Origin of the sequence: Vallitalea sp., from assembly GCF_025211055.1 — a bacterium.
Lineage (GTDB): Bacteria > Bacillota > Clostridia > Lachnospirales > Vallitaleaceae > Vallitalea.
Map to the genome: position 1 here is coordinate 1 of NZ_JAOARO010000072.1, position 57671 is coordinate 57671.

The window sequence follows — 57671 nt, forward strand, 5'->3', positions numbered from 1 at the left end:
AAAATTAGCTAATGTATACGGCGTGGATACTGATTATCTTCTTTCAGAAGACAAGGACGTTAAGAAAGTTTCTCAAAATAGCTTTAGCAATGAAAAGAAAGCTATGTTAGAAGCCTATGATAAATTATCACCTAAAATGCAAAAGAAGATATTAGCAATGATTAATGCTTTTGTAGAGGAGAAATGAAGAACACTCTAAAGAAAATCAGATATTTATGGGTAATATGTACAACAAAAACTATATTAACAATTTTAGTGTTTTTAATAATGGGGATATAATGACAGATTCATATGTAACTAAAAGATTTAATAAGGACATTAAAAAATTGGACTTGCCTTTAATTAGATTTCATGATTTGAGACATAGTTGTGCTTCTTGGTTACTATACAATGGTGTGGATCTAAAAACAGTACAAGAAATATTAGAACATGCTGAATATAGCACTACTGCAAATATATACGCTCATGTCGCAAAGGAAAAGAAAAAACAAGCACTTGAGAAATTAGAGTTTTGATTTTTTTGTATGCCATGTGCACGGTGTGTGCACTATTCATATTTTCCAAATCAATCAATCTCTCAAACCCTTGTATTTGCTAGCGTTCCCGGCGGGATTCGAACCCACGGCCTACCGCTTAGGAGGCGGTCGCTCTATCCTACTGAGCTACGGAAACATAATAATTATAATATATAAAATATATTATAATCTATTTGTTAATCAAATAAAATAATAAAACAATCTGCAACATATATTTTATCATGTTTTAACTGTAAGTCAAGAACTATTCCTATTTAAGTTTCTACATTGTTATTTTAATATTTATTGTTGCTGATAATGTGATACATTTAGAAGAAAAAGGATAATATAAAATATTAATCCTTTTTCATAAAAACATCTACATTAGATCTTCAAGTTTTATATCTTTTGTTTGTTCATAAATAATATCAGCTTTTTTAAGAACCTTACTATCTCCTATACCAACAGCGAACATACCTGCTGATTTAATAGCTTCTATTCCTGCTTCTGCATCTTCAACACCTATACATTCTGGTATATCTACTCCCATGTGTTCTGCTGCTTTTAGAAAAATATCTGGTGCTGGTTTACCTCTTTTAACTTCAGCTGGGTTAACAATATAATCAACATCAGCTTCAATTCCTAATAACCTTACTAAAGTAGGTGCATTCTTAGAAGCACTTCCTATGGCAATCTTGATGTTTCTCTTTTTAAGCTCAGCAAATAGGTCTTTTACGCCTTCAAAAAGGTTTTCCTCTGTGAACTTAAGTATCATTTCTTTATAATTTTCATTTTTTCTTGTTGCTAATTCTAACTTGTCATCCTCTGTAAAATCATTAGTTTTATTAGCATATTCAAGTATTCTTTCAAGAGATTCTATTCTTGAAACACCTTTTAGCTTTTCGTTAAATTTTCTATCAATTTCTATGCCTATCTCCTTAGCAAGCTGTTTCCATGCTTGATAATGTTGTTCACTTGTCTCAGTAATAACACCATCCATATCAAATATAAATAATTTGTATTTATTATTCATTTAGTCAACCACCTTTACGTAATTATCTTTGAATACTGGAACAGGTATAGCCCATTAGAATATTAAAATAGAACTTTGCTATAGTAGTGTAAAGTATACACTATATACTCAAAACATTCAATATTTTATATATATATTGATAATCCATTATTTTCTCTATCCATTTTTTACCCATAATTAAATACTTATTTTCAAATTATATGTTCAATTAAAATCCACATATTTATTAAATTCACATATAATACTAAAAATTATTGTTGGTATTATCATTACTTTCATTTGCTTAAAATTACATATTTACAGTATGAAATGAAAGAATTAAACTAAACTTATTAAAACAAAAAATTAATGAAAGGATTAATTACTATGGATAAAATTTTTATTGCAAGATTATTTGACGAACTAGAACCATGTTACCCTGACACAATAGTTTCTCAAGGAAATATAAACTACTGTACTTCAGGTGCAAACGGATCATATGCAGGTGTTAACATTCTAATAAGTGGCATTACTCCTGGTATACCTATAACAATAAAAGTTAATGGTCCACATACAGGTTATAAGCTATTTAATATGATACCTGTACCTGTTGAAGTTAATACAGGAGCTAAACAGCGAAGTGAGTATCTTAAAAATGATTATAATGAACATGTTATAAGAAGAGCACCTTTTATGGTATACGATGCATTAGAGCCCATTAATAGTATTATAATGCCTACTACTACAACTTGTGGTATTAATTTTAAGGCTATTATTGAATATGTTAAAGAAAACAATAGACAAGAGTGGGAATTCATTATTACTCATGGACAAAACATAATCAAGCTTAATTACCAAGTTGATGTATACAAAGTAACAGTACCCAAGACTACTAAGCAAACATTCAAGTATATTAACTGGATTAACTATAATAATATTGCTTCATATCACAATATACAAAAATGGTCTCCTGAATATGAATTAATGTTAGAAAAATATTTTAGAACTGCTGTTTATTCAAGACAAAACATGCTAAATCTACCTTTAGAAGAATTTTTTGATATCACTAATAATAGTTTAACTTTAAATATTAAACGACTAAAAAAAGTAATTTCTATTGCAAGAAAATCTGGTATACAATGGTTTCATGGTACAGCTTTATGTTATCGTTCTGAAGGACTTGAGGACAATGATGACTTTTATAATTCACTTAATCATGAATTATTGAAACATACAGATCAAGTTGCAGAGGCATATAAAAAAGGTGCGTTTGACGCCTTTGATAACGGAAAATATGCTAAAACTATTATTACTGCACAACTAATACCTTCAGAAGAAGGAGATAATACTCTTAGGCAGATAACTAGCCAAATAAATGATTTTATAGAAGAGAATAATCTTACGGATTACTATATGCAATGTGCTCTTGATGAACCTAATGATGCTTTAGCTGATACTTATAAACATATTACTAATATCATAAAAGAAGAAATGCCCAATATTTCTATCTTAGAACCAGTTTTACCAACCAATAAAATAGAAGATTCTCTTGATATATGGTGTCCTTCTATTGATGTATATGAACAAAATAAAACTTTTTATGATGAACAAGTTAAAAAAGGTAATGAGCTTTTTACATATACATGTCTAACTCCTGGAGGAAATTATATAAACAGATTACTTGATATGGAGAGAATACGAATAGTTTGGATAGGTTGGGCTCCTGCCAAATATACTAATATTAAAGGCTTTCTTCATTGGGGTGCTAATCAATATGTTGGAGGTATAGACCCCTATAAACGCCAAGCCGTAATGTTTTCTGAGCAAGTACTAGAATTTCATCCAAAACGGGCTAACTTCTTGCCAGCAGGAGATTATTGTATATTTTACCCAGGATTTAATGAACCATTAATATCTATTAGAAGCGAAGCACATAGAATAGGCTTTGAAGATTTGTGTTTACTACAACAACTAGAAGCAATTGATAATAATAAAAAAAATAGCATATTATTACAAGTTTTTAGAAATTACTCAGATTATGAAAAATCAATAGAAAAATACCGTCAAGCAAAAAAAGAATTGCTTGAAAGCTTAGTTTAGATTTATTTGTCTTAAACTATACACTTGGCATTATCAGCCTGTGTTCAGGGCTTTAACCTGTGAGACTGTCCCCATGCTGGGTGCACATAATACAAGAACCCTTCGTACAGAAGGGTTCTTAAATAATAATTTTTTATTCCCAGAAGAATAAGTCTCCTTTTCCTCCTCCTAATTCAAACTGATAGGTATAAACTGTTCCAGAAATGTTTGTAAGTGTTACGTCAACAACATTACCTGTACTTCTATCAACTTTTTTCAAGCTATTTGGATTACGATTTCCAATATCCATTGTTAAAGTAATTCGTTGTTTTGAATTACTACATAATCCTTTATCTTTTTCTATTGAATTCAATCCATCATTATTAACCAATCCATTAGTAATCATAAAATACTTAGGATTATCAGAAGTAATTACTCCTGCCTTTTGAGCATCAGTTAACCCAGGTAATAATTCAAAATATCCAACCATAACATCTCCAGCTAATCCAAAGTTAACATCACCCATATTTTCAACTTTTATGTCTGTAATATACTCATCTACAGAAGAATTCCAAGCTCCTACTAATATTGGTAATGGATTATCATAATCATGTAAACCATCCTTATGTTTTCCTGGTACCATGTATATTTTAGAACTATTTAATCTTACAAGATGTGGTCCTATATTTGTAATTTCTTTTGCCATTCCTGCATAATGATAAAATGGTTCTGTTTTATTTCCATCTCTATCATATATTAAACAAAAATCCATATCTGGTGCCCATCTAAAATAATTAATCCATTTTCCACCCATAGTAACTGTTGTAAATGGAATTAAGTTTATTTGTGATTCACTAATTACATAATTTCCTGATTGAAATCCCATTTTTCCTGTTTTGAATCCTGTTAGATATTGACCAAATGCAATTGGGCTTTGGCCTGTACCATCATAACCTTCTAGTGCTAGTTTTCTATACACTCTTGTGTTATTTGCACAGCTTGACATAAATATATATCCACCAGTTTCTGTTTCGTCAAAATAGTAAGTATCATATGTTAATAAATCTGGTTTTGCTGTTTGTATATAATGTCTCAAGCTTCCTTCACTCCACTGTCCTGCCCATTGATTATTATGAACTAAAGCTTTAGGATATAAGGATTTACTAAGGTCATACCATGCTTTCAATTTATTAACAAGACCAATACTATAACCTTCTTCATCTCCAAAACACATAGTTACTAAATTATCAATATTTGCTCTCTGTTCATCTGTTAAAAAATGATTGTTATTAGTAGGTCCAGAGGATAAATGTGTTCCATATGGAGCTTGAGCAATAGACCATAAAGAATTTGGTCTTGCACTATGGAAATCAGAGTTATACAAATCAGGTTCATAATATGTTGGAGCTGTGAAATTAATAGCATCCCAATCTTCAGGGCTTAAAACATAACGATTAGTTTCATCAGTTGTAACCCATGCTTGCACCTGTATCCCTTTATCAATTAAAACCTTACTTGCATTTGATAGATTAGGAGTAGGTGGAACATAAGGAACACCTGCTAATGATGCAATTGTTTGTGCTGATAATGCATTACTATATATTTTTAATTCATCTAATTGTCCATACAAAGAACCATTATCTGCTTTTCCTTTACCTATTATTCCCATTGGACAATCCATTGAAGTGTTTTGTAATGCAGTGTATTGTCCATTTACATATAATTTAACACAATCACTTGTCCCTACAAAGGCTAGATGTACCCATTCTCCTTTATTCATACTATAGTTAAAAGTATAGTCTCCTACACCATATTTAGTAAAACCTACTTTTGCTGTATCATCCCATTGCTCAACTTTTATTGCATTATTCTCTGAACCAATAATTACTGCATCATTAGTAGAATCATTATCATATTTTACCCATGTCGCAACTGTCCATGGAGTTAACAAATCTGTCTTACCAACATTAATATAATCATTTCCATCAAATTCAATCGCTCCATTTTTTTTACCATCATTATTCCATGTTGCTCCATGAACATCACCGTTATTTTCTCCCCAAGAATCAGCCGCTACAGTTCCACTTCCTTCATCAAATTTCCAGTATGCCACTTGTGAAGCCATCTGTGCTACTTCATCATTATCTAAAGCTTTACTATATATTTTTATTTCATCTAATAATCCTATAAAATAACCACTTTGCTCTTTACCTTTACCTATTAAACCCATTGGACAATCTACAGTAGCAGCATATGTCTGTTTATATTCACCATTTACATATAATTTAACAGAGCCATTTGTTCCTACATAAGTTAGATGTACCCACTTACCTGATTGCAAACTATAATCAAAAGCATAATCTTCAATACCGTATTGTGTATAACCAACTTTTGCTGTATCCTCCCACTGTTCTGCTTTTATGGCATAATTATCTGAACTAATAATTGCTGCATTACTGCTTAAATTATTATCATACTTTACCCACGCTGCAAATGTCCATGTTCCTGATAAATCAGATTTTCCTATCTCAATATAATCATCACCGTCAAATTTTAACGCTTTATTTAATTTTCCCTCATCAACATAAGTTGCCCCATGAATAACACCGTTATTTTGTCCCCAAGAATCATTAACTGTATCTCCAGAACCTTCGTCAAAATTCCAATAAGCTATTTCATTAGATTCTGTAGCATAGCTATTAAAACAAAAACCATAAAACAACATACTAATAATAAATAACATACATAATATAATATTGCCTTTATTACTCCTATTTTTTCCTACAAAATACATATTAACTCCTCCTTAATATTCGTTATTTTTTGCTCCATTCATCAAGTGCTTTTTGATAAATATCTTTCAATTCATCTATTTTCATTTTCTTTAATTGTTTTTGGAAATCATCCCACTGTTCATCAATACCACCTTGCATAATCCATTCAGCTTCTTTATTTTTACAGAACTGTGAAATATCAGTATAATATGTAGCTATAAAATCTTCTTGCTCATTATTAAATTGTAGTGGAATATTTCCTGTTCTCTTACTATCAAGAACGTATTGATCTCCAATAGGTTTAACAACTTCTATGACGTCGGTTTTTAACTGATCTCCTTTAATAAAAACTACATTATTGTTATACCATTCACTATAAACACCCATAATTGGTAATCTGAATGCATAATCAGAGCTAAGTTCTTCAACTCCTTGTATAAACTCAATTTTACCTTCAGCATTTCTTTCCCAGAATATTCCTTCAGGACCATTATTCCATATAAATGATGTCTCTGAATCTGCAATACCATCTATCCATCTCATTATTTCTTTTGGATATTTTGTATCTGCACTCATATAATTATTAGTAAAGATACCAGCACCCACTGGTACAAAATGATGTTTTCCTTTTGGTCCTTCTAATGGTTTAACCATAGTATATATAGAATCTTCTAAATCTCTATCTCCTGGATTAATAGGTGCATATCCATTGGAAGCTCCTACGATAATAGTTTCTCTTTCTACAGTTGCTGATACTTTTGCTTGATATTTATCATGATCTTGTGTAAATGATTCTTGGTCAAGTAATCCCTCTTTGAATAATTTATGGAAATATTTAATAGCATCTTTGTATTCTGGTTGCATAACAGATACTATTATTTCTTTTTGGTCTTTTGCAAAAAGTGGGCCAAATGTTGAACTTGTTACTCCCCAGGGTCCAAACAATGAACATATTCCATATAAGTCATTATCCCATAATAGTGATAAAGGAATTTCATCTTTTTTTCCATTACCATTAGGATCACCATCTTTGAAAGCTTTTAAAACTTCATAAAACTCATCAACATTAGTTGGCATCTCTAGATTAAGTTTTTCTAACCATTCCCTATTAATGTATGTATTTCCTCTTAGCATTTCTCCTGGTGACATAAACATACTAGGAATTATGTACATATTCCCATCAATTGCTGTACATAATTTTTTGGCAATTGGTTCTTTATCTAGCATTTTCTGAACATTAGGTGCATAATCTTTAATTAAATCTTGTACTGCTAATAATTGACCATCTTTCCCTAACTCATTTATTTTATCATAGTCTAAAAATAAGAATAAATCAGGTAAATTATCTACTCCTGCAAATATTAAGTTTAATTGTTCGGGAGAAGTAATATGTTGCCATTCTACATGAATATTAGTTATTTCTTCGTATTCTTTTGGGGTTTGTAATGTAGCATAGTTTTCTGAATTCCACCAATCAATGGCTGCAACTTTAATTGTAATTGGTTCTTTTACTATTGGAAAACCTTCAAGATACATATTGCCTTCCATAGCTCTGTCTTCTCCATTATTTACATTCTCACTAACATCTGTATTTTCCTTGTTGTCTGTACTAGGTAATGATTCAGTGGTGGGTTTCTGTTTCTCTCCACATCCAATTAAGCTAAACATCATTACGATTGTTAATAGTAAACATAAAACTTTTTTCAAAACTATAACCTCCTCTTTTTTCTTTAGAATTTAATAGTCTTAGTAATATAATTCTAAACTACATATAATTCTATTTTATGATTAACCTTTATAAAGGAATAATCCGCAATTATATTAACCTTTTACTGACCCTATCATTACTCCTTGAACAAAATATTTTTGTACAAACGGATAAATCATTAATATAGGAAGAGAGGCAACAATAATTACTCCGTATTTTAAAGATTGAGCTATTTTTTGCTGTTCTTCTATTGCTTCTCTAGAATTCTGTGGCATAAGAGCAATTATTGCATTTGTTTTTAGAAGAATCTTTTTTAGCACTAATTGCAATGGAAATAATTCTTGATTTTGTAAGAATATAAGTGCATTAAAATATGAATTCCAATGCCCTACAGCATAGAATAGACCTATTACTGCTATAATAGCTTTAGATACTGGTAAAATAACTGAAATGAAACACCTAGTTTCATTACAACCATCAATCTTAGCTGCATCTATAATCTCTTGTGATACTGTTGTTTGAAAAAACGTCTTAGCAATTATAAGATTATATACTGACAAAGCACTAATTAATATCATTACCCAAAAAGTATCATATAAATGAAGTTTCCTCACCAATAAATAAGTAGGAACTAACCCACCTCTAAAAAACATTGTTAATGTGAACATAAGCATTATTATTTTTCTTCCAATTAGATTTTTTCTAGATAATGCATATGCTGCTGGTAATGTAATAATAAGATTAACAACTGTACCAATTCCCATATATACTAGTGAGTTTCTATATCCTGTCCATATCATCCTGCTCTTTAATATTGTTTTATATCCTATAATATTAAAACCTTTTATTCTCATTATTACTTCACCATTATTAATAGCATTAGGTTCACTTACAGAGGCAATTATAACAAAATATAATGGATAAGCTACTAATATAAATACTATAATTAATAATATATAACTTATTACATAGTAGATTTTATCTTGTATTATCATGTTAGATTTTTTCTTTTTAGAACTATTCATACATATCCCCCTTCTAGAATAATGATGCATCTGTATATTTTCTTGATATCTTATTCACAGAAATAAGTAATATACAATTTATAATTCCATTGAATAAATCAACTGCAGTTCCAAGTTCAAAATTCGATTTGAGAATACCTATTCTATACACATATGTACTAATAATCTCTGATATATGTATATTAGAACTATTTTGCATAAGATATACTTTTTCAAATCCAATGCTTAGTGTTTGTCCTACAGCAAGAATTAAAAGTATAATTGCTGTTGGCATAATACTTGGTAAATCAATATATCGTATTCTTTGAAAAAGTGTTGCTCCATCAACAATAGCTGCCTCATAATAAGTTGGATCAACACTTGAAAGTGCCGCTATATAAATAACACTACTCCAACCAAGAGTCTGCCACACATCTGACCAAACATAAATATGTCTAAAATATTCTGGTTTCCCCATAAAAAACACTGATTCTTTACCTAATGAAGTTAATATCACATTAAGAATACCTGTATCTGGTGCTAGTAATATATTAATCATTCCTATTATAACAACTGTAGAAATAAAATAGGGTGCATATGTAGCCATTTGTACGACTTTTTTGAACTTTTTACTTGGTAGATGATGTAATAATATAGCTAATATTATTGGCAATGGAAATCCAGCAATTATCTTATATATACTTAATATTAGTGTGTTTTTTATAATTAACTTAGATGAATAGCTGTTAAAGAATATTCTAAAATTCTTGAGACCTACCCATTCACTATGTAATATTCCAATTCTTGGCTTATAATCTTTGAATGCAACTAATATTCCATACATAGGTGCATATAAAAAAACTATTACATATATGATTGCTGGAAGCAAAAACAAATACAACTGATATTGTTTTAGCATTTGTCTTAACTTATCATTTTTTTTCTTATTTTTATTTTTTATCTTTTTCTTATAACTTATATCTTTATTTATTAATGTAGTTTCGTTCATATCCCATCTCCTGTCAATTGTTATTTGTTTATACACTTATGACTTTTTTAAAATGTATATACCGTTAAATTCATTTTAATACTTTATTACATGATGTAAATATGTATATTTTAGACATAATCTTAACTATTAATTTTTATGTATTGTGCAATATATTAATATGCTAATTATTATTAATTGGTCATTTTTTATTTTTTATATATTATATATATTTTTATAATTAAATATATTTTTGTATTGTATTTTTTTACTATTAAATAATATTTTATAGATTAATTAGTAGTATAATTATATAATATTTTGTTTAAAATATTTATTTACTTAATTAATTATGATATAATAGGTAAAACTACTATAATAATTATATACATGTACAACATACTAATTATTATTCATTAAGTATACCTAGATAGACACAAATGTTTAATTACTATTGAGGAGATTAATTATGTACAAAAAACATAGATTATTTCAATTTTATCTACGCTTTATATTACCTTATGTCGTACTCCTGCTCCCAATTTCTATAATCAGTTACATAAATTATATAAATTATAAAGACATATTAAATAATGAAATTAATACAAATCATATAAATAATCTTAATATGATAAAATCCCAAGTAGATACTGAACTTATCACAATTAGAAATACTATTTATCAGATGTCATCTAACACACATCTAAAAGATTACCTTATAAACTATAACAATCTTGACCGTTTCAAGATTATATCAGTATTAAATAGTTATCATTATAATTCATTTGTTTCTGAGATAATTCTTTATAAAAGAAACTCTGATAAACTTCTTAGTACTGATTGTGAATATACTATAGATGAATTCATTAATACCTATTATAGATATAATGAATGGACAGAATATGAATTCAAACAATATATTAATAACTTAGAAAAAGACTCTATACGATCTCCTGAATATATAACATCATATAAATCAAGCAAAAAAAAATACACTACGCTTTCATATAGTTTTCCAAAGTTTACAAAAGATTTTTCTTCTACTATATTCTTACTTATAGAAGAATCTAGTTTTCACAGTCTTTTCAACAAATTCAAATATCTAAATAATGAAACAATAATTGTTATGAATAACAATAAAAAAATAATTAGTTCATACAAAAATAATATATCTTATAATAATCTAGATTTAATTTATGATTATTGTTTAGAAAACAACTCATTTACATATATTATAGACAACAAAAAATATCATATTAATTCAATTAAATCAGCTTCAACTAATCTAACTTATATTTCATTATGTCCTACGTCTAATTATATGAAAAAAATCAAATATATTAGGCATAGACTTATATATACAATAATTATAATACTGCTTATTGGTAGTATATTATTAGTATTGTTTATGAAAACAAATTATACTCCTATATTGAATATACATAAATTAATTAATACTTCTTCAAATTCTTCAAATTATTTACACGCCATTGAAAAAGCAATAACATCATTATCACATGAAAATATCAAACTAAATAATACTCTGTCACAACAAACTATATTAGTAAAAGATAACTATTTAAATCAGGTATTAGGGGGATATTATAATACTATAGAAGAGTTTAATGATCTTACAAAAGATTATTCAATTAATTTTTCTTATGACAAGTTATTTGTTTTTATAATACAGCTAGATGATATTAATAATAATATTATAAATAATGAAATGATAAATTCCTTAGAGCTATTTATCCAAAATAGAATAAATGCTTATTTTATAAGAAATAATTTTGATATAAAAAGCTTAATATTTATTTCTTCATATAAAGATGAATCATCATTAGAAACTTATTTTAAAGAGATCAAAGATTATATTAATGAAGTATTTAAAGTTAATTGTACTATAGGTATTGGAAATACTGTTACTACACCTAATAAACTTAAAGCATCTTTAATAGAGGCTAAAACTTCATGTCAATATTGCTATGTTAAAGCCAATAACGAAATAATATATTATAAAAAAATTAACTATACGAATAACAATATTGATTTTTATCCTATTAAATTATTTGAGAACATTAGTAATGCAATTCACTTAAAAGATATTAATGAAGTTCATAGAAACATAGATATTCTATGCAACAATATTAAAGCAAGCAATCAACCTTTGTATATACTAAAATTTTTATCATATGAATTAATTAGTATAGTTATTAAACAAACTTACGAACTTAATATATATGATCAACTAGTTCAACATAATGTGTTCAATATAACTTCTCTTTTTGAATGTAATGATATAGATGAATTAATAATATCAATAAAAAAAGCTTGCAATTATATATGTCAATATATGAAGCAAGCAACAGACTATAAAAACAACAATACTACAAATAAGTTTATAAATTATATCCATGAGAATTGTTTTTTATATGATTTTTCAATTAATAAAATGTCAACCTTTTTTAATATTTCACAGTCCTCACTAAGTCAGCAATTTAAGCATTATACAGGAAATACAATTTCTCATTATGTAGATAATCTTAGAATAGAAAAAGCAAAGTTATTATTAAAAACTACACAGTTACCTATCAAAGATATTATTGTTCAAATAGGATACTGCGATAGCTCAAGTTTCACAAGAAAATTTAAGCAAATGGTAGGAATGACTCCAGGAAAATATAGAGCATTATATAAAAAGTAGTTATTATTGCATCTTATCGTTATACTAATTAGTTATTAGTATTAATTGAAATTTCTTCTAATATTTATAAAATTAAGAAATACGGACTAAATCCTTTCAACTACAACACATTTTTGTTATAATAATAGATAACGCAAATTTACTCAAGAATGGGCTAATATAATAATTGGAATTCGTTATAAGTAGGTGAAATTTATGATTCAATTTTCTCTTGATGATATACGTAGATTATGTAATGATAAGACTTTCATGAAGGGTGTAAAATATTACAATAAGGGTCATGTAGAGGATATTAACTTTTATACTGATTTCTTTGACATAAAAGTCAATGGAACTGACTTATATAATGTTCTGTTAGAATTTGACCATAATAACGGTAAGCTCAATTATATGGAATGTAATTGTAAAGCATTCCAAAAATATTATGGTGCCTGTAAACATATAATAGCTGCTCTATTAACTATTTTATACAGACAGGATGAATTCAATAAGAATTATATAAATAATTCTTATGACAATGTAATTGAAAATTTTTCGAAAGCCATCATTGGCAGGACAAGCAAGGCTATTAAAAAAACACCTGTAAATATTGAAATCACCTTTTTTCCAGTAAGTATCTATAATAACTATTATTCATCATCTTATAATCTTAGAATTGGAGATAAAAGACTATATACTCTTAAGAATTTCAATGAATTATACAAAAAACACAAGACCGGGGGAAGTATCACATATGGAAAAGAATTTGTTTTTGACACTAATAATCATTACTTCAATGATTGTGATGACAAGTTCATAAATACCATAGGTGACTATTATGAAACTAAAAAATTCATTAATAAAGATACAGGGTATAGAAGTAGTTTCACTGGCTATAAAAATAATATAGCTCTACCTGAAACCTACATAAAAAAAACTCTATCCATATTGGAAAATAGAAATTTTAACATTAATTATAATGATATTATATATAGAAATTGCAAAATACTAACTGATATAAATATGAAATTTCACGTAAAAAAATCCTCTAATATTATTATTATCGCTATTAAGAATAATCAAAACTTCTTTAGATTAACCAAAGATTGTAAATATGTTTTTTATGACAATAATGTCTATAAGTTATCACAAGAAAAACAGCAGCTATTTCATGTTATCGATAAAACCTTCAATAATAAAACAAAATCAATAGAACTTAGTATCAATTATAAACACAAATTTGTATCAACCATATTACCAGTCCTAAAAGAGCTAGGAACTGTTCATATGGACTCAGAAATATCAGACAAACTATACACTGGTGAGTTTTTATGTGAAATCTATCTTGATAAATACTTTGATACTATAAAAGGTACTATCAACTTTAATTATGGCGATTACAAGATAGGTATTATACCTGAACACAAGCCAGATATACAGGGAGATATGATATTAGTTAGGGATATTAAGAAGGAAGCACTCATATTATCACTTTTGAATGAAGCTTCCTGTGTGAAATCAGAAGAAGATGATTTTTTTACTATAGAAGATGAAAGTAACTTATACGATTTCATCTATTACTATTTGCCAAAATTACAGCAATTGGCTACAATATACTACTCTGAGAATTTTAAAAATATTCATATCAGAGAAGAACACCACATGCAAGGTGGAATTAGATTAAGTGAAGAATCTAACATGCTTGAAATATCTTTTAGTATTGAGGGTATAGAACAAGATGAACTTGCTTCTATAATGAAATCCCTAAAAGAAAAGAAACGATATTATAAATTAAAAAATGGTGGATTCCTACCCTTAGAAAATCAGGAAGCTATAAATTTATCTACAGTTATTAATGGACTTAATCTATCTTCAAAAGATTTTAAAAATACAATTATCCAGATACCTAAATACCGAGCTTTTTATCTTGATAATCTGTTAAAAGAAAAAAAGATTAGAATTTTTAATCGTAATAAAGGTTTTAATAAACTAATAAAAGATATAACAGATCCAATAGATATGGAATTCGCTCCACCTAGTACCCTGAAAAACATACTTAGAGATTACCAAAAATTTGGATTTATGTGGCTAAGCTCCTTAGCCTATTATGGTTTTGGTGGAATCCTGGCTGATGATATGGGACTTGGTAAAACTATACAATCAATTGCACTAATCAAATCAACTGAGACCAAAAATCCTTCATTAGTTATAGCCCCTACATCTCTGGTATACAACTGGGCAGATGAAATAAAAAAATTCGCACCTGATTTAAATGTTTTAATACTAACTGGAACCAGAAAAGACAGACAAGAATATTTTAAAGAAATTAATGATAATGACGTTATTATAACCTCCTACGGCTTATTAAAAAGAGATATAGAAGATTACACTAATTATTTATTCGAGTATTGTTTTATTGATGAAGCACAACATATAAAGAATCCTAACTCATTGAATGCAAAAGCTGTAAAATTAATACCTTCAAACGTTAGGTTTGCCCTAACAGGTACACCTATAGAAAACTCTTTAATGGAATTATGGTCAATTTTTGATTTTATTTTACCTGGTTATCTATTGAGCAACAGGAAATTCATATCCAATTATGAACGACCAATCATTAAGAATAATGATGAAGAAGCTCTTAACCAATTGAACAATCAGATAAAACCATTTATCCTTAGACGACTAAAAACAGATGTATTGACTGAATTACCCCCTAAAATAGAAACAAAAATATCTACTGATTTAACTGAAAATCAGAAAAAAATATACTTAGCATATTTACAGAAAACAAAAAAAGAAATAGCCCAAGAAATTACTGCCAAAGGTTTTAATAAGAGCAAAATGAAGATATTAGCAGCCCTCACAAGGCTAAGACAAATATGTTGCCACCCATCTACCTTCATAGAAGATTATAAAGGTGATAGCGGTAAATTACAATTATTATTAGAGCTAGTGACCGATGCCGTTGATAGCGGTCATAGAATACTTATATTCTCTAGTTTTACAAGTATGCTTAGTATAATAAAAGATTCATTAGATAACCACCAAATCTCTAGTTACTACTTAGACGGCTCAACAAAATCCGAAGAACGTAGAGATATGGTAAATGATTTTAATGATGGGGATACCAGCGTTTTCCTTATATCATTAAAAGCTGGTGGAACAGGACTTAACTTGACCGGAGCTGATATGGTTATCCATTATGACCCTTGGTGGAATCCAGCTGTAGAAGATCAAGCAACTGATAGAGCCTATAGGATAGGGCAAGATAAATCTGTCCAAGTCTTCAAATTAATAACCACAGGAACAATCGAAGAGCGTATATATCAATTACAGCAAAAGAAAAAATCTATAATTGATTCAATTATAAAACCAGGTGAAACAATGTTGACTAAGTTAAGTGAAGACGAGATAAAATCATTATTTGACTTATGATATGATTCATCTTTTATCTACTGTTCAAAAGGGCTTCCTCCATGGCACTTATACTCTAATATGAGAAAGCCCTATAATAACTATCAAATTATATATTTAATTTCACTATGTGAGAAATATGATCCTAACTGCTCATTAAAAAAATCTTTCATTTCTAATAACTGTTCCTTATTATAAACATATTTACCGTAACCAAATTGACCATATTTAAATGTTCTTTCTTCATCTGTCATTGGTAGAGTTGTCTCTGGAAATATCTCAGTAATCCTATTTTTAGCTTTAGTAGTATATCTATGAGAAATGATTTCAAAACTAATATTTTTATGTTTATCCACAGCTAACTTATTATTTAAATCTTTTATTAACATTCTATACTCATTTTTCCACCTATCATATATGAATACAGGGGCAATTATAAAACCAATGGGATAATCCGCTTCTAGAACTTTGTATGCTGCTTCTATCCTGCTTCTTGCATTAGGTGTTCTATGCTCATAACGCTTAATGACTTTATCAGTATTTATACTGAATCTAACTGTTGTATGTCCATTGTGCTTAGCATTTATTATATCCTCTACATTAGTGAATTTTGTAACGAAACGAAATCTTCCTTGTTCTTCTTTTGCAAAAAATTCTATAGCCTTATTAAGGGCATGAGTATAAGGCTCTACTGGTAGAGGATCGGATGTTGCTGCACCTTCAAATATTGTAATTTCACCATTTCTTTCATTGATATATTTCTTAGCCTTACCAAGTATTTCATCTATATTAACATACATCCTTGTATATGGTTTATCCCCTAACTGAGTATTAAGGTAACAATACTCACACTGTCCCATACAACCTGTTACAAGGGGTAATTGATAATGGGCAGAGGGTTTACACGTTTGAAAGGTTAAACTCTTCTTTACCCCAACTACAAGAGTATTTTTACCATGTCCATATTTTTCAATCTTAGTTGTACCTGGTATACCCTTTGTTCTAGTAGTTTCAAGTATAATAAGCTCAATATCCATATTTTGAAATTGTTTATATAGTCTTTCTCCTAATGGGTAATTTAAGGCATCCTTTTCAATTAAAACTCTCTTTGGCTTAAACACACTTATCACCTCTACAATTAAAATATCTATACAGTATTATTATTCTTATTAAGCATTTTTTTATACTAAAAATAAGCCCAAAAAAAGTGTACAATAACTGCACACTTTTTTGATAATAAATTCTTAACTAAATTCTACATGTCCTTGTACATAACATATTCCTTTATATCTCATACCTACTGAAGGAATCCCAATCAAATCTTTTTTGTTAATACACACTTGTATTTTGAAGTTCAAACACATTATATCCATAATATATACTTCTTCTTTTGTAAAGGAGTTAGTCTTAATACAAAAATCTTCTATTGTTCCTAATATTGAATACTCTGCATCATTAAGTCCATATGGTATGAAATATCCTTCTAGTATAGTCAGTAGGTCTTCATGCTTTGTACGGACTTTAAAAAGCTCAGCTGACTGTTCTGCATCAATCTCCAACAATTGAATTGCTTCTTCGTCGCCTTCTCTAGCCAATTCTAGCAAATTGGCTCTCCATTGTTCTTCTTCTTGTTCAAGGTTCTTGTCCACTTCATCTTTATTGATAGGGAATATTACTGTTCCCTCAGTTGATAATGCTATTAATCTTATGTTTTCCACATATGCTTCTTCGTCTTCATCAATATCTAAATAATCAACTACATTTTGAAGAAAAAAAGTTATTGGATTCCCTGTTTTAATATCTTCAAAATATACATAATAATCATCTTTGCTATTATTTGAATATATTATATCAACTTCATCAATATCCATAGTCAAGTTACCTTTTTTATATGGAATAATAGAAGAAATCTTTAATTCTTCATTTTCATCTAATTCGCCTCTAACTATTATACCTAGTTCATCACTATATGCTTTTAATAGCTCAACTTTTATCTTATCCTCACCATAGTTAGAAATATATTTCTCTGTAGGGTTATTTATTATCTGCTGTATTACATCTTTCATCTGTTTGGTTTCTTGGAATTTCTTAAACCCAACTGCACTCAAATATTGCTCCATAATTATTCACCACTCTTCTACATACTATACTCATAATTTATAATTATATGTAGAATTATAGTAACATTACATATAATAATTGTCTAGCTATAAATTCTTATATAAAAATTATATTTGTTCTAGTGCATTAGCAAGGTCATCAATAATATCATCAATATTTTCTAGTCCTACTGAAAATCTTACCAAATCAGGTTTAACACCTGAAGCTATTTGTTCTTCTTCTGATAATTGTCTATGAGTAGTACTTGCTGGATGCAATACACAAGATCTAGTATCTGCTACATGGACAACCAATGCTATCAGGTTCAAGTTATCAATAAATTTCTCTCCTGCTTCTCTTCCACCTTTTACACCAAAAGTTAAAACCCCACTGGAACCATCTGGTAAATATTTCTTAGCAAGGTAGTGGGTTGGGTGACTATCAAGCCCTGGATAAACAACCCATTCAATTTTATCATTTTCTTCTAACCATTTTGCTACAGCTAATGCATTCTGGCTATGACGTTCCATTCTAAGAGGTAATGTCTCTAATCCTAAATTCATTAAAAACGCATTAAATGGACTCATTGTTGCTCCAATATCTCTTAACAATTGAACTCTAGCTTTTGTAATATAAGCTGCTTCTTTGAAATCTCTTACATATACAACACCATGATAGCTCTCATCAGGAGTTGTCATCTCTGGGAATTTACCATTATCCCAATTGAATTTACCACTATCAATAATCATACCACCTACACTTGTAGCATGTCCATCTGTATATTTAGTACATGAATGTACTACAATATCTGCTCCATACTCAATAGGTCTGCATAAATATGGTGTTGGAAAAGTATTATCAACGATTAATGGAATATCATTATCATGTGCCAATGTTGAAAACTTATCAAAATCTAGAATGTTAAGACCAGGATTACCTATTGTTTCAGCAAAAACAACTTTTGTATTAGACTTTATGTAAGTCTTTAATTCTTCTAGACTAAGTTCTGGATTAACAAATGTAACTTCTATACCGAATTTCTTAAATGTTGTTTTTAGTAATGAAAAAGAACCACCATATAAAGTACTAGCTGCTAATAAATGATCTCCTGCTGTACATATAGTCATAATAGATATCATTGTAGCTGCTTGTCCAGATGAAGTTGCCATAGCACCAATGCCACCTTCAAGCATAGCCATCTTTTTCTCCAAAGCCTCAACTGTTGGATTACTGATTCTTGTATACATATGCCCTGCCGCCTCTAAATCAAATAATTTGGCTACTTCTTGGCAAGTATCATATTTATATGTGGTACTCTGATATATAGGTAAAACTCTAGGTTCAGAGTTACCAGGATCATATCCACCTTGCACAGCCGCTGTTTCTATTTTCCATTTTTTCTCCATTCTTTGACCTCCCGTCTAAATATTGTTTATATTATAGAATATATATCACAAAAATTCAATATAGTAATTTACCAAAGTGCTTTTATTTGCTAAAATTCTTCATGGTAATTTTGGGCACTCTAGTAAGTACTATTATATTTTAAACCAATTAAACTATTTTTCATACCACATATAACAAACTTCATCTTATACATAACTTCTAAAGCTTAAATAATGAACTTATTATACATGATTAATTATACAATTCTGTAGAAATTAATACATTTTTCAATCTATATATTTACACAAATAACTATATTTGCTAAAATAATATATATGATTAAATTAAAAAAGATAAGGGCAGGACTTAATGGGGGGATTTTTTTATTATGAAAGATATAAATAAATATTATGAAGCAGCTGAAATATTAAAGGTACTAGGTCATCCTACAAGATTGTGCATTGTTAATGGTTTAATTAGAAATCAAGGTTGTAACGTCTCTTTTATGCAGAGTTGTTTAAACATACCCCAATCAACTGTGTCACAACATATTTCTAAATTAAAATCAGCTGGAATTATTGTTGGTGAACGTAAAGGACTAGAAATTACTTATAAAGTAGTTAATCAAATAGCAATTGACCTTGTTAATTCCCTTTTTGAAGATTAATTTTATGATGCTCAATACAAAATACTACAGGACTGACTCTTAATACATTATTGACAGCTATAAGCTACTATAATATATAAGAGACAGTTCTGTTTTATATTTAGTCTATTATTGAATTTTTTCTAAACCACCCATATAGTTTCCTAGGACTTCTGGAATAACAACACTTCCATCTTCTTGTTGGAAGTTCTCAAGTATTGCAGCAGTTGCTCTACCTGCAGCTACACCACTTCCATTAAGAGTATGAATGAATTTTGCTTTATCTTTTACATTATCTTTATATTTAATATTAGCTCTTCTAGATTGGAAAGTTTCAAAGTTACTACAGCTTGAAATTTCTACATATCTATTATAACTTGGCATCCATACTTCGATATCATATTTCATAGCTGCTGTGAATCCTAAGTCACCCATACATATCTTTACTACTCTATAAGGAATATTTAATAATTGTAGAACTTCTTCTGCATCTTTTGTCAACTTTTCAAGTTCATTATAAGATTCTTCTGGCTTAACAAATTTTACTAATTCAACTTTATTGAACTGGTGTTGTCTTATCAATCCTCTAGTATCTCTCCCTGCTGAACCTGCTTCCGCTCTAAAACATGCTGTATATGCACAATGTTTAATAGGTAGTTTAGCGCCATCAAGTATTTGTTCTCTATACATATTAGTTACTGGTACTTCAGCTGTTGGAACTAAGAAATAATCTGTTCCTTCAACCTTGAATGCATCTTCTTCAAACTTAGGTAATTGTCCAGTTCCTACCATACTTTTTCTATGAACCATAAAAGGTGGGAAAACTTCTGTATAATCATGTTTATCTACATGTAAGTCTAACATAAAGTTAATTAAAGCTCTTTCTAATCTTGCTCCCCTGCCTTTGTATACTGTAAATCTAGCTCCTGTTATCTTACCTGCTGATTCTGGATCAAGAATATCAAGGTCTTTACCGATATCCCAATGTGCTTTTGGTTGGAATCCAAAATTTCTAACATCTCCCCAACGTCTGATTTCAACGTTATCCTCGTCTGTATCACCTGCTGGAACTGATTCATTAGGTATATTCGGTATAGTTAACATAAAGTTATATAAATCACTATCAACTTTTTTTACTTCACTATCTATTTCTTTAATCTTATTAGATAGCTCTTTCATCTGGACTAATACTTCTTTTACATCTTTACCTTCTTTTTTCATAGCAGGTATTTGTTTTGATACCACGTTCTGCTTATTCTTCAATTGCTCTACTTCTTGTAATAATTGTCTTCTTTTAGTATCAAGCTCCACAAAAGAATCAAGGTCAAAATCCTCTTTTCTGTTTGATAAAGCTTCTTTTACTTGGTCAAAATTATTTCTTAACATTTTAATATCTAACATCTTATTCACTCCTTCTATTTTTCTTTTCTATACAATTAATAAGTGCCTTAGCACTTAAGAGATTTCTTAATATTCCATATCTCTTCACATTATTATCCAAAGACTACATATTGATTATTATAATAAAACAATAAAAAAACCCTTCGCCCTAATGGGACGAAAGGATATCCGCGTTGCCACCCAATTTATTACAATAAAAATTGTAATCTCTTGATTAGTACTATAAAGGATACTAACCTCTAACTCATCGCTAGGTACTCCGGAAGTGGAGAGATTATTTCGTTATGCCAGTTCTCACCATCTCTGACTCTCTTAAAAAACTACCTTAATCTTAGCTTCCATCACAGCACAAAAACTATTTTTAATAATTATAATATATATTATGTTTCTTTTCAACCTAAAATATTATTATTTATATTTCATAAGTATCTACAATAAAAAGTTTTTTATTCTCCATTAAATCAATCTCCACCCACTTATCACATTTTCCATTTTCATCTTCCAAAATTCTTATGATAGGTCTTGAAGGGAATCCATTATTCTGTTTTAGAACAATACCTTTAGCTCCTTCATTAGTTATAATTCCCATACCTGATGGATATACCGCTATATATTTAATAAACTCATCCACAAGTTCTTCATCAAATAATCGCCCTTTATTAGCAATAAGAAATTCTATTACTTCATATATTTTATAAGCTTCTCTATAAGGTTTTTTTGTAACCATAGAATCAAAAACATTACATATAGAAATAATTTTTGTCGCACTATTAATTTTATTACCACTCCAACCGAAAGGATATCCAGAACCGTCAACATTTTCATGATGAGTTAATATTATGACTTTAGATATAGAACTTATCCATGATGCTTCGCTTATGGCTTCATAACCATAGATTACATGCTGCTTAACTATTCCATATTCTTTTTCAGTTAACTTACCAGGCTTATTGAGGATTTCTTCTGGAATAATAACTTTACCTAGATCATGTAATAAAGCACCTATAGCTATGTCTTTAACTCTATTTTTGTTATAACCTAACTTTATAGATAATAAAACTGCTAAAGCACATACATTGACAGAATGGGCATATGTATATTCATCTTTTCTCCTAATATCAACCAGATTAACAATAATATTACGTTGGGTCAATACATCCTCAACAATATTCTGAGCAGCTGATACAATATTAGTTAATTCTAAATGTCCTTGGGTACTATAATTCTCCAATACTTTTTTAACTTCTTTTTTACAGTTTTCTCTTGTCTTTTCTTCAATAAAATCTTTTAATTCAACACCTTCAGATAATTCATCTTCTATATAGATGTAATCTACACCTAGCTCCCTTAAACGAACAATATAAGATTTCTTAATATGAATTCCTTTTGATAAAAGAAAGCTTCCATTTAATGAATAAACTGGTCGTGCCACTCTCTCATTACCTTTTAAATTGTCTATTAGTACTCTTCTCATTAAATCCCACCTATAGAACGGCTAAAAAATCTCTATTAACTACTACTTATTTAATGAATAATCAAATCAAATATTATTAATCAAGTTTCTAAAGATAATTATTTTGTTCTTTATCATTATTCGTTAATATATATATTAAACTTAAACATCATTTCAATAAGTTCAATATATTTCCCTTGATTTTATAATTTGAATAGAACTAAATAATTGCTCCTCTATAAAATTAATTAATTCTACTTATAAAAAAATCTCTTTACAGTTGATATAATCATATCATTTTTTTATAGTATCTTCAATTAAAATTGAAATAAATGAATAAAAAGACTTATTATGGTAATCATTATTAATGTACCATTTATTTACAATGTTTTATTTATGAGGATTTTGGTTTAGGAAATAAGCCTCAATAATATGGTACATCATCTAATACCCCCCTCAACCTGCGTTTTATTCCCCCCCTGAAACGCAGGTTATTTTTTATGTACTACTTAATTAACTTATTAAAGTTTTATACATAATTTATTGTTATAAATTTAACTAATTTTAATTATATTTAATACTACAACTTGTCTAGGTAAGAACTATTATTAAATATCTATAGTGTTTTTTTATATATAATAACTATAATTAAATCTTATTTATGTTAATAATGCTGTCATGTATACAGTATTTATAGTTATATTGTATATTTTAAATTGTAGATTTTTATTTTAGTAATTGACAAAATTTTATCAATTTGCTATTATATCAATGTAATATTTTTTTGATAATAATTGTTAATAATTTAACGTTATTTATGTATTGAAATCAATTTATAATGCGACTACATGTAGCATTATAATTACAAAATAGAAAAAAACTAATAATAAAAATATCTAGGAGGTATATAATTATGGCAAACACAAAAGTCACTAAAACTAATGATAAACCGAATATTGATGTGCCAAAAATGATTGACGAATTAGTATCAAAGGCTACAAAGGCATTAGATGAATATTTACAACTTAACCAAGAACAAGTAGATAATATTGTTAAAGAAATGTCACTTGCAGGATTGGACAAACATATGTATTTAGCTAAACTAGCTGTTAATGAAACTGGTAGAGGTGTATATGAAGATAAAATAACTAAAAATATGTTTGCGACTGAATATATCTATCATAGTATCAAATATGAAAAAACAGTAGGAATTACTAATATAAATAAAGAAGAAGACTACATGGAAGTTGCAGAACCTGTTGGTGTTGTTGCTGGTGTAACTCCTGTTACTAACCCAACTTCAACAACATTATTCAAATCAATAATTTCAGCAAAAGCTAGAAACCCAATCATCTTTGCATTCCATCCATCAGCTCAAAAGTGTTCTGCTGAAGCAGCTAAAATTGTTAGAGATGCAGCCATTAAAGCTGGTGCTCCAGAAAATTGTATTCAATGGATAGAACTTCCTTCATTAGAAGCTACTAATACATTAATGAATCATCCAGGTGTTGCTCTAGTACTTGCTACAGGTGGATCTGGAATGGTTAAATCAGCTTATTCAACAGGAAAACCTGCTCTTGGTGTTGGACCTGGTAACGTACCTTGCTTCATAGAAAAAACTGCTGATGTCGAAAGAGCTGCAACAGATTTAATCTTATCAAAAGCATTTGATAATGGAATGATCTGTGCATCTGAACAAGGAGCAATTATCGAAGAACCTATATATAAACAAGTAACAGATTACATGAAAAAACAAAACTGTTACTTCACAACAAAAGAAGAAACTAAACGCTTAGAAGGCGTTGTTATGAACCTTGAAAAAGGTGCGGTTAATCCAGCTATAGTAGGTAAATCTCCTGTAGAAATCGCTAGATTAGCTAATATAAACGTATCTGAAGATACAAAAGTTTTATGTTGTGAAATTGATGGTGTTGGTCACGAATATCCATTATCAAAAGAAAAATTATCTCCTGTATTAGCAATTATAAAAGCTAAAAATGCTAAAGAAGGTATTGATTTATGTGACAAGATGGTTGAAATCGGTGGTCTTGGACATTCATCAGTTATTCATTCCAAAGATGATGAAGTAATCAAACAATTCTCATCAAGATTAAAAACTGGTCGTATCATAATTAACTCTCCTTCTACTCATGGAGCAATTGGAGATATATATAACACAAACATGCCATCTCTTACACTTGGTTGTGGTTCTTACGGAAGAAACTCAACAACATCAAATGTAACAGCTGTTAATCTAATAAATAAGAAAAGAGTGGCGAATAGAAGAGTGAATATGCAATGGTTTAAAATTCCAGAAAAAATATACTTTGAACCAGGTTCAGTACAATACCTAAGTAAAATGCCTAACATCAAAAAAGCATTTATCGTTACTGACCCATTTATGGTAAAATTTGGCTATGTTGATAAAATACTTTATCATTTAAGAAACAGAAATGATAGTATTCATTGTGAATTATTTACTGACGTTGAACCTGATCCATCTATAGAAACAGTTAAAAAAGGTGCAGAAATGATGCAAAAATTTAATCCTGATGTTATTATCGCATTAGGTGGTGGTTCAGCTATGGATGCTGCAAAAGGAATGTGGTTATTCTATGAACATCCAGAAGCTAGATTCAGTGATATGGCTCTCAAATTCATGGATATTAGAAAACGTGTTTATAAATTCCCAACTATGGGTAATAAATCAAAATTTGTAGCTATACCTACTACATCTGGAACTGGATCAGAAGTAACTTCATTTGCAGTTATCACTGATAAAGAAAAAGGAATCAAATATCCTCTTGCTGATTATGAATTAACTCCAGACGTAGCGATAATTGATCCAGACTTCGTAATGTCAGTACCTGCCAGTGTAACGGCTAATACAGGTCTTGACGTATTAACACATGCTTTAGAAGCTTATGTTTCTGTTTTAGCTTCTGATTATACAGATGCACTTGCGTTAAAAGCTGCTGAGTTAGTATTTAACTACTTACCAAGAGCTTACAAAAACGGTAATGATGCTGAAGCAAGAGAAAAAATGCATAATGCCTCATGTATGGCTGGTATGGCATTTACAAATGCATTCCTTGGTGTAAATCACTCAATGGCTCATAAATTAGGTGGAGAATTCCATATCCCACATGGTGCTGCTAATGCTATATTATTACCATTTATAATTGAATATAACGGAAGTAGTACACCAACAAAATTTGCATCATTCCCTAAATATGAGAAATTTATAGCTCCTGAAAAATATGCAGAAATAGCTAAACATCTTAACTTACCTTGCAAGACTACAGAAGAAGGTGTTAAATCACTAGCTAATGCAGTAAGAAACCTTATGAAGGAACTTAATATAAAATCTTCTATAAAAGAATTTGGTATAGATGAAAAAGAATTTTTGAGTAGAGTTGACTACTTAGCAGACAGAGCATTTGAAGATCAGTGTACACCTGCTAATCCAAGATTACCTTTAGTAAAAGAATTAGTTAACTTATATAAAAAGGCTTACTACGGAAAATAATTATATACATGTAAATGAGAACAAAAAAGAAGGGTTGCCATTTTTCCCTTCTTTTTTGCTATTTATAAATATTAATTTTATCGATAATCAAAACAAAGAACAAGATTCATATTAAAAATCATTTAATATGAATTTATTAATTACTTCTGCAACTCCACTTTGATTATTATTACATTTTGTTACATAATTCGCCATATCTTTAATCTCATCTCTAGCATTACATATCGCTACTCCCATACCAGCATATTTAATCATATATTTATCATTGAAGCTATCCCCTACAGCTATTATCTCTTCCCTGTCTATATGTAAATAATTAGCAAGATATTCTAATGCCACTCCTTTATTAGCTTTCTTACTCAATACTTCTAAATATGTAGGCTTTGAAAAAAACACGTTAACTTTTTCATTATATAAGTCTATAATATGCTCTTGGATCTTTTCTAATAACTTAATATCATCATAGTTATATAATACTTTAATTGACTTATCATAGTTTTTAAGATCATCCACAACATAAGCAGATATGTTACTAAGTTTTTGATAAGTCTCTATCCTTGAGGTGACTTGTTCCACTATTACACCTTTTTTATCATAGAGTTGAATATCAACTCCATATTCTCTACCTATATCAATCAACTCTGGAAGTATGTCTTGTACCAACGGTTCATAAAAAATATTATTTCCACTGAAATCATTAATAACAGCACCATTATATGATATATAATAATCATTATCATTTGTAATTCCAAGTTCATTAATAACATTTATAATAGACTTACTTACCCTGCCAGAACAGATAGTTATTATTGTTCCTTTTCTATTAGCTTCTTGTATAGCTTTGATATTGTCTGTAGATATACTCAAATCATCATCTAGAAGTGTATCATCCATATCAAGCACTAACATCTTATATCTCAAAAAAAGCCCTCACTTTCAAATAAATTACTATATTTTCTACTATTAATTATATCTTCTATCTCTGCATAAGATTTATTATTAGCATTAATCATTAATACATTATTTGTTGCTATAGAGTTATGCATGTTATTACTAAAAATCTCATTATATAAACCTTTATATGAAGAACTTGAATAAATATATATATCATGAGTTTTAGTAGTATCATTCCCATGAATTACTTTGTAGCCTCTTCCTATTAGATAATTTTCAATATTATCTAATCCATCTTGCACTAATATGACCATTAGAACACCTCCTAGTAATAATAATAGTATTACCAAGAGTCGGTAAAATATAATATTAAAAATAAATATTGCTAATTGTTTTCCTTACTGATTAATTGCCTTTTCTATAGCTGACTTTTCTTCTTCTGAAAGAACTTTCTCACTTTTACCATCTTTTATTTCTTTTACATACATATAGCAACCTTCTCTACTATGCATACAGTTAAATAACACCCCACTATCTATTTGATTCAATAATGCTATTACAAAACTTAATTGTCCACCCATATTATCAAAGGCATTATATTTCACAATAGCAACTTTTTCTATAGATTGTCTAACATGTTTTTCTAGTTCTCTAATATCAAATTTTTGTTTGTGAAGAGTATCTTTGAGTCCCTCAATATCTTTAATATTATTTTGCAATACATCTTCAATATTAAAATCTTCCTTAGAGTTCATGAATTGATAATATTTATTTTTCCATTTCTTTATTCTAATGGAATTAATAATCAATAGTATCAACATCAATAATGTTATACCAATTAACGATAATACTATTAACTCAACGTTATTAGAAATATAATAATTTAACATCTCCATCTAAAACTATCCTTCCTTGATTGAATTAATTAATTCAATTAATCTCTCTAACTCATCATCTGAGTAATACTCTATCTCTATTTTCCCTTTTTTCTTGCTTTTATGATTAATAGTAACTTTTGTTCCAAGAATCTCTTTAAATCTTTCTTCTATATCTTTATATATAGCAGTTAAGGCTTCATCATTTCTTGATCCCTTTTTAGGAGTCTTAGGTTTTGTAATGCTCTTGATGAGTTTTTCTGTATCTCTAACACTTAGTTTTTCATCAAATACTTTGTTTGCAATATTATATTGAATCTCACTATCTTTTATTGCTAATAATGTTCTTGCATGTCCACTAGAGATCATTTCATCAACTATCATCCTCTGAACTCTTTCATCCAGATTCAATAATCTCATGGAATTTGCTATTGCCGATCGGCTTTTAGCTACCTTCTCAGCAACATCATCCTGTTTTAACTTAAAATCATTTATAAGTTTCTGATATGCAAACGCTTCTTCTATAGGATTAAGATTCTCTCTCTGTATATTTTCTATAAGTGATACTTCTAGTTTCTCTCTAGGTGTATAACCTTTTATAATTACTGGTACTTCCTTCAATCCAGCTAATTTTGCAGCCCGCCATCTTCTTTCACCAGCTACTATTTCATAGAATTTGTTCTTTTTTATAACTATCAACGGCTGAATAACTCCATATTGTTTTATGGAGTCTGATAACTCTTGTAACTGATCTTCATCAAACTTTTTTCGTGGTTGCTCTTTATTAGGACCAACTTCATTAACATTTATCTTAACTATACCTTTACTTTTATCAGTGATTTCTTGTTCAAGATCATCTGTAATAAGAGCAGATAGACCTTTTCCTAACCCTCTTTTTACGGCAGCCATTTCTAAACATCCTTCCTATTTATCACTTCATCTGCTAATAACCTATAACTTTCCGCACCTTTTGAATTAGAATCATATAGATTAATCGGTACTCCATGACTTGGTGCTTCTCCCAATCTAACATTTCTTGGTATTATTGTTTTATAGATATTTGTCCTCTTCAACTCTTTTTTAACTTCATCTACTACCTGCATAGACAAATTAGTCCTAGCATCATACATTGTAAATACTACTCCTTCAATCTCTAGATTAGGATTTAATCTCTTCTTGACTAAGTTAATCGTGTACATAAGCTGAGATAATCCCTCTAAAGCAAAAAATTCACACTGTATAGGTACTAAAACTGTATCCGCTGTAGTCAAAGCATTAACTGTCAAAGTGCTTAATGATGGTGGACAATCAATAATTATGTAATCATACTTATCTCTTACTTGATCAATTTGCTTTTTTAATATAAAACTATTATCATCCATTCCAATCAACTCTATCTCTGCACCAGCCAAATCAACATCAGCAGGCATAAGGGATATATTCTTAAATACATTTTTAATTATACATTTTTTCAATGGTGCTTGTCCTAAAAGCAACTCATATGTAGTATTCTTTAACTTCCTCTTATCTATTCCTAAACCTCTAGTAGTATTTCCTTGCGGATCAATATCTAGAGTAAGTACTTTTTTCCCCTTTTCAGCTAAGCAAGAAGATAAATTCACAGATGTAGTTGTTTTACCAACACCACCTTTTTGGTTAGCTACGGCTATTATTCTTCCCATTATTATTCCCTTCTTTCGGATATCGTTTTATTAATTATATCACAATAGGTTTTTTAAATCTATTTTTTTAGGTAGATTTAGTTAAAAATTGGATATTGGTATAGGCATTATAATGGGTTGTAAGTTGGATGAGTAAATTTTGGTGAATCATCTAGTAATACAGTACAAGTTTTAATAAGTTATTTTATTGATTAAAAGTGGTATTAGGATATTAGATTATTGGTTTATTAGGATATTAGTTGGTAGTAGTAAGTTTATTAATAGTGAATTAGATTAGGAGCTACAGGGAAGTGAGCGTAGTGACAAATATTTAGTTTTACTTCTCCTTACTCCAAGGAACGGTCTTCGTAAAACTAACTATTTATCACACTCATATACGTGTAATTGAATACATTTAGTTTGTTGTGTAATCTTATGAATGTCTCACATGAAACATCCTGACATATCATTCTACATTTTTATCCTGCTATAATATAATATCAAATAAATCCTGTACTCATCTTGTCTAGTTTTCTCCCTAATAATCATGCTTACTTAATCCCTCTACACTCAAAACCCAAGTAATAAATAGTTAGTTTTACGAAGACCGTTCCTTGGAGTAAGGCGCAGTAAAACTAACTATTTATTACTACGCTCACTTCCCTGTAGCCTCTAATACCTATATCCATGTTTCACGTGAAACATTTTTAATCTAACATAATAAACTACAATCTTTAACTTATCTTCCTCTGCTTCAATCCTTATTAACCAACTAACTTAATCCCTCTACACCCAAAACCCAAGTAATAAATAGTTAGTTTTACGTATAGCCCCTACTACTTATACCCTCCATTTCAGTCAAACAATAAAAAACCTACAGCCAAATTTATCAAACAATAAATTCAACAATAGGTTCCTAAAAAACAATACCATCCTATTTACATCTGCTCAGGTGCCTTAATACCCAACAAGCATAAAGCCTCCCTAATAACATCTCTAACAATACTAACAATCTCCAACCTAGCGTTTCTCAATTCCATATCATCAACTATAATAGGACAATTATGATAAAATCTATTAAATTCCTGTGCCAAATCGACAACATATCTAGAAATAAAAGATGGTTCTAATTTCTCAGCTGCATCAAATACTACACCTTGGAATCTCTGCAAAGTCTTAACCACATTAAAAGCTAAATCATCAGTTAATAAATCATAATTGATACTCTCACCTTTACTATCATATTCAGCTTTTCTCAATACACTAGAAGCCCTAGCATAAGTATATTGAACATAAGGTCCTGTTTCACCTTCAAAATTAAGAACCTTATCCCACGAGAAAACTACATCCTTAATTCTATTATTATACATATCATTAAATAGAATAGCACCTATACCAACAATCTTAGCAACATTTTCCTTGTCCTTTAGATTAGGATTCTTCTCTTCAATAATTTGCTTAGTCTTTTCAATTGACTCATTCAACAACTCTTCTAAATAAATCACTTTACCTTTTCTAGTTGATAATTTACCAGACTCCATACTAACTAAACCATAAGGAACATGAATCAACTTTTCATGCCAATCATATCCCATTTTGTCAATAACCTTGAACCACTGTGCAAAATGTAGATTTTGATCAAATGCTGTAACATATATACATTTTTCAAAATCATATGTTTTCTTTCTATAAACAGCAGCTGTAATATCTCTCGTTGCATATAGAGTACTACCATCTTTCTTAGTAATTAGACATGGTGGCATATTATCATCTTCTAATTCAACAATCTTAGCACCTTCACTAATCTTAATTAGTCCTTTATCATCTAATTCTTTTATAATAGCATCCATTTTGTCATTATAGAAACTTTCACCTGCATAAGAATCAAATTTTATATCTAACATACCATATATTTTGTTAAATTCTTTCAAACTAATATCTTTGAACCATTGCCATAGTGCTAAAGCTTCTTCATCACCATTCTCCATCTTAGTAAACCAAGCTCTCGCATCATCATCAAGCTGAGGATTCTTCTCTGCCTCCTGGTGAAACTTTACATAAATATTAGTTAGCTCATTAATACCATCTTTTTCAATTTTTTCTTTTGAACCCCATAATTTATATGCAACTATAAGCTTACCGAATTGTGTACCCCAATCGCCTAAGTGATTTATACCTACACATTTATATCCTAGATGTTCATGAATATTATACAATGCATTACCAATTATAGTAGTTCTAAGATGTCCAATATGAAATGGTTTAGCTATATTAGGAGAAGAATAATCAAGTACAATAGTTTTTCCCTCACCATAATGCAGTTTACCATTTATAGCATCTCTATTACATATAACACTTTCTACATATTTTTTCTTGTTTACATAAAAATTGACATACGCACCTACAATTTTTATATTTGAAAAATAATCTGAAGAACCAATTTTTTCTCCAATATCATTAGCAATCATATTAGGTGCTTTCCTAAATATTTTAGCCAATTTGAAACAAGGAAAAGCAAAATCTCCCATCTGGGAATTAGATGGGATTTCAATTAATTCATCAATTTCATTCTCTGGAAGATCAGTAATAATATTAGACAACAACTCAACAATAACCTTTTTAAACTCCATTATATAACTTCCTTTCATAAAAATATAATCAATAATAATCTATCAAAAATCCTATATCAATTTCATTAATTTATTAAAACAAAATAAATATTAATTATTAAAAACTCTCGTCCACCGAAGACGAGAGTACAATAAGTGAATTATAAAAATTATACATTAAATAAAGCTATTTGTCTAGTATTAAGGTTCATTAACTTAATCAACAACTGATATCAGATTACTCCTCAATCTATCAAAAGTACATATATAACAAATTGATAAATATTGATTAAAAAATATCTACTATATTATTTTTAATTGCATAAACTGCAGCTTGTGTTCTATCTGATACATTGATTTTTTTAAAAATATTTGATACGTGATTTTTTACAGTCTTTTCACTAATACATAGGTTATGTGCAATTTCTTTATTTAACATGCCTTCAGTGATAAGTTTCAAAACCTCAATTTCCCTTTTAGTTAACTTATTGAACCCTACTTCTTTTTCTTCTCTAGTATTATTCATTCTCTTAAATAATAAAGATGCCATATTGGGTTGTATATAAGACTCCCCATTATATATCGTTCTGATAGCTTTAATTAAAACATCTGATTCAGAATCTTTTAGTACATATCCTTGAACACCAATTTCAAATGCTTTGTAAAGATATTCTACTTCATTATGAATAGTTAATATTAAAGTTTTGGTTGGAATATTATTTTCGTTAAGGTATTTTATGACCTCTAATCCATTCATACGAGGCATATTAATATCAAGCAATACAACATCAGGATTGCCCTCTATGATCTTTTGAATTGCCTCTGAACCATCCCCAGCTTGATCAATGACATCTATATCATCTTCTAGCTCAATTAATTGTTTAAGACCCTCTCTAACCATTGAATGGTCGTCTGCGATAAGTATTTTAATGTTATTCATTAATATCCTCCTTGCTTTCCAAAATAGGTATCTTTACATAGATTGTTGTACCCATTCCCCTTTCAGATTTTAACTTATATTCACCCATTAATAAGTTAGTTCTTTCTCTCATCATAGTAATACCAAACCCTCTATTATTTTCCATGTTAAGTTTTACATTATTTATATCAAAGCCATCACCATCATCGTCTATTATTAACTCAATAAATTCCGAATTATAGTTAAGCTCAATATTTACATTATCAGCATTAGAATGCTTTTTTGCATTATTAATTGCCTCTTGAACAATTCTATATAAAGTTAAAGAAATAATAGAATTAACATTATCTTCCCCGTTCATAACATGTAAGGTTATATCATAATTGACTTCATTTCTAATTTTATCTATATATCTCTCTAAAGTAGGAACTAAACCAAGATCATCTAACGCCATTGGCCTAAGATTATAGATCATCCTTCTAGTTTCATCAATAGTTGTCCTTATAATAGATTTGAGAGACTGTAATTCTAATCTAGTTCTATCAATATCCTTATCTAATAATTTAATGCATAGTTCAGTCTTAAGAATAAGATTAGATAGGTTCTGAGATGGTCCATCGTGCATTTCTCTAGAAATTCTTAATCTTTCCTCTTCCTGAGCTTTTATAACTTTTAATCCCCATATTTCTTTTGTATACATATTGTTAACTTCACTATTGATTTCATTAAGTTCACCAGATAAAATATCATATGCAAAATCTAAATTATTACTTACATAATCAGATTTTTCAGCTATTTGCCGAATAGTCTTAAGCTGATTTTCTAAATTATCTCTCTTATGCACTATTTCCATTTCTTTTTCATATTCAAGTATAAGTCTATTTTTAATATCTTCTATTTCTTTTTGGACTAACTTTATTTCATCATCAGTATATAAATTACGATTTTTGTTAATAACTGATAATTTTGTTTGGCTAAGATTTACCTTTTTCTCTAACGTTTCTACATTATTTATAATATCGTTAGCTTCATCTTTTAGAATTGTAAATTTATCTTCTATTTCTACATATCTCTTTTTAATGAAAGAACTTATTTCATAAATCTCTCTATTTCTCTCTTTTATAATTTCTTTTGTATCATTAATTATGGTTTCCAATTTTTCCATTACATTTTTATACATTTTTTTAGCACCTACTGACAAAATATAACCTAAACTTTTAGTTATATTATTATATCATTAAAGTATATTATAATACAAGCAAATTACGTATATTAGTACTATCTTAGCAGGGAAAAAGTTCCAAAAAAAAAGTCCATAAAAACCAAATAAATTTAGTAATATTTTACGTATTTCCACTCAAATATAGTATATAACATTTTTCTTTATTATATATTAATATATAATATTATTATATTCAGTATATTTATTGTAAAATTTAACAAACTATTATGTTTTTATAAATTCTAAATAATTCTATTGAATTTTTTCCTAATTTGCTACATAATAGATAGTAGACATATTACCTATAAAATAATAATAAAAAAGTTCTATACTATATCTTATATAAATATGTGGTATAATGAATTTGTTAAAAACACAATGGTAAAAATAGGAAGGTTAAATAACTAATATAAAATTATATTTTAAAATATACCTTTCCTATACTGCAAAATAATAGAAAGGAGAAAGCAAGTGAAAAAACATACAAAAAATCTATTTTACTTTTTAGTATCGTTAATTACAATCTCGTTAATAAATAAAATAATATTCATAACCTCTACTATTAGGAATAATCTATTCTCATGTAATAGTTATTATTATGGGTGGAAATTTGGTAAATTATTTTATACTGTACAAGGAAAAGGAAAACCAATACTATTGATTCATGGTTTATATATGGGAAGTTCAGACTATGAATTCAGAAAAATAGTTAAAAACCTATCATCAAATCATACTGTTTATACAATAGATTTAATTGGTTATGGTAGATCCGACAAACCTAAAATTACGTATACCGCTTTTTTATATGTTCAATTGATATCTGATTTCATTAATGAAGTCATAAAAGAAAAAACAGATGTGATTGCTTCTTCTTCTAGTTCATCATTTGTTACTATGGCTTGTTATCAAAATCCAGATATATTTGACAAATTATTATTCATTAACCCAGCCAGTATAGCCTCACTACAAAAGAATCCTAATAAAAAGGATAAACTTTTGAAATATTTATTAGAAACACCTATATTAGGAACAACAATATATAATATTGCTTGCTCAAAATATATCTTAAGAACTAACCTTAGGAATAGATTATATTACAATAAAAAATTAGTAAGAAAAAAATATATAACAATATACCATGAAGCTTCACATCTTCAAGGGGCAAATAACAAATTTTTATATGCCTCTAAATGTTGCAAATATTTAAATGTCTCCATTAATAATGCAGTAGAAAACATTAACAATAGTATTTATATATTAATTGGGGATAATGACAAATCTGAAGATATTATCAACAGCTATTTAACTCTAAATCCAGCAATAGAATATTCATATGTACATGATACAAAACTATTACCTCATTTAGAAAAGCCTGCTGATATAATAGACATTTGTAATATTTATTTTAATTAATAGCTTAATAACCTTATAAAAAAATTATTGAATATTAATCTAAATATATTAAGTGCCTCCTTATCTGATTAAGGAAGCACTTTTTAATATAAAAATATTTACAGGTTACATTTTCTCATCATTTTACCTTTTTCAAGTCGCATATTAATGTGGTCAATATCAGCTTCTTGATAAACTTCTCCGCATCCTTTGAAGCCAATCTTTTCATAAAAATTAACTGCTGATAATTGAGAGTGTACTTCTACAAATTCAGCACCTAGATCAAAGGCTTTATGGAGCAGCATTCTAACTACTAGGTCTCCATAATAGTTACCTCTTTTTTCTTTTAGTACAGCAATTCTACCTATAAGATAAAGATTATCTTTTATAGTCATTCTGCCTGTCCCTACAGGGTTTTTATCTTCAAATACAACTACATGTATAGCTTCTTTATCTTCGCCATCAAAAACTATATTATAATCAATATTCTGCTCATTAACAAAAACCTTGTCCCTAACAAAAAAAGCATCTTCAATATTTTTATCACCATTAATATATATAGCATTAATCATGAGTAACACTACCTTCCATTACAAAATATTTACACATAGGAAAAGAGGCTAGCCTCGTCTTCCGTAGGGAGTTCAGTTGTTAGGAAAGTTTCCTTTTACGCATATGAAAACGTCACTCTTATATTTCTCAAAGAGTTGAACTTTCCTATAAAATTAAAAATATGTACAAATTTATATTATTAGTTCATAGGTATAACTATATTTATCTCATAAGAATCATCTACTTCTTTTACCTTATAATCAATATCAATACCTGAACTCTCCATCATATCAACAGCCTGTTTAATAGTATTAGTAAATATTCTTATATCTTTTAGATATCTTTTTACCTTTGCTTTATCTTTTTTATTTACTTGTTCAATTAATCTATTTAAGGTTCTATCAATTAACTCTTCAGTCTTTTTAACATTCAAAGATTGTTCAACTACTTTATTGAGAATATTAAGCTGTAATTCTTCATTAGGTAATTTTAATAAAGCTCTAGCATGTCTTTCAGACAAATTGTTATCAAGTAAAACTTTTTTAACATTATTACTTAATTTAAGTAATCTTAACTTATTAGCTATAGTAGATTGGCTTTTACCTACTTGTTTAGCAACCTCGCCCTGTGTTAAGTCATAATCATTAATTAGATTATAGTAGCCTTCTGCTTCTTCTATATAATTAAGATTTTCTCTTTGTAAATTTTCTACTAATGCTATAACGGCACTATCTTTATCATTTACATCAATGATAATTGCAGGTATCTCTGTAAGCCCAGCTAATTTACTAGCTCTTAATCTTCGTTCACCAGCAATAAGTTCATAATATTCATCATTAATCCGTCTAACACTAATAGGCTGCATTATCCCAAATTCTTTTATTGAATTAGCTAATTCATCTAACATTAATTTATCGAATACTCTTCTAGGCTGATATGGATTAGGTCTAATATTATTAACAGAAATAAAGGTTACATTGTATTCATTAATCATACTCAAAACTATTCCTCTCTTCTTTAGTTAATTATATTTAAAATCTATCTTATTACATAAACCATCATAATAGTTATTCACTATTTTTTCGTGAATTAATCTTATACTCATTATAACAAATATCATAACAAAATCAAAATTATTTCCCAGGAAATATTATTTATCTTAATGGATTTTTTTTAGGCTTACCAGCTTTTCTTGGATATTTATTAGGCGTAATCTTTTCTTTTTTAACAAGAACAAAAGATCTTTCTATCTTTGAAAAAGGAATTTCAACATTTTGAGTTCCTTCCAAAAGACCTCCTAATTGACTAATAGCATTTCTTGATACTTCAATCTCATCACTTGATTTACTAGATTTATAAGATATAAAATAACCTCCACATCTCACAAATGGAATACAATACTCACTAAGAACAGATAAATCAGCAACTGCTCTTGATACACATATATCAGATTGCTCTCTGTAAAGTTCAGTATTACCTAGATCTTCGGCTCTTGAATGAATACATACAACATCATCAAGTGACAGTTCATCTATAACATTTGACAAAAAATTAATTCTTTTATTAAGAGAATCAACCAATGTTACTTTAAGATGAGGATATACTATCTTGAGAGGTATACCTGGAAATCCTGCTCCTGTACCTAAATCAATCAAACTGTTATAGCTCCTTAGATCTATAATACTTTTTACAGCTATACTATCTAAAAAATGCTTGATAATAACTTCTTGTTCATCCACAATAGAAGTAAGATTAATCTTATTATTCCATTCAACTAACATTTCATAATACCTGTCAAATTGTTTTACCTGATTATCTGTTAGTTTAAAACCTAATTTCTCTGCACCTTCTATTAGTATATGATTATATTTCATACCATCATCCTATCTTATTATTATTTATAGCTTCTATATATCCATTAATCTAAAAATTATAATTTCTTCTTAGTTGTTCAAGATACACTAATAATACAGATATATCTGCTGGCGACACACCTGATATACGAGACGCTTGACCTATAGACCTTGGTTTGACACTATAAAGCTTTTGCATGGCCTCTATTCTAAGACCTTTTATATCTTGGTAATTCAAATTATCTGGTAGATATTTTTTCTCTAACTTCTTGAATTGTGCTACTTGTTTCTGTTGGCGAGTTATATATCCCTCATACTTCATAGAAATATTAACTTGTTCTATTACATCTGATTCAAGTTCACATCTACCCTTATCAATTTCTTCTAATACATCGTAATTAAGCTCTGGTCGTCTAAGTAAGTCAGCTAATGTAATACCAGAACGCAATGTAGCACTATTATACTTCTCTAAAAAGTCATTAACACTTTTATTAGCACCTACAGTAGTATTTATTAATCTATTTATTTCTTTATCTATCTTCTTTTCCTTTTCTCTCACACTATTATGTCTTTCATCAGAAATCAAACCTACTTTATGACCTATTGATGATAATCTAAGATCTGCATTATCCTGTCTTAACAATAATCTATACTCGGCTCTTGATGTCATCATTCTATAAGGTTCATTGGTACCTTTTGTAACCAAATCATCAATAAGAACTCCTATATAAGCATCAGATCTGTCTAATACTATCTGTTCTTTTCCTAATATCTTCATACTTGCATTAATACCAGCTATTAGTCCTTGTGCAGCTGCTTCTTCATATCCTGAACTTCCGTTGAACTGTCCCGCACTATATAGACCAGATATATTCTTGAATTCAAGAGTAGAGTTTAACTGTAAAGGATTAATACAATCATATTCTATAGCATAACCTGGTCGCATAATTACACATTTTTCTAAACCAGGAAGGGTTCTTAACATATCTCTTTGAACATCTTCTGGAAGTGAACTTGACATTCCTTGAACATACATCTCATTAGTATATTCACCTTCTGGCTCTAGAAAAACTTGATGTCTTTCTTTATCTTGGAATCTAACAACTTTATCTTCAATGGAAGGACAATATCTTGGACCAGTTCCCTCTATGACTCCACTATAAAGAGGTGATCTATCAAGATTTTTCTTAATGATACTATGAGTATCTACATTAGTATAAGTTAACCAACATGATATTTGCTCTCTTTTGATTTCCTCTTCTGTATTAATAAATGAAAATGGAACAATTCTATCGTCACCTTTTTGCTCATCCATTTTATTAAAATTAACTGTATTTTTGTCAATTCTTGAAGGAGTACCAGTCTTGAATCTATACATCTCAATTCCTAAACTCTTCAAACTATCAGTAAGATAATTAGCTGCAAGTAGACCATTAGGTCCACTATTAATACTAACCTCTCCATATATACAACGTGCTTTTAGATAAGTTCCACTAGCAATTATTACTGTTTTACTATTATATACAGCACCTGAAATAGTCTTTACTCCTGTAATTTTACCCTCTTTAGCTATTATATCAGTTACTTCACTTTGCTTTATAGTTAAATGTGAAGTGTTTTCTAAGATTATTTTCATTTCTTTGGAATAGGTAAATTTATCTGCTTGAGCTCTTAGAGAATGAACTGCAGGACCTTTACCAGTATTCAACATCCTTGATTGTAAATACGTTTTATCTATATTCTTACCCATTTCACCACCTAGAGCATCTATTTCACGAACTAGATGACCTTTTGATGTTCCTCCTATACTAGGATTACATGGCATCATGGCTATACTATCTAAACTTACCGAAAATATAACTGTTTCAAGGCCTAATCTGGCAGCCGCTAGAGCAGCTTCACAGCCTGCATGTCCAGCACCTATAACAGCTACATCGTAATTTCCTTCAATATAACTCATATACATTAACTCCTTTTACATTAACTCTAGTCCATCAAAGCTATTAGGATAAATTAAACTTATTTGCTCAACTTTCCCACCTTTAATTTAATGCAGGTAAATTAAGGGTTATAGGTTTGGTTTACAGAATAAAAAGATAGAAGAAACACCTATATTTTTATTCTATAAAGCCTTTAATTAGCTTACCTGCATAATATATTGAAGTGGGAAAGTTGAGTTATTTACCTAAACAAAACTGGCTAAAAATTTGATGAATAATATCATCACTAACACTATCTCCTGTAATCTCTCCTAGATAATCATATGAATTCTTTAGATCAATAGACCAACAATCCTCAGGCATACCCATTTCTATTGATTCCTTAACAGAATTCAAACTATCTATTGCATTCTCAAGAGATACTTTATGTCGTATATTGGTAATATATAGATTATCATTAAAATTAATATCACCAATTAAGAACATGTCTTTTATAGTCTTTCGTATATCATCTAAGCCTTTATTATCTTTCAATGATGTAGATATAATTCTAGCATTCTTAACTTCCATATTAACAGATTCTTCTGTTATTCTAACAGGAAGATCAATCTTATTCAATAATACAATGGTTTTTTTATCTTTGATAAGATCAAATATATATCTATCTTCTTTGGCTAAATCACTTGAAGCGTCCAACATCATTATAACCAAATCTGCTTTTTCAACTAACTCTTCTGATTTATTAACACCAATCTTTTCAACAATATCTTCTGTTTCTCTAATTCCTGCTGTATCAATTATTCTAAGTGGTATACCTTTTATATTCATATACTCTTCTAAAATATCTCTAGTTGTACCTGCTACATGGGTTACAATAGCTCTATCTTCATTTAATAACGCATTCATAAGAGAAGATTTACCCACATTTGGTTTACCAACTATGACTGTTTTTATACCTTCTCTAATAATTTTACCATCATCAGCTGAATTTAACAGTTTGCTAACTTTTACTTTTATCCCATCAAGATTATTTAATACCATATTTTCGCCTAACTCTTCGTAATCATACTCTGGATAATCTATAGATGCTTCTATATGTGCTATCAATTCTATCAGCTTACTTCTTATATTCTTTATTTCCCGGTAAATATTACCTTTTAATTGATTAACCGAACTTTCTAAAGACAGTTCCGTTTTTGCATTAATAATATCTATAACGGCTTCTGCACTTGATAAATCTATTCTTCCGTTTAAAAATGCTCTTTTAGTAAATTCTCCAGGTTCCGCTAATCTAGCTCCATTTGATAAAACCAAATGAAGTATCTTTTGCATTACTATAACTCCACCATGACAATTAATCTCAATTATGTTTTCTTTTGTATACGTGTTAGGTTCTTTCATAACAGATACAAGCACTTCGTCAACTATCTCATTTGACTCTGGATCAATTATATTACCATAATGAATTGTATGTGTTTTCTGTTCTATCAACTTTTTATTATTTTTTGAAACAAATAATTTGTCTGCAATGATAATAGCATCTTCTCCACTTATTCTAATGATACCTATACCTGATGCAGATAAAGAAGTAGATATAGCTGCTATTGTATTATTTACCATAACAAAACTCCTTTTTGCGTATTTCCTATATTATGATAAAAAACCCATGCTCGTAAGCTTGGGTCTTTATAAAGACGGGAGCTTAGGCCCCCTTTTATTGCTTTTTATAATTATTAGGTGTAATTACTACTTTTCTAAATGGTTCTTCTCCCTCACTATGAGTATCTACATATTTATCATGCTGCAATGTGGAATGAATTATTCGTCTTTCATAAGGATTCATAGGCTCTAGGCTAAATTTTCTATTAGTTTTTCTTACTTTATAAGATAAATTCTTAGCTAAATTCTCAAGAGTCTCTTTTCTTCTTTCACGATAATTTTCTGTATCCAATTTAACTCTTACATACTTATCTGATTCCTTATTAACTACCAAACTTACTAAGTATTGTAACGAATCCAGTGTTTGCCCTCTTTTACCAATTAGAACACCCATGCTTGGACCACTTAACTCAATTTCCAGATTCTGCTCTTTTAACTGAACCATAATATCAACTTTTAGATTCATTACTCTAAATATATTTTCCAAAAACTCAGTAGCTACATCAGGTAAATTTATTTTTTTAGTAACTTTAACTTTAGCTAATTTTGAACTAAACAAACCAAGTAAACCAGTTGCACCTTTATCAATAACTTCAATATTAACTTTATCACTTGTAGTCCCCAATTCAATTAATGCTTCAGTTATAGCATCATTTACATTTTTTCCTGTTTTTTCAACAAAATTCATTTTAGAACTTTCCTCCTTAAATTTTATATATTCAACTTTCATACAAACATAAACTATTCATTTTTAAAATCCAAAAATAAAAGTTGTATATATAATAAAGCTATAAGCTATCCTATCAATTTTATAAACATTACAAACTATAGTGAGTTCTATTTTGTTTTATAAATTATGCGAAATTATTTTAGGTTATTCTTTGTCTTTTTTTAGATGTTTGTTGATTACAATTTGTTGTACTAATTGGAAAGAACTACTTGTTAACCAATAAAGACCTAAACCAGCTGGCATTGTAATAACGAAGAATACTGTAATAAGAGGCATAGTATACATCATAGTCTTATTAGTAGCAGCTTGTTTTTCATCCATATTTCTATTATTACTACTCATTGTAGTTTTAGAAACTAAAAACTGAACTACAACATTTAATACTGGTATTAAGAGACCAATAGACATTAAATTAGGCTTGTCTGCTAAATTAATACCTAAGAAATAGTTAATATCCGTTAACTGAGTTACAAGTGGTGCAATCTTATCCCCAACTGCATTAAAATGATCAGTAAACTTAGTCCAATCAGATGAACTAAAAGTACTTAATAAATCTATAACTTTGTCGTTAGAAGCTATATCAAAATTTTTAACTGGTATTTTAGCAGCTTCATTTAAACTTGTAATATAATCTCCAAAACCTGCTACACCTCTTACGCTAGCTATTATACTAAGGTAAATACCTTTTATGCTCATGATATAAGCTGGTATATTTCTGAGAACTTGAAATAATGACATGATGATAGGAAATTGAATTAATAATGGTAAACATCCTCCAAAAGGACTTACATTATGTTCTTGATATAACTGGCTCATTTCCATTCTCATCTTATTTTGAGATTCTGCATCTTTTTTATTTTTATACTTATCTTGTATTTTCTTTAGCTTTGGTTGGATTTTTTGCATACCAATCATTGATTTTTGTTGTTTAAAAGCTAAAGGCAACATTAATAATCTAATAATAACAGTAAATAATATGATACTGATTCCCAAAGATTCAATACCTATTGCACTAAATAAATTATATATAGCGTCCATAATCGCACCAAAAACTTTAGCTATTGGACCTATTATAAATGAACTGCTCTGTGTTAGAACAACAATATTCGACAATAACATGAAATTAGTTCCTCCTAATATTTTATGGTACTGGGTCATATCCACCTTTATGGAATGGATGACATCTTAAGATTCTTTTAATACTTAGCCAAGCTCCTTTTAGAAATCCATACTTAACTATAGCTTCATATGCATACCTAGAGCAAGTAGGCGTATAGATACATGATGGCTTTTTTAAAGGAGAAATAAATTTTCTATAAAAAATTATAAATTTTAATGAAATACTTTTAAAGACATTCATATATATCACTTCTCTTTATATTCTAATAGATTATGTTTTCTCAATAAGTTGTTTAATGATTTTTCTATATCTTTAAAATTTGCTTTTGAAGAGTTAACTCTTCCTATTACAACAATATTATATCCAGTTTTTATTCTGTTCTCATTAAGCCTATAATTTTCTTTTACTAATCTAGTGACCCTATGTCTAACTACACTGTTCCCAACTTTTTTACTTACAGAAATTCCTAACCGATTAATAGAATCTCCATTACTATAAATATACATAACTAAATAATTATTTGCAAGGGATCTACCCTTGTTAAAAACGATTTTAAAATCTTTTCTTTTCTTTAACGATTCTGTTCTGTTCATAAAACAACCTCCTCCCATATTATAAGGTAATAAGACCTCTATTAAACCTTAAAAACATATCAATAAATTCTAGTAATATTTCAGGTTTGGAGGATAGTATAAAAGGCCACAAAATGAGGCCTTAAGCTGACAATTTTTTTCTACCTTTTGCTCTTCTTCTTGCTAAAACGCTTCTTCCACTCTTAGAACTCATTCTTTTTCTAAAACCATGTTCTCTACTTCTTTGTCTCGTTTTAGGTTGGTATGTCATTTTCATAAATAAGCACCTCCTTTAAAATTACATAGTATACAACACTTATTAAATAACATGTACTATTTAATGATAAGCAATTTATCAAAATACATATAATTTACTAATACTAATAAAAAAATAATAATGCTTCTAAGTTCCATCTACATAAAAGCACTATTCTAATTATATTAAAAAACTATCTTCTAGTCAAGAAAAAAATATTTCTAGTAGCTTAAATTTTATTAAATTCTATTATGTTAATTTTTTCTTCTTTTATTATGTATTTTACTTTATAACCACTGAAAACTTAAATACATCTATATATTTCATTTTGTTGAATTAAGTATTTTCAATGATTTAATAATAGAATAATATATTTTCATCTTTTTCTTTTTCAAAAGCTATACTTAAATTGTTTCTTCCGTTAAACTTAATCATTAGATATGGTGTATTAACTCTACTTTCTCCTTTACAAGCTTGACTATACATACTAGGAAAATCACAATCATGTGGCAAATAATTTATCATTATTGGTATTGGTATCCTATCTTTTGCTATACCATTATCCATAAAAAAAGCATTCTTTATATCATAGCACATAACCCTCTATACTATCAATTTTCAAATCAACTATTACCCCCCCGATTAATACCAATGGTACCATAAATAACATTATCTTCTTCTTCTTCAATATGAATACAAATATTTATTTTTTCTATTAATTTTATCCACATTTTTTTTTTGTTTTTTCCACATTTTGTGGATAATATGTTAAAAACTATTTATCCACAACTGCTATAAAAAATGTGGATAAGTAAAACATTTAGTATTTATTTACAAAAATTTACAGTTCTAGTTTTAGTTATATTTATGCACATTCCAAACTATTAACAGCCTGTATATTATTTTAATCAACACACTGTGGATAAAATTGAAGTAATTCAAGTTATCCACACTATTAACATACTATAAAAACAACTTATCAACAATTTTTATCCACACAACAACATTATTTGATTGAAAATTAGTTCCGTATAGCGTATTATATACTGTAGATAGTTAGAATGAAAATGAATAAGTATGTTCATTTTACGGTATATTTTATATTATTGTTAGTATGAAAAATATACCTTGAATAATGCAAAGGAGGATATATGATGAGTCATTCCGTTATTGAAAAATGGGACAGAATTCAAGAGCTACTTAGGGATGAATCAGATATTTCAAAAATATCTTATAAAACTTTTCTAGAAAATTTGGAGCCTATTAGAGTACAAGATAACACAATCATAATAAAAACAGATGATGAAATCGGTCGTGACTACATAGAAAGAAAATATAGTAAATCGATCATAATTGCAATTAGAGAAATAGTAGGTGAAATATATAACATTAAATTTATGCTACCAAGTGAAATAGCAAAAGAAGAAAAAAGGTCTAACAACAAAAAACAACCTACTATTAATAATAATAATGAATATAATAGTCTCAATTCTAGATATACATTTGATACTTTTGTTGTAGGTAATAACAACAAATTAGCTCATGCTGCGGCTTTAGCGGTTGCTGAATCACCAGCAGAGGCATATAATCCTCTTTTTATATATGGTGGTGTTGGGTTAGGAAAAACTCACTTGATGCATTCAATAGCTCACTTCATTCTCTCAGAGAATAGTGAATCAAAAGTATTATATGTATCTTCAGAAAAATTTACTAATGAATTGATTAATTCTATTAGAGATGATAAAAATGAAGAATTCAGACAAAAATATCGTAATATAGATGTTCTATTGGTTGATGATATACAATTTATTGCAGGAAAAGAAAGAACTCAAGAAGAATTTTTCCATACATTTAATACTTTATATGAAGCCAAAAAACAGATAATTATATCAAGTGATCGCCCACCAAAAGAAATTGAAACATTAGAAGAAAGGTTAAGATCCAGATTCGAATGGGGTTTAATAGCAGATATACAACCACCTGATTTTGAGACAAGGATGGCTATACTTCAGAAAAGAGCTGAACTTGAACACCTTAATCTACCAAATGATGTAATACAATATGTTGCAACAAACATAAAGTCCAATATTAGAGAGCTAGAAGGTGGAATCAATAAAATTATCGCTTATTCTACCTTAGTACATAAAGATCTTACCAAAGAATTAGCTGAAGATGCTCTAAAAGATTTGATAACACCAGAAAAAGATAAAGAGATTACACCAGAATTTATATTAGAGATTGTTGCAGAGCACTATAACCTTAACCCTGCAGATATAGTTTCTAAAAAAAGACCAAGAGAAATAGCTTATCCAAGACAAATAGTTATGTATCTATCAAGAACATTAACTGATTTATCATTACCTAAGATAGGACAAATACTTGGTAAACGTGACCATACAACAATTATTCATGGATATGAAAAGATAAGTAAAGATATCCAAAAAGATAGTGCACTTAAGAATACTATAGAAATACTTACCAAAAAAATAACAGGGAAATAGAAGCTACATTTAATAAATTATAATGTACTTAAAATAAGATGAATAACATAGGAATTAGTGATAAATTCAACTTATAGATAAATACATTATAATTTTTTTTAGGGTAATAAAGTTATCAACATAAGGGTGTTAAGAATATATGTATAACCTGTGTAAAACATTTTACCATAGTACAACCTCTCTTAACCTGTGGATACTTTATAAAAAAAAATGAATTAATCAACAGACTTATTAGATTTATTAACAGATAATAACAATAGGGGTTTAGAATACTTATTAACATATTAACAAGCCCTATTATTATAATTACTATAAAAAAATATATATTATCTATATACACGTGTGAAAGGAGTTATTAACAATTATGAAACTAACTTGTAGTAAAAGTGATTTATTAAATGGAGTAACAACTGTTTTGAAAGCGGTATCAACTAGAACAACATTACCTATCTTAGAATGTATTTTATTACAAGCAACATCAAGTGGATTCAAATTAATTAGTAATGATTTAGAACTTGGTATTGAAAGTAACGTAAATGCTAATATTATTGAAACTGGAACAGTTGCTTTGAAGGCTAAGATCTTTTCTGAGATAGTTAAAAAATTACCTGATAATGAAGTTGAGATAACAGTTGATGAAAAAAATTACACTACTATAATATGTGAGAAATCCAAATTCAATATCTCAGGAAGATCTGGAGATGATTTTTTAAGACTTCCTACTGTATCAAAAGATAAGTACATTAAAGTTTCTCAACTAAAACTTAAAGAAATGATAAGACAAACAATATTTTCTATAGCTCTAGAAGAAATAAGACCTATATTAACTGGTGAATTATTAGAGATTAAGAATAGCAAATTGAATATTGTATCTATTGATGTACATAGAGTATCAATTAGAAAATTAGATTTTGAATCTGAATTCGATAATGTCAACGTAGTTGTACCAGGAAAAGCTTTAAATGAAATCAGCAAGATCTTAGATACAGATGAAGAAAAAGACGTTATGATCTATTTTACTAATAAACATGTATTATTTGAACTAGAAGAAAGTATAATAGTTTCAAGACTTCTAGAAGGAGACTTTCCAAAATATGAACAATTCTTCTCAAAAGATTACGATACATTGATTAAAGTTGAAAAACAAGAATTATTGAATAGTATTGATAGGGCTGCTTTAATATCTAGAGAAACCAAAAATAATCCTATTAAGATTACTATACAAAGTGATAGTATGGTTATTACATCTAACACAGACTTTGGTGACGTATACGAAGAAATTGATATTGAAAGAGAAGGAAATGAATTAGAGATTGCATTTAATCCAAAATATTTTATTGACGCATTAAAAGTGATTGATGAAGAATATATTTACTTACAATTCACTAATCCTCATAGTCCTTGTATTATTAAGCAAGTAGATGGAGATGAATATAAATATCTAATTGTTCCAATTAGAATAAGATAAACAAACTAAAGTTAGTATGAGAGGATTAAAAACCATGGAAGAAATCAAAATCAAAGATGAATACATTAAACTAGGACAATTATTAAAATTAGCTGGGGCTGCTGATTCAGGAGTTCATGCTAAGATATTAATCATTAATGGTGAAGTAAGTGTTAATGGAGAAGTAGAAACAAGAAGAGGTAAGAAAATACATTCACAAGATATAGTTAGTGTAGCTGGATATGGAGAGATTAAAGTCATCTAGGAATTATATGTGCTTTAACTCTTATTAAGAATTTAGTTTTTTTGGAGTGCAAAAATATGTTTATAAAGTCATTATCATTAAAGGATTATAGAAATTATGAATACTGTGTTGTGAATTTTTCAAATGGAATCAATATATTATTTGGGAAAAATGCTCAAGGCAAAACTAATATCATTGAAGCCATTTATTTGTGTGCAACTTCAAAATCACATAGGACAAGCAATGATAAAGAGTTAATTAACTTAGATAACAGTGAAGCACATATAAAACTTACTGTTAATAAACAAGGTATTGATGAAGTAATAGATATACACATCAAGAAAAATAATAGAAAAGGTATAGCAATAAACAGGATACCTATAAAAAAATTAAATGAATTATTAGGTATCGTTAACGTTATAATTTTTTCTCCAGAAGACTTGGGATTAATTAAAAATGGTCCCAAAGAAAGAAGAAAATTCTTGAATTTAGAATTATGTCAACTGGACAATATATATTACCATAACTTACAACAATACCAAAAAATTTTAAAACAAAGAAATAATTTATTAAAAAATGTGAAAAAGATCAATAAAATTGACGAGACTATAAGTATATGGGATAATCAATTAGTCCATTATGGTATTAAAATTATCAACAGACGAGAAGAATTTATAAATGATCTAAATGAAATTATAAATAAAATTCATTCAGATATATCTGGAAATAAAGAAAATCTTAAAATAGAATACGAAAAAAATATAAGTAATATAGATTTTAAACAAAAATTAGAAAATAATCTCGAAAAAGATATACGATTTGGAACAACAAGTGTAGGTCCTCATAGAGACGATATGATGTTCTTTGTTAATGGAATAGATATTAGAAAATATGGTTCACAAGGTCAGCAAAGGACTGCTGCTCTATCTTTGAAATTATCTGAAATAAGACTAGTTGTTAATAAAACAGATGATACCCCAATTTTACTTCTAGATGATGTATTATCAGAATTAGATAATGATAGACAAAAGTACTTAATAAATTCTTTAGAGAACATTCAAACAATTATTACATGTACAGGTGTTGAAGATTATATAAAAACCAGTATTGATATTGAAAAATTATACCAAGTAAGTGATGGAAATATAACTCTATACGAATAACATAATAGAAAATGAAATTAATTCACTAAATAGTTGTTATGCCCTATTTGCAATAATTTACAGACTAATATATAATAGTTAAGATGGGTATAAATAACAATTTAATTAATGCATCTTTATATGTACTTAATTAATTAACATATATAGTAGATAAATATATGCGTATAATTATGCGTATCTAAACATATAGCAGGAGGTTTATTATGAGTAATTTATCTGAATATAATGAAAGTCATATTCAAGTTTTAGAAGGGCTGGAAGCTGTTCGAAAAAGACCTGGTATGTATATTGGTAGTACTTCATCAAGAGGATTACATCATCTTGTCTATGAGATAGTAGATAATGCTATTGATGAAGCATTAGCAGATAGATGTGATTATATCGAAATAACAATACATCCCGATAATTCAGTATCAGTACTTGATAATGGATTTGGTATACCAGTAGGGATACATCATCAAAAAGGAATACCAGCAGTAGAAGTAGTTTTTACGATACTACATGCCGGAGGTAAATTCGGTGGCGGTAGCTACAAAGTATCTGGAGGTTTGCACGGAGTTGGTGCTTCTGTAGTTAATGCTCTTTCAAAATGGCTGAAAGTTCAGGTATATACTGATGGTAAAATATATGAACAAAACTATGCAAGAGGTAAAGTACAACATCCATTAAAAGTTATCGGTGAGACTGAGAAGACGGGAACATATATACATTTTAAACCGGACCCAGAAATATTTGAAGAAACAGTATATGATTTTCATACACTCAAACAAAGACTTCAAGAAATGGCTTTCCTAACAAAAGGTCTAAAAATCAAATTTATTGATACTAGAGAAGAACAAGGTCCTCAGGAGCTTGAATTTCACTATGAAGGTGGTATCAAGGAATTTGTAAAATATAGAAATCGTAATAAAGATACATTATATGATCAGATAGCATATGCAGAAGGCAAAAAAGACGGGGTATATGTTGAAGTTGCTTTTCAACATAATGACTCATACGTAGAAAATATATTCACTTTTGTAAATAATATTAATACACCTGAGGGTGGTACTCATCTAAGTGGATTCAGGACAGCTTTTACAAAAACTCTTAATGATTATGCAAGAAAAAATAAAATACTAAAAGATAACGAGAAGAACTTATCTGGTGAAGATGTAAGAGAAGGAATAACTGCTGTTATCAGCATAAAGATTGAAGATCCACAGTTTGAAGGTCAGACAAAACAAAAATTAGGTAACAGTGAAGCTAGAGGTGCTGTTGATTCTATAGTATCAGAGCAACTTACTTACTTCTTGGAACAAAACCCAGCAGTAGCCAAAGTAATATTAGAAAAAGCATTGATGGCTAGTCGTGCAAGAGATGCTGCAAGAAAGGCTAGGGATCTAACAAGAAGAAAAAGTGCTCTAGAAAGTACTAGTCTACCAGGTAAACTAGCGGATTGCTCAGATAAAGACCCAACTAAGTGTGAAATATATATCGTTGAGGGAGATTCAGCTGGAGGTTCCGCAAAATCAGCTAGATCAAGACAAACTCAAGCTATTCTACCCCTAAGAGGAAAAATACTTAATGTAGAAAAAGCTAGACTTGACAAAATACTAGGCAACAAAGAAATAAGAGCAATGATAACTGCTTTTGGAACAGGTATATCAGATGATTTTGATATAGAGAAGTTAAGATATCATAAAATAATTATCATGACAGATGCTGATGTGGATGGTGCTCATATTAGAACATTGCTCCTAACATTTTTCTACCGTTATATGCCGAAACTTATTGAACAAGGAAAAGTGTATATCGCACAACCTCCTCTTTATCAGGTTACAAAAAATAAAAACTCACAATATGTTTATAATGATAGAGTTTTAGAGAAATTGTTAAATGAAATTGGAAGAGACGGTATTAATCTTCAGAGATACAAAGGATTAGGTGAAATGGACGCAGAACAATTATGGGATACAACTATGGATCCTGATAAGAGGATACTACTAAAAGTTGAATTAGATGATGCAGCAAGTGCTGATGAAATATTCACAACCTTAATGGGTGATAAAGTAGAGCCAAGACGTGAATTTATTCAATCTCATGCTAAGCATGTACGAAATCTAGATATCTAAAACTTATAAAAGCTAGGAATAACTTGGCTTCTTTATTGTGGAGAAGCTAATTAATAATAAATTAACATTAACAGTGTTAATTTGGGAGGATTAATATAATGGATGAAAGACAAGAATACGATAAAATAATATCCGTTGATCTACAGGATGAAATGAAAAAATCATATATTGACTATGCCATGAGTGTTATTGCCTCAAGAGCGCTACCAGATGTAAGAGATGGATTAAAGCCAGTTCATAGAAAAATATTATACGCTATGAGCGAACTTAATTTATCACCTGATAAACCTTATCGTAAATCAGCGAGAATCGTTGGGGATACAATGGGTAAATATCATCCACATGGTGATAGTTCCATCTATGAAGCAATGGTTCGTATGGCACAAGATTTCTCTACTAGATACCTATTGGTAGATGGTCATGGAAACTTTGGTTCTGTTGATGGTGATGGTGCAGCAGCAATGCGTTATACAGAGGCTAGAATGAGTAAGATGTCAATGGAATTATTGGCCGATATTGGTAAAGATACTGTTGATTTCAAACCTAACTTTGATGAATCATTAAAAGAACCAGAAGTATTACCAGCTAGATTTCCTAACTTATTAGTAAACGGAACATCAGGAATAGCAGTTGGAATGGCAACTAATATACCACCTCATAACTTGAACGAAGTTATAGATGGTGTTGTTAAGATTATTGATAATAAAACTATTGAAGATAGAGAGACAGATATTGATGAACTTATAGATATAATAAAAGGACCAGACTTTCCTACTTATGGAAAAATATTAGGAAAAAACGGTATAAAACAAGCATATAGAACTGGTAAAGGAAAAGTCAAAGTAAGAGCAGCAGTTGATATTGAACCTATGCCAGGAAATAAACAAAGGATAATAGTTACAGAACTACCGTATCAAGTTAATAAAGCAAGATTGATTGAAAAAATTGCTGAATTAGTTAAGTTGAAAAAAGTAGAAGGTATCTCTGATCTAAGAGATGAATCAGACCGTAAAGGTATGTGTATCGTTATTGAATTAAAACGTGATGCTAATGCTAATGTTATAATGAATCAACTATACAAACATACTCAATTACAAGATACATTCGGTATTAACATGCTTGCTCTTGTTAAGAATGAACCTAAGATACTTAATTTGAAGCAAATGCTTGAATATTATTTAGAGCATCAAAAAGAAGTAGTTACTAGAAGAACTAAATACGAATTGAAGAAAGCTGAAAATAGAGCACATATCTTAGAAGGACTATTAAAAGCCTTAGAATTTATTGATGAAGTCATTAAAATAATCAGAGCTTCCAAGAGTACAGCAGAAGCTAAACTTAATCTAATTGATAGATTCCAGTTCAGTGAAGTACAAGCCCAAGCCATAGTTGATATGAGACTTAGAGCTTTGACTGGTTTGGAAAGAGAAAAGATCGAAAATGAATATAGAGAATTAATGGAAAAGATAAAAGAGTTAAAAGCTATATTAGCAGATGAAAAATTATTATATAGTGTTGTCAAAGAAGAAATATTGATAATCAAAGAAAAATATGGTGATCCAAGAAGAACAGAAATAACTTATGATGAAGGAGAAATCTCTTTAGAAGACCTTATTAAAAAAGAGCCAACAGTCATTACTATGACTCATCTTGGATATATTAAGAGGATGCCTATCAACACCTATAAAAGTCAGCATAGAGGTGGAAAAGGTATTAAAGGTATGCAAACGAGAGATGAAGATTTTATACAAAATCTATTTATCACATCTACTCATCACTTTATATTATTTTTTACTAACAAAGGTAAAGTATATAGGTTAAAAGCATATGAAATACCTGAAGCTAGTAGAACCGCAAGAGGTACAGCTCTAGTTAACTTATTACAGATAGATCCAGATGAACAAATAACAGCTGTAATACCTCTAAGTGAGTATAGAGAAGATATATATCTTCTTATGGCAACCAAAAAAGGCATTATTAAGAAGACCAATATCATGGAATATGTAAATATCAGAATTAGTGGTTTACAAGCAATAATACTAAAAGAAGATGACGATTTAATTGAAGTTAAATTAACGGATAATAAACAGGACATAATACTAGGTACAAAATATGGACAATGTATCCGTTTTAGCGAAAGTGATGTAAGAGTTATTGGTAGAACATCTATGGGTGTTAGAGGTATGAATCTAAACCATGATGATGAAGTAATAGGTATGCAGTTAACCTCACAAGGTACTGACCTACTTGTTGTATCAGAAAATGGATTAGGAAAACGAACTGATATAGATGAATTTACTACACAAAGACGTGGTGGTAAAGGAGTTAAATTCTATAAAATAACTGAAAAAACAGGTAATGTAATAGGAATAAAAGCGGTTAATGAAGATAATGAACTTATGATAATAACTACAGAAGGTATAGTTATAAGAATAAGAGTCAGTGATATATCTAGATTTGGTCGTGTTACTTCAGGGGTTAGACTAATGAACTTAGATGATGATATAATGGTAGCAGGTATTGCAAGAATAAAAGAAGAAGTAACCCATGAAGAAGAAATAGAAGAAGCAGACGAAGAATTACAGGATGAAAAAGAACAAGATAATAAACAATAATATAAGAATGACAAAAAGAGGCTACCTAAAGTTAGATAAGACTTTATGTAGCCTCTTTCTTATGAATTATTGTTGATAAAAGTTTGATTATTGACTTTAAGTTTTAAGTTGTAATATACATGTAACAGTATATCTAAGTATATCTGTTATAATAGTATAAGAGGACTAGTTAACTATTAACATATAACTAGATGGTTAGTTTATGTTGGAGGTGAAAAAGTGATAATAAAGAATATAAAAAAAATATTATATTTAATTATAGCTATAAGTATCATCTGTAATATAAACATCTATGCTTCTGAAGATAAACAAGACGAAGCTATTGAATATATAAATGAGATAAGAGAAAAGGTATCTGTGAGACCTATAGAGAATAGTAAACAGTTAGAATCATCTGCTGCTAATCATAGTAAGTATATGTCTGTAAACAATAAATTTTCCCTTATTGAAGAAAGTGGAAACAAATATTATAGAGGAAGATATAGTTGGGATAGAGCATCCTATTACTCATATTTTAATCCTTACATAACTGAATTCATAAACAATAATTTAGTTAGCTATAAAAATGGAGTTGTTGACTTAATAAATAATCCATACTCCAGAATATCATTTTTAGACCCATTATATCAACACATAGGTATGGGTTCATATGAAGATATGTACACATTTGACCTTGGAGGAAAATCAAGGGACTTAACAGTAAAAAATAAAAAGATTGTGATATACCCTTATGACAATATGGAAAATGTACCTATAACTTGGGAAAACAATTATAAAATTAGTCCATATAGAGCTTTAGATATAGAATCTAGCAATGTTGGTTTGCCTATTACACTTAGTTATTATTCTGATAAAAATAAAATTAGAAGAATATATGATAATAATATAAAACTAGAAAATAAAGATAAAGGGATTGAAGTAAGAACAAAAATCATATTACCTCAGGATGATAAATACATTGATAATAGTATAATAATATTGCCACTGAAAAAATTAGAATATAATACTAATTACCAAATTTTAATAGATGTAGATTTTATTTTTCAAAAAAGTACAATACCCAGCGAAAAAAAATCTAAGTATATAATAGATTTTAAGACTGAATCAAGATATAACTTCTTAGATAGAGCCAAATTCACTAAATATCTTGTAAAAGCGTTGAAAATTGATATACTAGAACCAAAAGAAGTATTTAATGATATAGATATCAAATCAGATAGTACCAGATATATCTATACTGCCTACAAAAATTATTTAGTAAGTGGTTTTGGTGATGGTACATTTCGTCCTAATGAAAATATAACAAAAGAACAAGTATATACTTTATTGATTAGAGCCTATGAAAAGAAAAATGGTGAGATTGAGTTAAATGACTATAAATCGTATAGCTATACTTATAGTTATTATAGTGTTAGTAATTGGGCAATAAATTACATTAAAAAAGCAGAAAAAATCGGACTACTGAATAATTTTAAGAGTAATGAATTAAAAGGAGAAATTACAGAACTTGAATATAAAAAATTAATAAATCTATATCAAGAAATATATAATGTAAAAAAGGATATTAATTAAGATTAATATCCTTTTTCTTGACGAATAAGTTTTAATTGATTAAGATAGAAAGAGGTATGTTAACATAAGCTTTTTTGTAAGGAGGAATTTCCATGAGGGAAATATCAGGTAATCTCATAACTAATGAGATTAAAGAAATGTGTATAGAAGCTAACTGTTATGTAAGCAAAGACATATTAGATACTATAAAAGAATATAAAAACAAGGAAGAATCACCAATTGGAAAAGATATATTAGAACAAATACAACAAAATGCAGAAATAGCTAAAAATAAGATGATGCCTATGTGTCAGGATACAGGGATGGCAGTAATATTTTGTGAAATAGGGCAAGATGTACATATAACAGGTACATCTATAACCCACGCAATCAATGAAGGGGTAAGACAAGGATACGAAGAAGGATATCTACGAAAATCTGTTGTAAAAGATCCTTTCTTCAGAGAAAACACGAAAGACAATACTCCTGCAATAATTCACTATGATATTATTGAGGGCGATAAAATAAAAATAACAGTTGCCCCAAAAGGATTTGGTAGTGAAAATATGAGTAAAATTGCTATGTTAAAACCATCTGATGGAATAGAAGGTGCAAAAAAAGCTATATTAAACATAGTAGAACAAGCTGGTGGTAACGCATGTCCACCTATGATAGTAGGAGTTGGTATAGGGGGTACATTTGAAAAAGCAGCTTTTCTAGCAAAAAAAGCTTTACTAAGACCAGTAGGCAATAACTTATCAAAAGAATATATAAAAGATATGGAAGACGAATTATTAGATAAAATTAATAAATTAGGGATTGGACCAGGAGGATTAGGTGGAAGGACAACAGCACTAGCTGTAAACATTGAAACTTATCCAACACATATAGCTGGATTACCAGTTGCTGTTAATATTAGTTGTCATGCTACTAGACATAGCACACGAATTATTTAATCAATATATAAGATTGTGGGAGGTATAGAATATGACTGTAGAAATAAGTACTCCTCTAACAGAGGAAAAAGTAAAAGATCTCAAGGCTGGAGACAAAGTATTACTATCAGGTGTATTATATACATCTAGGG

The 57671-nt window shown here is 28.8% G+C and carries 45 protein-coding genes, 1 tRNA gene and 1 pseudogene (1 of these 47 running past the window's edge); 17 read left to right on the forward strand and 30 right to left on the reverse strand.

The features are described from left to right. Together N4A55_RS10145 and N4A55_RS10150 are read left to right on the forward strand one after the other, a co-directional pair. The coding region (locus tag N4A55_RS10145) for a hypothetical protein (protein WP_293755790.1) at positions 1-187 on the forward strand (187 nt) is incomplete at its 5' end. Between the two features lie 13 nt (positions 188-200). Next, positions 201-515: pseudogene (locus tag N4A55_RS10150) on the forward strand (site-specific integrase); the annotation flags it as partial. 83 nt (positions 516-598) lie between these two features. Here the strand turns inward: N4A55_RS10150 and N4A55_RS10155 are convergent. After that, positions 599-672 (reverse strand) — tRNA-Arg (locus tag N4A55_RS10155). A 222-nt stretch (positions 673-894) separates the two neighbouring features. Further along, positions 895-1548 carry a beta-phosphoglucomutase gene (pgmB, locus tag N4A55_RS10160; protein ID WP_293755792.1) on the reverse strand — a complete coding sequence of 218 codons (654 nt, stop codon included), beginning with the start codon at positions 1546-1548 and terminating at the stop codon, positions 895-897. A 366-nt stretch (positions 1549-1914) separates the two neighbouring features. Here pgmB and N4A55_RS10165 point away from each other — a divergent pair, with 366 nt between their 5' ends. Then, positions 1915-3627, forward strand: a complete 1713-nt coding sequence (locus N4A55_RS10165; protein WP_293755793.1) for a DUF4091 domain-containing protein — start codon at positions 1915-1917, stop codon at positions 3625-3627. Between the two features lie 133 nt (positions 3628-3760). Here N4A55_RS10165 and N4A55_RS10170 read toward each other — a convergent pair whose 3' ends face one another. From N4A55_RS10170 to N4A55_RS10185, 4 genes are all read right to left on the reverse strand, one after another. Beyond that, positions 3761-6400, reverse strand: a complete 2640-nt coding sequence (locus N4A55_RS10170; RefSeq protein WP_293755795.1) for a LamG-like jellyroll fold domain-containing protein — start codon at positions 6398-6400, stop codon at positions 3761-3763. A gap of 22 nt (positions 6401-6422) precedes the next feature. Next, positions 6423-8087, reverse strand: a complete 1665-nt coding sequence (locus tag N4A55_RS10175) for an extracellular solute-binding protein (protein WP_293755798.1) — start codon at positions 8085-8087, stop codon at positions 6423-6425. Between the two features lie 114 nt (positions 8088-8201). Beyond that, positions 8202-9113, reverse strand: coding sequence for a carbohydrate ABC transporter permease (locus tag N4A55_RS10180; RefSeq protein WP_293755801.1), 912 nt, complete (start codon positions 9111-9113; stop codon positions 8202-8204). Positions 9114-9126: 13 nt separating this feature from the next. Further along, positions 9127-10101 carry an ABC transporter permease gene (locus N4A55_RS10185; RefSeq protein WP_293755804.1) on the reverse strand — a complete coding sequence of 325 codons (975 nt, stop codon included), beginning with the start codon at positions 10099-10101 and terminating at the stop codon, positions 9127-9129. Positions 10102-10549: 448 nt separating this feature from the next. Between N4A55_RS10185 and N4A55_RS10190 the strand changes: the two genes are divergently transcribed. Then, positions 10550-12784: a helix-turn-helix domain-containing protein gene (locus N4A55_RS10190; protein WP_293755807.1), complete on the forward strand. Its 2235-nt coding sequence runs from the start codon at positions 10550-10552 to the stop codon at positions 12782-12784. Between the two features lie 195 nt (positions 12785-12979). Next, positions 12980-16201, forward strand: a complete 3222-nt coding sequence (locus N4A55_RS10195; RefSeq protein WP_293755809.1) for an SNF2 helicase associated domain-containing protein — start codon at positions 12980-12982, stop codon at positions 16199-16201. A gap of 83 nt (positions 16202-16284) precedes the next feature. On the opposite strand, the gene splB is transcribed toward N4A55_RS10195, so the two are convergent. From splB to N4A55_RS10210, 3 genes are all read right to left on the reverse strand, one after another. Further along, entirely contained in the window at positions 16285-17301 is a 1017-nt protein-coding gene (gene splB / locus N4A55_RS10200) for a spore photoproduct lyase (RefSeq protein WP_293755811.1), read from the reverse strand. A 123-nt stretch (positions 17302-17424) separates the two neighbouring features. Next, entirely contained in the window at positions 17425-18300 is an 876-nt protein-coding gene (locus tag N4A55_RS10205; RefSeq protein ID WP_293755813.1) for a DUF3881 family protein, read from the reverse strand. A gap of 108 nt (positions 18301-18408) precedes the next feature. Further along, complete coding sequence (locus N4A55_RS10210; RefSeq protein WP_293755816.1) at positions 18409-19686, reverse strand: O-acetylhomoserine aminocarboxypropyltransferase/cysteine synthase family protein; 1278 nt, start codon at positions 19684-19686, stop codon at positions 18409-18411. 368 nt (positions 19687-20054) lie between these two features. On the opposite strand from N4A55_RS10210, the gene N4A55_RS10215 reads away from it, so the two are divergent. After that, positions 20055-20333 (forward strand): ArsR/SmtB family transcription factor, encoded by a 279-nt coding sequence (locus N4A55_RS10215; protein ID WP_293755819.1) that lies wholly within the window; start codon positions 20055-20057, stop codon positions 20331-20333. Positions 20334-20441: 108 nt separating this feature from the next. On the opposite strand, the gene serS is transcribed toward N4A55_RS10215, so the two are convergent. Beyond that, positions 20442-21713, reverse strand: a complete 1272-nt coding sequence (gene serS, locus N4A55_RS10220) for a serine--tRNA ligase (RefSeq protein WP_293755822.1) — start codon at positions 21711-21713, stop codon at positions 20442-20444. 412 nt (positions 21714-22125) lie between these two features. Beyond that, entirely contained in the window at positions 22126-23187 is a 1062-nt protein-coding gene (locus tag N4A55_RS10225) for an HD-GYP domain-containing protein (protein ID WP_293755825.1), read from the reverse strand. 892 nt (positions 23188-24079) lie between these two features. Between N4A55_RS10225 and adhE the strand changes: the two genes are divergently transcribed. Next, complete coding sequence (adhE, locus tag N4A55_RS10230; RefSeq protein ID WP_293755827.1) at positions 24080-26695, forward strand: bifunctional acetaldehyde-CoA/alcohol dehydrogenase; 2616 nt, start codon at positions 24080-24082, stop codon at positions 26693-26695. 111 nt (positions 26696-26806) lie between these two features. Here adhE and N4A55_RS10235 read toward each other — a convergent pair whose 3' ends face one another. From N4A55_RS10235 to N4A55_RS10270, 8 genes are all read right to left on the reverse strand, one after another. Further along, positions 26807-27616, reverse strand: coding sequence for a Cof-type HAD-IIB family hydrolase (locus N4A55_RS10235; RefSeq protein WP_293755830.1), 810 nt, complete (start codon positions 27614-27616; stop codon positions 26807-26809). Next, positions 27613-27903 (reverse strand): YkuS family protein, encoded by a 291-nt coding sequence (locus N4A55_RS10240; protein WP_293755833.1) that lies wholly within the window; start codon positions 27901-27903, stop codon positions 27613-27615. Before N4A55_RS10240 ends, N4A55_RS10235 begins: the two co-directional genes overlap by 4 nt. A gap of 84 nt (positions 27904-27987) precedes the next feature. Further along, a complete protein-coding gene (locus tag N4A55_RS10245; protein ID WP_293755835.1) occupies positions 27988-28485 on the reverse strand; it encodes a DUF4446 family protein in 498 nt (165 codons plus the stop codon). Between the two features lie 6 nt (positions 28486-28491). Next, on the reverse strand, positions 28492-29373 hold the full coding sequence (locus tag N4A55_RS10250; RefSeq protein ID WP_293755838.1) for a ParB/RepB/Spo0J family partition protein: 882 nt from the start codon (positions 29371-29373) through the stop codon (positions 28492-28494). A 2-nt stretch (positions 29374-29375) separates the two neighbouring features. Then, entirely contained in the window at positions 29376-30146 is a 771-nt protein-coding gene (locus N4A55_RS10255) for a ParA family protein (RefSeq protein WP_293755841.1), read from the reverse strand. A 917-nt stretch (positions 30147-31063) separates the two neighbouring features. Next, positions 31064-32755, reverse strand: a complete 1692-nt coding sequence (gene argS, locus N4A55_RS10260; protein WP_293755844.1) for an arginine--tRNA ligase — start codon at positions 32753-32755, stop codon at positions 31064-31066. Between the two features lie 268 nt (positions 32756-33023). Further along, positions 33024-33674, reverse strand: coding sequence for a response regulator (locus N4A55_RS10265; protein WP_293755847.1), 651 nt, complete (start codon positions 33672-33674; stop codon positions 33024-33026). Then, the gene (locus N4A55_RS10270) at positions 33667-34833 is read right to left on the reverse strand and encodes a sensor histidine kinase (RefSeq protein WP_293755850.1); all 1167 of its coding nucleotides are present in this window, start codon (positions 34831-34833) and stop codon (positions 33667-33669) included. Before N4A55_RS10270 ends, N4A55_RS10265 begins: the two co-directional genes overlap by 8 nt. A gap of 513 nt (positions 34834-35346) precedes the next feature. On the opposite strand from N4A55_RS10270, the gene N4A55_RS10275 reads away from it, so the two are divergent. After that, positions 35347-36288, forward strand: a complete 942-nt coding sequence (locus N4A55_RS10275) for an alpha/beta fold hydrolase (protein ID WP_293755853.1) — start codon at positions 35347-35349, stop codon at positions 36286-36288. Between the two features lie 98 nt (positions 36289-36386). Here the strand turns inward: N4A55_RS10275 and N4A55_RS10280 are convergent, their stop codons facing one another. From N4A55_RS10280 to N4A55_RS10330, 11 genes are all read right to left on the reverse strand, one after another. Next, positions 36387-36839, reverse strand: coding sequence for a GNAT family N-acetyltransferase (locus N4A55_RS10280; protein ID WP_293755856.1), 453 nt, complete (start codon positions 36837-36839; stop codon positions 36387-36389). Positions 36840-37018: 179 nt separating this feature from the next. Further along, complete coding sequence (gene noc / locus N4A55_RS10285; RefSeq protein WP_293755929.1) at positions 37019-37813, reverse strand: nucleoid occlusion protein; 795 nt, start codon at positions 37811-37813, stop codon at positions 37019-37021. A gap of 160 nt (positions 37814-37973) precedes the next feature. Beyond that, on the reverse strand, positions 37974-38693 hold the full coding sequence (gene rsmG / locus N4A55_RS10290) for a 16S rRNA (guanine(527)-N(7))-methyltransferase RsmG (protein WP_293755859.1): 720 nt from the start codon (positions 38691-38693) through the stop codon (positions 37974-37976). A gap of 49 nt (positions 38694-38742) precedes the next feature. Then, on the reverse strand, positions 38743-40632 hold the full coding sequence (mnmG, locus tag N4A55_RS10295; RefSeq protein WP_293755862.1) for a tRNA uridine-5-carboxymethylaminomethyl(34) synthesis enzyme MnmG: 1890 nt from the start codon (positions 40630-40632) through the stop codon (positions 38743-38745). Positions 40633-40849: 217 nt separating this feature from the next. Beyond that, positions 40850-42232, reverse strand: coding sequence for a tRNA uridine-5-carboxymethylaminomethyl(34) synthesis GTPase MnmE (mnmE, locus tag N4A55_RS10300; protein WP_293755865.1), 1383 nt, complete (start codon positions 42230-42232; stop codon positions 40850-40852). Positions 42233-42326: 94 nt separating this feature from the next. Then, a complete protein-coding gene (gene jag, locus N4A55_RS10305) occupies positions 42327-42959 on the reverse strand; it encodes an RNA-binding cell elongation regulator Jag/EloR (protein ID WP_293755868.1) in 633 nt (210 codons plus the stop codon). Positions 42960-43145: 186 nt separating this feature from the next. After that, entirely contained in the window at positions 43146-44120 is a 975-nt protein-coding gene (locus N4A55_RS10310) for a YidC/Oxa1 family membrane protein insertase (RefSeq protein WP_293755871.1), read from the reverse strand. 22 nt (positions 44121-44142) lie between these two features. Further along, positions 44143-44361 carry a membrane protein insertion efficiency factor YidD gene (gene yidD / locus N4A55_RS10315; RefSeq protein ID WP_293755874.1) on the reverse strand — a complete coding sequence of 73 codons (219 nt, stop codon included), beginning with the start codon at positions 44359-44361 and terminating at the stop codon, positions 44143-44145. Positions 44362-44366: 5 nt separating this feature from the next. Further along, positions 44367-44714: a ribonuclease P protein component gene (rnpA, locus tag N4A55_RS10320; RefSeq protein ID WP_293755877.1), complete on the reverse strand. Its 348-nt coding sequence runs from the start codon at positions 44712-44714 to the stop codon at positions 44367-44369. 121 nt (positions 44715-44835) lie between these two features. After that, positions 44836-44970: a 50S ribosomal protein L34 gene (gene rpmH / locus N4A55_RS10325; protein WP_293755880.1), complete on the reverse strand. Its 135-nt coding sequence runs from the start codon at positions 44968-44970 to the stop codon at positions 44836-44838. Positions 44971-45303: 333 nt separating this feature from the next. Next, the gene (locus N4A55_RS10330; protein WP_293755883.1) at positions 45304-45516 is read right to left on the reverse strand and encodes a hypothetical protein; all 213 of its coding nucleotides are present in this window, start codon (positions 45514-45516) and stop codon (positions 45304-45306) included. Between the two features lie 587 nt (positions 45517-46103). Between N4A55_RS10330 and dnaA the strand changes: the two genes are divergently transcribed. The 9 genes from dnaA to N4A55_RS10375 form a co-directional block, all read left to right on the forward strand. After that, positions 46104-47450: a chromosomal replication initiator protein DnaA gene (gene dnaA / locus N4A55_RS10335; RefSeq protein ID WP_293755886.1), complete on the forward strand. Its 1347-nt coding sequence runs from the start codon at positions 46104-46106 to the stop codon at positions 47448-47450. A gap of 364 nt (positions 47451-47814) precedes the next feature. Further along, on the forward strand, positions 47815-48918 hold the full coding sequence (gene dnaN, locus N4A55_RS10340; protein WP_293755889.1) for a DNA polymerase III subunit beta: 1104 nt from the start codon (positions 47815-47817) through the stop codon (positions 48916-48918). Positions 48919-48952: 34 nt separating this feature from the next. Further along, a complete protein-coding gene (locus N4A55_RS10345; protein ID WP_293755892.1) occupies positions 48953-49162 on the forward strand; it encodes an RNA-binding S4 domain-containing protein in 210 nt (69 codons plus the stop codon). Positions 49163-49218: 56 nt separating this feature from the next. Then, positions 49219-50304, forward strand: a complete 1086-nt coding sequence (gene recF / locus N4A55_RS10350) for a DNA replication/repair protein RecF (protein ID WP_293755895.1) — start codon at positions 49219-49221, stop codon at positions 50302-50304. Positions 50305-50507: 203 nt separating this feature from the next. After that, positions 50508-52418, forward strand: coding sequence for a DNA topoisomerase (ATP-hydrolyzing) subunit B (gene gyrB / locus N4A55_RS10355; RefSeq protein WP_293755898.1), 1911 nt, complete (start codon positions 50508-50510; stop codon positions 52416-52418). Positions 52419-52516: 98 nt separating this feature from the next. Next, a complete protein-coding gene (gene gyrA, locus N4A55_RS10360) occupies positions 52517-55033 on the forward strand; it encodes a DNA gyrase subunit A (RefSeq protein ID WP_293755901.1) in 2517 nt (838 codons plus the stop codon). A gap of 219 nt (positions 55034-55252) precedes the next feature. Beyond that, complete coding sequence (locus tag N4A55_RS10365; protein WP_293755904.1) at positions 55253-56605, forward strand: S-layer homology domain-containing protein; 1353 nt, start codon at positions 55253-55255, stop codon at positions 56603-56605. Between the two features lie 92 nt (positions 56606-56697). Next, entirely contained in the window at positions 56698-57540 is an 843-nt protein-coding gene (locus N4A55_RS10370) for a fumarate hydratase (RefSeq protein WP_293755907.1), read from the forward strand. A gap of 31 nt (positions 57541-57571) precedes the next feature. Continuing rightward, positions 57572-57671, forward strand: the 5' end (the start) of a protein-coding gene (locus N4A55_RS10375) for a Fe-S-containing hydro-lyase (protein ID WP_293755910.1). It continues 452 nt past the right edge of the window; 100 of the gene's 552 nt are visible here — the first part of the coding sequence; it begins with the start codon at positions 57572-57574; the stop codon falls past the right edge of the window.

Bases quoted from the DNA above. Each gene is read 5' to 3' on its own strand.
- pgmB (WP_293755792.1), bottom strand. From the start codon at position 1,548: ATGAATAATAAATACAAATTATTTATATTTGATATGGATGGTGTTATT.
- N4A55_RS10165 (WP_293755793.1), top strand. From the start codon at position 1,915: ATGGATAAAATTTTTATTGCAAGATTATTTGACGAACTAGAACCATGT.
- N4A55_RS10170 (WP_293755795.1), bottom strand. From the start codon at position 6,400: ATGTATTTTGTAGGAAAAAATAGGAGTAATAAAGGCAATATTATATTA.
- N4A55_RS10180 (WP_293755801.1), bottom strand. From the start codon at position 9,113: ATGAATAGTTCTAAAAAGAAAAAATCTAACATGATAATACAAGATAAA.
- N4A55_RS10185 (WP_293755804.1), bottom strand. From the start codon at position 10,101: ATGAACGAAACTACATTAATAAATAAAGATATAAGTTATAAGAAAAAG.
- N4A55_RS10190 (WP_293755807.1), top strand. From the start codon at position 10,550: ATGTACAAAAAACATAGATTATTTCAATTTTATCTACGCTTTATATTA.
- N4A55_RS10195 (WP_293755809.1), top strand. From the start codon at position 12,980: ATGATTCAATTTTCTCTTGATGATATACGTAGATTATGTAATGATAAG.
- N4A55_RS10205 (WP_293755813.1), bottom strand. From the start codon at position 18,300: ATGGAGCAATATTTGAGTGCAGTTGGGTTTAAGAAATTCCAAGAAACC.
- N4A55_RS10210 (WP_293755816.1), bottom strand. From the start codon at position 19,686: ATGGAGAAAAAATGGAAAATAGAAACAGCGGCTGTGCAAGGTGGATAT.
- N4A55_RS10215 (WP_293755819.1), top strand. From the start codon at position 20,055: ATGAAAGATATAAATAAATATTATGAAGCAGCTGAAATATTAAAGGTA.
- serS (WP_293755822.1), bottom strand. From the start codon at position 21,713: ATGTTAGATATTAAAATGTTAAGAAATAATTTTGACCAAGTAAAAGAA.
- N4A55_RS10225 (WP_293755825.1), bottom strand. From the start codon at position 23,187: ATGAGAAGAGTACTAATAGACAATTTAAAAGGTAATGAGAGAGTGGCA.
- adhE (WP_293755827.1), top strand. From the start codon at position 24,080: ATGGCAAACACAAAAGTCACTAAAACTAATGATAAACCGAATATTGAT.
- N4A55_RS10240 (WP_293755833.1), bottom strand. From the start codon at position 27,903: ATGGTCATATTAGTGCAAGATGGATTAGATAATATTGAAAATTATCTA.
- N4A55_RS10245 (WP_293755835.1), bottom strand. From the start codon at position 28,485: ATGGAGATGTTAAATTATTATATTTCTAATAACGTTGAGTTAATAGTA.
- N4A55_RS10250 (WP_293755838.1), bottom strand. From the start codon at position 29,373: ATGGCTGCCGTAAAAAGAGGGTTAGGAAAAGGTCTATCTGCTCTTATT.
- N4A55_RS10255 (WP_293755841.1), bottom strand. From the start codon at position 30,146: ATGGGAAGAATAATAGCCGTAGCTAACCAAAAAGGTGGTGTTGGTAAA.
- argS (WP_293755844.1), bottom strand. From the start codon at position 32,755: ATGGAGTTTAAAAAGGTTATTGTTGAGTTGTTGTCTAATATTATTACT.
- N4A55_RS10265 (WP_293755847.1), bottom strand. From the start codon at position 33,674: ATGAATAACATTAAAATACTTATCGCAGACGACCATTCAATGGTTAGA.
- N4A55_RS10270 (WP_293755850.1), bottom strand. From the start codon at position 34,833: ATGTATAAAAATGTAATGGAAAAATTGGAAACCATAATTAATGATACA.
- N4A55_RS10280 (WP_293755856.1), bottom strand. From the start codon at position 36,839: ATGATTAATGCTATATATATTAATGGTGATAAAAATATTGAAGATGCT.
- noc (WP_293755929.1), bottom strand. From the start codon at position 37,813: ATGATTAATGAATACAATGTAACCTTTATTTCTGTTAATAATATTAGA.
- rsmG (WP_293755859.1), bottom strand. From the start codon at position 38,693: ATGAAATATAATCATATACTAATAGAAGGTGCAGAGAAATTAGGTTTT.
- mnmG (WP_293755862.1), bottom strand. From the start codon at position 40,632: ATGAGTTATATTGAAGGAAATTACGATGTAGCTGTTATAGGTGCTGGA.
- mnmE (WP_293755865.1), bottom strand. From the start codon at position 42,232: ATGGTAAATAATACAATAGCAGCTATATCTACTTCTTTATCTGCATCA.
- jag (WP_293755868.1), bottom strand. From the start codon at position 42,959: ATGAATTTTGTTGAAAAAACAGGAAAAAATGTAAATGATGCTATAACT.
- N4A55_RS10310 (WP_293755871.1), bottom strand. From the start codon at position 44,120: ATGTTATTGTCGAATATTGTTGTTCTAACACAGAGCAGTTCATTTATA.
- yidD (WP_293755874.1), bottom strand. From the start codon at position 44,361: ATGAATGTCTTTAAAAGTATTTCATTAAAATTTATAATTTTTTATAGA.
- rnpA (WP_293755877.1), bottom strand. From the start codon at position 44,714: ATGAACAGAACAGAATCGTTAAAGAAAAGAAAAGATTTTAAAATCGTT.
- rpmH (WP_293755880.1), bottom strand. From the start codon at position 44,970: ATGAAAATGACATACCAACCTAAAACGAGACAAAGAAGTAGAGAACAT.
- N4A55_RS10330 (WP_293755883.1), bottom strand. From the start codon at position 45,516: ATGGATAATGGTATAGCAAAAGATAGGATACCAATACCAATAATGATA.
- dnaA (WP_293755886.1), top strand. From the start codon at position 46,104: ATGAGTCATTCCGTTATTGAAAAATGGGACAGAATTCAAGAGCTACTT.
- dnaN (WP_293755889.1), top strand. From the start codon at position 47,815: ATGAAACTAACTTGTAGTAAAAGTGATTTATTAAATGGAGTAACAACT.
- N4A55_RS10345 (WP_293755892.1), top strand. From the start codon at position 48,953: ATGGAAGAAATCAAAATCAAAGATGAATACATTAAACTAGGACAATTA.
- recF (WP_293755895.1), top strand. From the start codon at position 49,219: ATGTTTATAAAGTCATTATCATTAAAGGATTATAGAAATTATGAATAC.
- gyrB (WP_293755898.1), top strand. From the start codon at position 50,508: ATGAGTAATTTATCTGAATATAATGAAAGTCATATTCAAGTTTTAGAA.
- gyrA (WP_293755901.1), top strand. From the start codon at position 52,517: ATGGATGAAAGACAAGAATACGATAAAATAATATCCGTTGATCTACAG.
- N4A55_RS10370 (WP_293755907.1), top strand. From the start codon at position 56,698: ATGAGGGAAATATCAGGTAATCTCATAACTAATGAGATTAAAGAAATG.